The sequence below is a fragment of the Paenibacillus sp. BK720 genome (assembly GCF_011761545.1).
Classification (GTDB): Bacteria; Bacillota; Bacilli; order Paenibacillales; family Paenibacillaceae; genus Pristimantibacillus.
Genome location: NZ_JAASRQ010000003.1, coordinates 772337 through 830007, shown reverse-complemented (window position 1 = coordinate 830007; position 57671 = coordinate 772337). Strand labels below are relative to the sequence as shown.

The 57671-nt window shown below is 53.3% G+C and carries 46 protein-coding genes (2 of these 46 running past the window's edge); 9 read left to right on the top strand and 37 right to left on the bottom strand.

The window, feature by feature from the left end; all coding sequences use genetic code 11:
* From FHT67_RS15640 to FHT67_RS15590, 11 genes are all read right to left on the bottom strand, one after another.
* Window positions 1-302: the start of a spore germination protein gene (locus tag FHT67_RS15640; protein ID WP_167199644.1), read on the bottom strand. It extends 1258 nt beyond the left edge of the window; 302 of the gene's 1560 nt are visible here — the first part of the coding sequence; the start codon lies at window positions 300-302; its stop codon lies off the left edge, out of view.
* A 119-nt stretch (window positions 303-421) separates the two neighbouring features.
* The gene (locus FHT67_RS15635) at window positions 422-2032 is read right to left on the bottom strand and encodes a response regulator transcription factor (RefSeq protein ID WP_167199641.1); all 1611 of its coding nucleotides are present in this window, start codon (window positions 2030-2032) and stop codon (window positions 422-424) included.
* The gene (locus FHT67_RS15630; protein WP_167199638.1) at window positions 2029-3786 is read right to left on the bottom strand and encodes a sensor histidine kinase; all 1758 of its coding nucleotides are present in this window, start codon (window positions 3784-3786) and stop codon (window positions 2029-2031) included. Before FHT67_RS15630 ends, FHT67_RS15635 begins: the two co-directional genes overlap by 4 nt.
* A gap of 28 nt (window positions 3787-3814) precedes the next feature.
* Window positions 3815-5368 carry an ABC transporter substrate-binding protein gene (locus FHT67_RS15625; RefSeq protein WP_167199635.1) on the bottom strand — a complete coding sequence of 518 codons (1554 nt, stop codon included), beginning with the start codon at window positions 5366-5368 and terminating at the stop codon, window positions 3815-3817.
* Between the two features lie 163 nt (window positions 5369-5531).
* Window positions 5532-6446 (bottom strand): polysaccharide deacetylase family protein, encoded by a 915-nt coding sequence (locus tag FHT67_RS15620; RefSeq protein WP_167199632.1) that lies wholly within the window; start codon window positions 6444-6446, stop codon window positions 5532-5534.
* Window positions 6447-6601: 155 nt separating this feature from the next.
* On the bottom strand, window positions 6602-7861 hold the full coding sequence (locus FHT67_RS15615; RefSeq protein ID WP_132310333.1) for a sensor histidine kinase: 1260 nt from the start codon (window positions 7859-7861) through the stop codon (window positions 6602-6604).
* 20 nt (window positions 7862-7881) lie between these two features.
* On the bottom strand, window positions 7882-8577 hold the full coding sequence (locus FHT67_RS15610; protein ID WP_132310332.1) for a response regulator transcription factor: 696 nt from the start codon (window positions 8575-8577) through the stop codon (window positions 7882-7884).
* Between the two features lie 231 nt (window positions 8578-8808).
* Window positions 8809-15153 (bottom strand): S-layer homology domain-containing protein, encoded by a 6345-nt coding sequence (locus tag FHT67_RS15605; RefSeq protein WP_167199629.1) that lies wholly within the window; start codon window positions 15151-15153, stop codon window positions 8809-8811.
* 35 nt (window positions 15154-15188) lie between these two features.
* Entirely contained in the window at window positions 15189-16031 is an 843-nt protein-coding gene (locus tag FHT67_RS15600; RefSeq protein ID WP_167199626.1) for a sugar ABC transporter permease, read from the bottom strand.
* Between the two features lies 1 nt (window position 16032).
* Window positions 16033-17337 (bottom strand): sugar ABC transporter permease, encoded by a 1305-nt coding sequence (locus FHT67_RS15595; RefSeq protein ID WP_167199623.1) that lies wholly within the window; start codon window positions 17335-17337, stop codon window positions 16033-16035.
* Window positions 17338-17436: 99 nt separating this feature from the next.
* Window positions 17437-18792 carry an extracellular solute-binding protein gene (locus FHT67_RS15590; RefSeq protein ID WP_167199620.1) on the bottom strand — a complete coding sequence of 452 codons (1356 nt, stop codon included), beginning with the start codon at window positions 18790-18792 and terminating at the stop codon, window positions 17437-17439.
* Window positions 18793-18984: 192 nt separating this feature from the next.
* Between FHT67_RS15590 and FHT67_RS29710 the strand changes: the two genes are divergently transcribed.
* Window positions 18985-19134 (top strand): hypothetical protein, encoded by a 150-nt coding sequence (locus FHT67_RS29710; protein WP_208403303.1) that lies wholly within the window; start codon window positions 18985-18987, stop codon window positions 19132-19134.
* A gap of 56 nt (window positions 19135-19190) precedes the next feature.
* Here the strand turns inward: FHT67_RS29710 and FHT67_RS15585 are convergent, their stop codons facing one another.
* The 12 genes from FHT67_RS15585 to FHT67_RS15530 form a co-directional block, all read right to left on the bottom strand.
* Window positions 19191-20198 carry a formylglycine-generating enzyme family protein gene (locus tag FHT67_RS15585; protein WP_167199617.1) on the bottom strand — a complete coding sequence of 336 codons (1008 nt, stop codon included), beginning with the start codon at window positions 20196-20198 and terminating at the stop codon, window positions 19191-19193.
* Window positions 20199-20346: 148 nt separating this feature from the next.
* Window positions 20347-21819 (bottom strand): sulfatase, encoded by a 1473-nt coding sequence (locus tag FHT67_RS15580; protein ID WP_167199614.1) that lies wholly within the window; start codon window positions 21817-21819, stop codon window positions 20347-20349.
* A 10-nt stretch (window positions 21820-21829) separates the two neighbouring features.
* Complete coding sequence (locus FHT67_RS15575; protein ID WP_167199610.1) at window positions 21830-22690, bottom strand: carbohydrate ABC transporter permease; 861 nt, start codon at window positions 22688-22690, stop codon at window positions 21830-21832.
* 14 nt (window positions 22691-22704) lie between these two features.
* Window positions 22705-23637: a carbohydrate ABC transporter permease gene (locus tag FHT67_RS15570; RefSeq protein ID WP_208403302.1), complete on the bottom strand. Its 933-nt coding sequence runs from the start codon at window positions 23635-23637 to the stop codon at window positions 22705-22707.
* 100 nt (window positions 23638-23737) lie between these two features.
* A complete protein-coding gene (locus FHT67_RS15565) occupies window positions 23738-25048 on the bottom strand; it encodes an ABC transporter substrate-binding protein (protein ID WP_132310314.1) in 1311 nt (436 codons plus the stop codon).
* A 233-nt stretch (window positions 25049-25281) separates the two neighbouring features.
* Window positions 25282-26901 (bottom strand): response regulator transcription factor, encoded by a 1620-nt coding sequence (locus FHT67_RS15560; RefSeq protein WP_167199607.1) that lies wholly within the window; start codon window positions 26899-26901, stop codon window positions 25282-25284.
* On the bottom strand, window positions 26898-28703 hold the full coding sequence (locus FHT67_RS15555; protein WP_132310310.1) for a cache domain-containing sensor histidine kinase: 1806 nt from the start codon (window positions 28701-28703) through the stop codon (window positions 26898-26900). The genes FHT67_RS15560 and FHT67_RS15555 overlap by 4 nt, the downstream gene beginning before the upstream one ends.
* A 412-nt stretch (window positions 28704-29115) precedes the next feature.
* Entirely contained in the window at window positions 29116-30846 is a 1731-nt protein-coding gene (locus tag FHT67_RS15550) for an extracellular solute-binding protein (protein ID WP_167199604.1), read from the bottom strand.
* A 220-nt stretch (window positions 30847-31066) separates the two neighbouring features.
* Window positions 31067-31732 carry a beta-glucanase gene (gene bglS, locus FHT67_RS15545; RefSeq protein WP_481856086.1) on the bottom strand — a complete coding sequence of 222 codons (666 nt, stop codon included), beginning with the start codon at window positions 31730-31732 and terminating at the stop codon, window positions 31067-31069.
* 141 nt (window positions 31733-31873) lie between these two features.
* Window positions 31874-36175: a carbohydrate binding domain-containing protein gene (locus FHT67_RS15540; protein ID WP_167199601.1), complete on the bottom strand. Its 4302-nt coding sequence runs from the start codon at window positions 36173-36175 to the stop codon at window positions 31874-31876.
* 63 nt (window positions 36176-36238) lie between these two features.
* Window positions 36239-37117 carry a carbohydrate ABC transporter permease gene (locus FHT67_RS15535; protein WP_132310302.1) on the bottom strand — a complete coding sequence of 293 codons (879 nt, stop codon included), beginning with the start codon at window positions 37115-37117 and terminating at the stop codon, window positions 36239-36241.
* A gap of 13 nt (window positions 37118-37130) precedes the next feature.
* Entirely contained in the window at window positions 37131-38015 is an 885-nt protein-coding gene (locus FHT67_RS15530; RefSeq protein ID WP_167199598.1) for an ABC transporter permease, read from the bottom strand.
* Window positions 38016-38234: 219 nt separating this feature from the next.
* Here FHT67_RS15530 and FHT67_RS15525 point away from each other — a divergent pair, with 219 nt between their 5' ends.
* From FHT67_RS15525 to FHT67_RS29705, 3 genes are read left to right on the top strand one after another with little or no spacing between them, the layout of a single operon-like run.
* Window positions 38235-39947, top strand: a complete 1713-nt coding sequence (locus FHT67_RS15525; RefSeq protein WP_167199596.1) for a cache domain-containing sensor histidine kinase — start codon at window positions 38235-38237, stop codon at window positions 39945-39947.
* 10 nt (window positions 39948-39957) lie between these two features.
* The gene (locus FHT67_RS15520; RefSeq protein WP_167199594.1) at window positions 39958-41586 is read left to right on the top strand and encodes a response regulator; all 1629 of its coding nucleotides are present in this window, start codon (window positions 39958-39960) and stop codon (window positions 41584-41586) included.
* Window positions 41587-41808, top strand: a complete 222-nt coding sequence (locus tag FHT67_RS29705; protein ID WP_208403301.1) for a hypothetical protein — start codon at window positions 41587-41589, stop codon at window positions 41806-41808.
* A gap of 266 nt (window positions 41809-42074) precedes the next feature.
* Here the strand turns inward: FHT67_RS29705 and FHT67_RS15515 are convergent, their stop codons facing one another.
* The 9 genes from FHT67_RS15515 to FHT67_RS15475 form a co-directional block, all read right to left on the bottom strand.
* Complete coding sequence (locus FHT67_RS15515; RefSeq protein WP_132310294.1) at window positions 42075-42389, bottom strand: hypothetical protein; 315 nt, start codon at window positions 42387-42389, stop codon at window positions 42075-42077.
* Window positions 42390-42516: 127 nt separating this feature from the next.
* Entirely contained in the window at window positions 42517-42996 is a 480-nt protein-coding gene (locus FHT67_RS15510) for a DinB family protein (RefSeq protein WP_167199591.1), read from the bottom strand.
* A 35-nt stretch (window positions 42997-43031) separates the two neighbouring features.
* Window positions 43032-43553: a GNAT family N-acetyltransferase gene (locus FHT67_RS15505; protein ID WP_132310290.1), complete on the bottom strand. Its 522-nt coding sequence runs from the start codon at window positions 43551-43553 to the stop codon at window positions 43032-43034.
* A gap of 1 nt (window position 43554) precedes the next feature.
* Entirely contained in the window at window positions 43555-43926 is a 372-nt protein-coding gene (locus FHT67_RS15500; RefSeq protein WP_132310288.1) for an iron chaperone, read from the bottom strand.
* Window positions 43927-43941: 15 nt separating this feature from the next.
* Window positions 43942-44655, bottom strand: coding sequence for a GntR family transcriptional regulator (locus FHT67_RS15495; protein ID WP_132310286.1), 714 nt, complete (start codon window positions 44653-44655; stop codon window positions 43942-43944).
* A 10-nt stretch (window positions 44656-44665) separates the two neighbouring features.
* Window positions 44666-45688: a sugar kinase gene (locus tag FHT67_RS15490; RefSeq protein ID WP_167199589.1), complete on the bottom strand. Its 1023-nt coding sequence runs from the start codon at window positions 45686-45688 to the stop codon at window positions 44666-44668.
* The gene (gene dagF, locus FHT67_RS15485) at window positions 45678-46436 is read right to left on the bottom strand and encodes a 2-dehydro-3-deoxy-phosphogluconate aldolase (RefSeq protein ID WP_167199586.1); all 759 of its coding nucleotides are present in this window, start codon (window positions 46434-46436) and stop codon (window positions 45678-45680) included. The genes FHT67_RS15490 and dagF overlap by 11 nt, the downstream gene beginning before the upstream one ends.
* Complete coding sequence (locus tag FHT67_RS15480) at window positions 46429-47541, bottom strand: DgaE family pyridoxal phosphate-dependent ammonia lyase (RefSeq protein ID WP_167199583.1); 1113 nt, start codon at window positions 47539-47541, stop codon at window positions 46429-46431. The genes dagF and FHT67_RS15480 overlap by 8 nt, the downstream gene beginning before the upstream one ends.
* Window positions 47519-48622, bottom strand: a complete 1104-nt coding sequence (locus FHT67_RS15475) for an amidohydrolase/deacetylase family metallohydrolase (protein ID WP_167199580.1) — start codon at window positions 48620-48622, stop codon at window positions 47519-47521. Before FHT67_RS15475 ends, FHT67_RS15480 begins: the two co-directional genes overlap by 23 nt.
* Window positions 48623-48791: 169 nt before the next feature.
* Here FHT67_RS15475 and FHT67_RS15470 point away from each other — a divergent pair, with 169 nt between their 5' ends.
* Entirely contained in the window at window positions 48792-49400 is a 609-nt protein-coding gene (locus FHT67_RS15470) for a transglutaminase-like domain-containing protein (RefSeq protein WP_167199577.1), read from the top strand.
* 59 nt (window positions 49401-49459) lie between these two features.
* Here the strand turns inward: FHT67_RS15470 and bshB2 are convergent, their stop codons facing one another.
* The 3 genes from bshB2 to FHT67_RS15455 all read right to left on the bottom strand — a co-directional run bounded on the left by bshB2 (window position 49460) and on the right by FHT67_RS15455 (window position 51139).
* On the bottom strand, window positions 49460-50122 hold the full coding sequence (gene bshB2 / locus FHT67_RS15465) for a bacillithiol biosynthesis deacetylase BshB2 (RefSeq protein ID WP_167199574.1): 663 nt from the start codon (window positions 50120-50122) through the stop codon (window positions 49460-49462).
* A gap of 33 nt (window positions 50123-50155) precedes the next feature.
* Window positions 50156-50500 (bottom strand): YojF family protein, encoded by a 345-nt coding sequence (locus tag FHT67_RS15460; protein WP_132310379.1) that lies wholly within the window; start codon window positions 50498-50500, stop codon window positions 50156-50158.
* Window positions 50501-50584: 84 nt separating this feature from the next.
* Entirely contained in the window at window positions 50585-51139 is a 555-nt protein-coding gene (locus FHT67_RS15455; RefSeq protein ID WP_167199571.1) for a GNAT family N-acetyltransferase, read from the bottom strand.
* A 172-nt stretch (window positions 51140-51311) separates the two neighbouring features.
* Here FHT67_RS15455 and FHT67_RS15450 point away from each other — a divergent pair, with 172 nt between their 5' ends.
* On the top strand, window positions 51312-52130 hold the full coding sequence (locus tag FHT67_RS15450) for a methyltransferase domain-containing protein (RefSeq protein ID WP_167199568.1): 819 nt from the start codon (window positions 51312-51314) through the stop codon (window positions 52128-52130).
* 9 nt (window positions 52131-52139) lie between these two features.
* Here the strand turns inward: FHT67_RS15450 and FHT67_RS15445 are convergent, their stop codons facing one another.
* Window positions 52140-53426 carry a histidine--tRNA ligase gene (locus FHT67_RS15445; RefSeq protein ID WP_167199565.1) on the bottom strand — a complete coding sequence of 429 codons (1287 nt, stop codon included), beginning with the start codon at window positions 53424-53426 and terminating at the stop codon, window positions 52140-52142.
* A 466-nt stretch (window positions 53427-53892) separates the two neighbouring features.
* Between FHT67_RS15445 and FHT67_RS15440 the strand changes: the two genes are divergently transcribed.
* Genes FHT67_RS15440 through FHT67_RS15430 form a run of 3 tightly spaced genes read left to right on the top strand, consistent with a single transcriptional unit; the run spans window position 53893 to window position 56739 of the window.
* The gene (locus FHT67_RS15440; RefSeq protein WP_132310268.1) at window positions 53893-54333 is read left to right on the top strand and encodes a MarR family winged helix-turn-helix transcriptional regulator; all 441 of its coding nucleotides are present in this window, start codon (window positions 53893-53895) and stop codon (window positions 54331-54333) included.
* Window positions 54334-54336: 3 nt separating this feature from the next.
* Window positions 54337-56130, top strand: a complete 1794-nt coding sequence (locus tag FHT67_RS15435) for a DHA2 family efflux MFS transporter permease subunit (RefSeq protein WP_132310266.1) — start codon at window positions 54337-54339, stop codon at window positions 56128-56130.
* Window positions 56131-56172: 42 nt separating this feature from the next.
* Entirely contained in the window at window positions 56173-56739 is a 567-nt protein-coding gene (locus FHT67_RS15430) for an NAD(P)H-dependent oxidoreductase (protein ID WP_132310264.1), read from the top strand.
* Between the two features lie 283 nt (window positions 56740-57022).
* Here FHT67_RS15430 and FHT67_RS15425 read toward each other — a convergent pair whose 3' ends face one another.
* A protein-coding gene (locus tag FHT67_RS15425) for a right-handed parallel beta-helix repeat-containing protein (RefSeq protein ID WP_167199562.1) crosses the window boundary here: on the bottom strand, window positions 57023-57671 show its 3' portion. 1427 nt of this gene lie beyond the right edge of the window; 649 of the gene's 2076 nt are visible here — the last part of the coding sequence; its start codon lies beyond the right edge, outside the window — the gene reads right to left on this strand; its stop codon occupies window positions 57023-57025.

The following is a 57671-nucleotide window of genomic DNA, read 5'->3' as shown; positions in this document are numbered from 1 at the left end:
TGCGCCTCCAGCCCTCTGCTGTATTCATCGTCCATTTGCCCGGTATTCACGGTACGGTCCGTGCGGGTAAAATGAATCCCGCTGACTTGTATCAGCTGGCTGATGACCTGATTCTGAATAACCTGCTTGTCAGCCAGCCCTTCAATGCATACAACCGCCGCTTTCTCGCCTTCGGCCATCCGAAAGGTTCGGATCAATAAATCATTGGGTGATCCAAGAGATTGCCTGATAAAAGTTAAATTATCGTTGACGGCGGCGAAAGGTTTCGATGGCTGCTCTAATGGTTGTCCGTTATGCTCCATATTGATCCTCCGCCGTTTCGTTTAACTTCATGATGCCCGCGAAAGGAAATTTTATGAAAGAAAAACAAAAAACCACCCGAAAAGGTGGTTATCAAAAAGGGAGACTCCGGCCGTTTTTTTTACTGCACCTTGCGGTATGGCTTGCGGTATTCCTGCGGCGTCACGCCGTGAACCTTCCGAAACAGCCTGGCGAAATACGAGAAGTTCCCGTAGCTGAGCCCGTCGGCAATTTCGCTGATGCTGCGGTCCGTCGTAGCCAGCAGCTCCGCAGCCCTTTCCATTCTTTCCTTCAATATATAATCGGTCAGCACCATGCCGGTTTCCTTCCGGAACAGGCGGGACAGATACGCCGGATTTACGAAAGCAATGGAAGCCAGCTGCTCGCGGGACAGCTCTTCGTGCAGATGCTCGCCAATGTACGTTTTTACCTTTTGTACAATGGGACTAACCGCCATCGTTCTCGCAAACAGACTGCCCGCCGCTTCGGCTATGCAGCTTACCCATTGCTTGAACTGTCCGACGGAACGGGTTGCGGTCTCTACGCCGGAGCAGGCATGATTCTCGTAAAGCTGCTGGGCTTGAAGGCCTTTGCGGTGCATCGCATAATAGATGACCTGCAAGAGCGCATGGTAGGAAGAGGTCAGCGTCTCAGCCGTTGCTTGATCAGGGTTAATAGAATTGGTCCATTCCTCGAGTCTAGCGGAAAGCTGCTCAATGTTGCCCTGCTCCAGCAAATCCGCCCAATCCAGCATAGTCTCGGTAAAGCTAACGGCCGGTTTCGTCATGCTGCCCGGCGGGTCCTCGCTCCAGATGACGCCGCCCGCCATGCTCACGTTGCGGTATTCCTTGTTCAGCAGCGCCAAATAGCTTTGCAGCACTTCCGTTACGACCGTTAATTGGCCAATATAACAGGAGAGCCGGCAATAGAAATACTGCCTGCAGGCATCGACATAACTCTGGCACAAGTCTTCGATCTCTTCTCTTGCCGCCTCCACTTCGCCCAGATGCAGCACCGCAAGAATGTTACCCCGGTGATCCTGAATCACATTGCCGGGAAGCTTGTCGAGCAGCAGCTCTTCGGCCGATTTGCGCAGCGCGAATTCCATAATAAGCTCATCCCGCTCGTTAAGCGGCCGTTCCCAGCTCTCCACGCTGATGAGGATGAGGCGCACCCGTTCAACCTTGCTCATCCGCATATCGTAAGCGGAGAGCGAATGGCGAATGGCATCGGGATGGCTTGAAACCCTGCGCTCGAGCAGATCCTGCCAGAACCGCTCGACAAGCATCGGCTTGCGGCTGTTCCACAGCTCCACGATCCTGTTGTACTGATCGTCGGTCTCGCTGATTCTCCGCTTCTCCTTCACCCGGGAGATGGCGGTAAGCAGCGTCTCCTCCAGCTCGGTATAAACAACGGGCTTCAGCAAATATTCAAAGCTGCCCAGATGAATCGCCCGCTTGGCATACTCGAATTCGGAATGGCAGGTCAAGACGATCGTCTCCGGCTGCATGCCGCGCGCTTTTACCCATTCCATCAGTTCAAGACCGCTGATCTCCGGCATTTCGATATCGCAAATGACAATATCGATCGGCTGTTCAAGCAGCAGCTGCTGGGCCATCGGGGCATGGTACGCTTCATAGACCTCGTCCACCCCGATCAACTCCCAGCGTACGCCGGAACGGAGTCCTTTTACCGCATAGATCTCATCATCCACAATAAGCACGCGTATCATAGTCCCGGCTCCCTTTCGCCCGTTTTGTATCTCGGCACCCGGAGCGTTACGACCGCGCCTTGCGGATCCGCGCTGCCAAATGCCATTCTGACTGTTCCCTTATAGTAAAGCCTGCACCGCCGGACAACGTTCCACAATCCTAAGCTGCCGTCGCCGGGCTCCAGCGAATGAACTTTTATTCTTAAATGCTCCATTTGCTCCTCCGTCAGACCCTTCCCGTTATCCTGCACCTTGACGACCAGCTCGGCGTCCTCTCCTTCGTCCTCTGCCGACACCTTTACGCTGATATGAAACGGCGAGCCCGTACGGATCGAAAAGCCGTGCACCATCGCGTTCTCCACCATCGGCTGAATCGTCAGCGGCGGGATACTCACCTTCTCGAGCGCCGGATCAACCTCGAAATCAAAGGCGAGCGTCTCCGGGAACCGATATTTCTGAATCGATAAATAATGGAAAATATGCTCGATTTCTTCTTTCACGCTTACCGTCGAGACCTGGGTACGGGTCGTAAACCGGAAATACCTCACGAGATGAAGGGACATGTTCTGGATGACTTCATAGTCCTTGATCTGGGCAAGCTGATAGACGATATTGAGAGAATTCATGAAGAAATGAGGGTGGATCTGGGCTTGCAGATGCTTGAGCTCCGCCTTCTGCGTCCGCAGCTGCTCCTCGTAAATATCAATCTTCAAATGCTCAATCTGCTGGGCCATGCCGTTAAACGTCTCTTTGAGCGTTATAAACTCCTGCAGCTTGTAATCCTCCATCCGGACGCTCAGGTCGCCGGAACGGATTTTTCGCATCCCTTTAATGAAATGATGGATCGGCTTCACGATCGAATTTTGCAGGAATAAGAGATAGAGTCCCAGCATGATCGCCGCCAGCATCGGAATGAGATACGTCATTTTACGGAAAATCGGAAGCCCTTCGAGCAGCTTGCGCTCCGGCAGCAGGAAGATCAAGTTCATATCGGCCATCCGGGAGCTCTTGGCGACAAGCAAATACGGATTGCCCAGCTTGACGATATTGTAAGCCGCATTCCCGTTATCCATATAAGCCGCCAAGTCAAAGGCGTTAATCTCCTGCCGGATGGATTCGCTTACCGTCGATAGAGGTTTCCCTTCCCCCGAGACCAGAAGCGCTTCGGCCTTGCCCCCTTGGCCCAGCTGGCGGATCGGCTCCATCAACCGATTAAGATCAATCCATGCTCCGATAAAAGAATCGTAATTCGTATCCACAACGCGGACAAGCGCGTATTGCCCCTTCAGCTCGGCAACCTTCCAGCCCGCCCGAAGCGCCGGATCGTTACCCGCGAGCAGCTCCTTCAGCTTGGACTGGATTTCCTGCTTGCGGGCATAGGTGACGGATTGCTGCTGGGCGACAAGAAGCTCCTTGTAGTTCCCGCCGTAAGCAAACAACACATCCGCCGCGTCGTAATAGTTGATGTTCAAATCCAGATCGTTTGCCGTCTGCGTCGTGGACAAATAATACTCCCAGCTGTCCTTGTCGTATTGGCTGAGCGAAATCAGGCTTTGATCCTGCTCCGCCGCTTTATAAAGATAGTTCTCGATCTCGCCAAGAACCTGATCCATATCGTTCATGTACATCGTGAGCATATTCCGGTTCGACTGCGCCACCTGGGAATGGACCACCTTCGTCGCGTAAAGATTGTTCCATAACAGCAAAATGACGAGAGGGATAATAACGAGACCAAAGCCAAGTATCAGTCTGGAACGCATCGTTGCTTGTCTCATGACTTTCCTCCTCCTCATTGGGGAATGGCTAGCGGTTCGCAAGCCATCGATCAAGCTGGCGCTGCTTCTCCTCAACAACCTTATCCGCTCCCGCCGCCTTCAGCTTGCTTACGTACATCGGAATGATTTTCTCCGGGTCCTGCGCCCCGGTGTTAAAGGCCGGCATAAATTCCTTCTCGACCAGAAGCGAAGCGGCAATCTCCGCCTTCACCCGCTCCGGATTAAAAACAAAGCCCAACGCCTTCGACTTATCGGCCTGCTCGTTAAAGCTGCGGTATTCTTCCCATAGCCCCGGGTTCTCGTTATCCCATAGATACGAGTTCAGCTGGTTGCCAAACATCCAGGGCTGATTCAGATTATAGCCGACCGTCTTGGCGTCAATGCCAGGCGGGTACTCAATGACGTTATCGGATTTTTTGACATAATGAATCCCTTCTACGCCCCAATCCAGCAGGTTCAGCAAATAAGGATCGGTGTAGAGCAAATTGAGCAGCATCATCGATTTCTCCGGATGCTTCGCATTGCGGGTAATCGCAAACATCGCGCTGGTTGTATCCGCCGTGGTGGTATAAGGCTTGGTGAGCTCCACGCTCACCATCGGATATCCGGTATCCCGGGAGGCTTGAATCTCGAAGCCGGGCTTCAGCGACTCCGCGTAAGCAAAGGCGTTGCCGGCTTTTACCGCATCATACTCGTTGTCCTTCGAAGTGGTCGCGTCGGCGTTTAGATAACCTTTGCGGTTCCATTCGAAAAGCAGCTTCGCGTACGCCATAAACTCGGGAGTCTCCGCCATATTCAGCACCTTCGTCGACTGCCCTTCGCGGCGCAGGACGCCTGGACCCTCTCCCAGCATGTCAAAAATGCCGTACTGCATCATAAACGTAAGCGGACTGCGGTCTGCCCTTGCCTGCAGCGGAGCCAGCTCCGGCACATTCTGCTTGAGCTTCTCGAAAATCGGCCCAAAATCGGCCAATGTCTTGACCCGGGACAGATCGATATCGTACTTGCCGACCAGATCCTGACGCAGCACCAGTCCTTTGCTGGAGGCAAACTCTTTGTTGGTCACAATCCCGTAAAGCCTGCCGTTCACTTTGCTGGCTTCCAGAATGGAAGGATCAAGAAGCTTTCGGATGCCCGATCCGTATTTGTCCAGCAATTCGTCAAGCGGCAGATAACGGCCCTTCGCAATCTCGTCTCCGAAGCGCATCCAGCCCGCGGTGAAAATAATGTCCATCTGCTCGCCCGATGCGAACATCAACCCCGTCTTATCCCACCAGGAGCCCATGTCGATCGTGCGGATATCCAGCGTTGCGTTTATTTTCTTCATGAGGTAATCATTGATTTTATCCTCAACAAGGTTAAGATCCCTCGGTACATTGCCTGCGGGGAAAACCATAACCAGCCGGTCCGTATCGCTGTCTTCTGCCGGTTTGGCTTCCGGGCCTTCTTGGGTCCGGGCTGTATTCGTATCGACCGTCCCCCGCGTTTGCCCGTACATCGTCGAAAAGGCGATTAGAATAGCAACGACGAGCAGCGATCCGATCACGATTGGAAGCGCTTTCTTGTTAGCTCTATTGAACATGTCACTCGTCTCCTTGGCACAAGGTCAGATACCTCATCATACAACGGCCTGATTCTTTCCGACTACTCTAATTGTAACTTTTAATAACAAGATTGTGACTGTGCTCCCACCGCATTAAAAACAGCGGCGAAGGTATGGTTCATCCTGCGCCGCTGTTCTGTTCTTACTTTTTCTGCTCGTATTTATCCAGCTCTTTAATAAAGTCCGCCGGCTTCTTATTGGAGTAGCCCATGTTAATCCGAAATCCGTTTGTTTCCGATGGACCATTCAGACCCGGTTTTACCGTAAAGGTCAAATCAATGCCTTGTTCTTTGACGACCTTAAGCAGCTCATCATTGTACCAGCCGTAAGGAAGCGCAAGAACGCCGTACGTATTGCCCAATTCCTCTTTCAACCGGGTTTCGGCGAGCTTTAGATCCTCCGCAACGCGTTTTTCATATTCGGCTTCCGTCTCCTGGCGTTTTTGACCCTTCAAATAGAGTCTTCCAACCGTTTCGGGCTTTTCTCCCCCGTTTGCATTAACAACTCCCATCTTATGCAGATCGTAGGTATGATTCATAAAGGCAATGCCGTTCTGCTTCATCTCGCGCATTTGGTCCCAAGTCATCTTCGGGATTTCTCCGCCGACGGGGTGGTCTATTCTTGATACAATGACGAAGCTGACTGCAGGATAGCCATACTTCTTTAAGATCGGATAGGCGAGTTTATAAAAGGATCCATAACCGTCGTCGAAGGTGATCAGAACGGCTTTGTCGGGAACAGGTTTTCCGTTGAGAATAAAATCCCGATATTGATCCATTCCAATGACACGGTAGTTCTTTTCTTTGAGCAGGCGCATCTGCTCTTCAAATTGCTTGGTCGAAATAATACTGTCCGCTGTAGGTTTGTCCATAATATGATGATACATAAGGACAGCAACGCGTTGACCGTTTTTACTTATCGTTTCGGATACGGCTGCGTTATTCGATACAGTTCCGTTACTCTTGTTGGAGAGTCCCGACGCGTATACGGTTGTAGCAATAAGCACAATGACAAACACACTCACAAAAGATAATAACATCAATCTACGGCTTTTCATGATTAATCATGCCTCCCTGCTTGTTGAGAGCAGTATAATAGGCAGATCTTAATAAACAAGCCATGAACTCCTTATGAACTTCTTAAGTTCTACTAAAGATTGACGAGGATTTTTGCAGAAAAACATAAAAAAACAAGCTGTCAGAGGCTGAATGCTTACGACAGCTTGTCAGGTCCCGTTCCCTCTCGCTTAAGGGGGCCAGAGCACGGTAAGCGGGTCTCGAAGGAGGTAAACCTCTTACTGCTCTGAACGGTAATTTTTCCTCCGTGAAGCTCGATGATGCTCTTCGTGATAGCCAGTCCAAGCCCCGTTCCGCCCGTCTCCTTGGACCGAGAACGTTCTACCCGGTAAAAGCGGTCAAAGATATAGGGCAGATCCCTCTCGGGAATCGGTTCTCCATAATTGGTAATCCGCACAATAACATCTTCCTCTTCGCACACCAGTTCAATATCTACGTAACGTCCTTCCCGGCCGTATTGTATGGCATTGGATATCAGGTTCTCATAAGCCCTTACCAACAAGCCTCCGTCTGCCATAATCTTGCGGCTTTCGTCTTGGAAATCAACTCTGCTCTCCATCCCCGCTGCTTCAAGCGCAGGAACAAACTCCTCGTTAAGCTGCCCGATCAACCCGATGATATCAAGCTGACGGAGATCAAGCGGCATCCCGTTATTGATCCGGGTGTATTCAAACAAATCATCAATAAGACGCCGCAGGCTTAACGATTTTTCATAGGCGATATTCACGTAATACCTGAGCTCCGTTTCGTCTTTGTATCGATCCTTTTCTATAACTTCGAGAAAACCTAATATCGAGGTAAGCGGAGTCCTCAGGTCGTGAGAAACACCTGTGATGAGATCGTTTTTCGTTTTCTCCGCATTACGCTCCTCCTGAATCGAACGATGGAGCCGCTCGCTCATCCGGTTGATGCTGGACACCATTTTCCCTATCTTGCTGCCGTCCATCTCCGGAATGCGATAGTCAAATTGACCCTCCGCGATGGCCTCCAGTCCGCGTATCATTTCCTCCAGGTTATGGTCCAGCTGGCTGCTTACTTGATTCACGCTATCCGCAACCCGGGCTAATTCGTCTCTTCCCCCTACCTTTACCTGTTCGCCCAAGCGTCCTTCCAGGATGTCCTGCAGCCCCGCATCCACATTGCGCAAATCTCTCACGAGTCCGCTGCTGGCCACAAAGAAGAAATAAGGAAAACAGAGGACGGCGGTAACGAGCATAACGACCTGGGAGCCGTAAGTATTAACTAACCAATCAATCGGCGGCTGGAACAGCTTCACCTTCAGAAGCGGACCCGTCAAATAATAACCGACAAAAAGCGCAAGCGCCGTCATGCCGAGACTCATAAGCATGATCAGCATTAAACGCCACCGGATCGTAAAGATCCATTTCGCTTTCATGACAAACTCCCCTCTCTGCATCAGACGGCCTCAATTTTATAGCCGATCCCCCAAACCGTTTTTATAATGCGGGGGTTGCGCGGGTCGCATTCGATTTTTTCGCGGAGCTTGCGGATATGAACCATCACGCTGTTCTTGGATTCCATAAAAGGCTCGTTCCATACCTCTTCATAAATCTGCTCCATGCTGAGCACATTGCCGCGATTAACCGCCAAAAACCGCAGAAGCGCAAACTCCCTTGGAGTCAGCTTAATCTCCTTCTGGTCGACCATAACCGTATGGGAGGCGATATTAATAATCACGTTGTCAATTTGAATTTCGCTTGCGTTTGATGGACCGGTCTTGAATTGCTTCATTCGGCGAAGCTGCGATTTGATTCGCGCGATAAGCTCAAGCGGACTAAACGGCTTGGTTACATAATCGTCCGCGCCTACGCTGAGACCCGATATTTTATCGATATCCTGACTCTTTGCAGAGAGCATAATAATGGGAATATGATTATTTTCCCGTATTTTCATGCAGGCCTCGATTCCATCCATTTTGGGCATCATCAGATCTAGGATGATCAGATCGACATGCTGCTTTTCCAAAATCTCGAGAGCCTCAAGTCCGTTTGACGCCTGCAGATACCTGTATCCTTCGTTATGGAGATAAATGCTCATCAGCTTAATGATCTCTGCTTCATCATCTACCATTAATATTGTATTCACGGTCATAATGCCTCCTGGAGCGCTTTGATATGTTATCAAGTATACGAATGATTCCTTAACAAATCCTTAGCAACTTCTCAATTTCCTATGAAAAATCTTACGTCTTGAAGCAGCAATGATTAACAAGTTGTGCTTTTATCATTATTCTATCAAAACCAGCAAGCTGTCATACGGCAAAAATAGGCAATGGCGCCACTGGAAGATCCAGTGGCGCCATTGCCGTTTTCTAGCTGCCTATTATTTGTTCATGAGGCCAGCCACCTGAAGCAATCGCTTCAGCGTGACCGCCGCTTCGGCGCGTGTCGCGTGATCGAGCGGCGCAAACTTGCCGGCCGATTTGCCCTGCATGATGCCTTTGGCAACAAGCTCGTCGATTGAGGATTGCGCCCAATCGGCGATCTGGCTGCCGTCTTGCGGGAAGGCCGCTTTGGGCGCTTCAAAGTGGATTTGTTCGTGCTTCGTAATCTGGTCCAATGCCCGCGTCAGCATAACCGCCATTTCCTGACGGGTAATTTCCTGATTCGGACGGAACGTCCCGTCACTCATGCCTTTTACAATGCCGTATTGAACGACGGTCCGCACATAAGAAGCATACCAGGCGGTTGAAGGGACATCCGCAAAGGATGGTGTTGATGCGGCACTGCCTCGTGTAAGGCCAAGCGCTTTTACGACAAGCGCCGCGAACTCGGCTCTCGTCATATTCCGGTTAGGCGCGAACAGATCAGCTGATACGCCATTCACAATCCGTTTGTTTGCCAATAGCAGAATATCGGCCTTGGCCCAGTGGACAGCGATATCCTTAAAGGAAGCATCCGTCACCGCAACGGCGTACAAGCTGTTTGTTGCGCTGAGTACCGTCACGACCGTATCTCCGCCTTGGCTTGCGAACAACGCAGGTACCGTTCTGAACAGGCCCGCTGCCGGATCGTAAACAACAACAGAGCTGTGAGCCTGATCTACCTGGCCATTAAACGTAAAGCTTCTTGCAATAAATTGTTTGCCGAATTGATGGACGGTCATGGACTGGCCGCCGGATTGCAGCGACAGCTCGAAGGAAACCGGATTGCCGGCAAGGGTAAAGCCGGCGGAAGCAGCTTTGCTCTTCATTTCGTCGACTAGCGTGCCGGAAGCCGGCGAGAGTGTTAACGTCAGCTTGGCATCGGCAGCGGCCAACGCATCCGCATAACCAGCTTCCTCCAGAATCGTCCATATCGTCGATGGAAGCGTGTAGGTTATACCGCCATATCGGATGATAATGGCTGCCTCCTGCGGGGCGGAGGCAGCCGTCTTCAGTACGGCGCCCGAGAACTCGGCCGTGCCTGCTGCGCCATTTGCCGGCAGGTCGATGACGATCTCTTTTTTGCCTGCGGTTAGTCCGTCTTTCAGCTCTGCGTCATGGTTAACCGATGGCTCAGCCGGAGTTGAACCGCCTCCGCCTGTATGGCCTGTGCCCGGATTGTCTTCGTGCGTAATCGTCCGAAGCTCAAAGCCCTTAGCTTTCGCATTAAAGACCGGACCAATCTTGGTGTTGCGTACAATGACATTATCCAGATTGATAGAGCCGCTTACGTCATTGTTGACATGAATGCCCCATGTGCCGGTACCGTCAATGACGTAATTCTCGATCGTAATGCTGCGGGTACCGTCAGCAATCGCGTTTGGTCCGTTTACGTACAAGCCTTGATACGTGCTGTCCAGAGCGGTGTTATCGCGGATTTTAATGTCCGCATCAATCGGTTTGTCGCCCGTGAACAGCCAAATCGCTCCGAAGTTTTGCCCCCAGCTTGGCTCGCGGCCGCCGGTACGGATCAGTGTATTGCGCTCGATAAGCGTGGTGCCGTCGAAAGCAACCGGATTAAACCGCGTCGATACGGCAATCCCCGCGCCAAAGCCCACCGTATCCGACAGGATGTTATCTTGCACATTGTTATCGCGCCCGCCAAAGATCGCAACGTTATCGGCTAGCCATGGCAGCTGAACCGTATTGAAGCGCACCGTATTGTTGCTTACCCGGCTGTCAGCGTCGGATACGCCTTCCGGTTTCTGCGACCAAAGCGCGATGCTGTCGTCGCCGGAATTCCGGATAAACGTCTGCTCAATCATCGAGTTTCTGGTGCCCGTTGTAAAATTGATGCCGTCCGCGTAGGTATCGCGAATACGCACGCCGCCTACGTACAAGCCATCCGTCACAACTCCCGCATCGCTTCGCATCGACCAGATGCCCGCTTTGGCATGTTCGATCCATACGTTCTGAATGACGGAGCTTTGGCCAAACGTTCCGTCAAAGCCCGCTTCGCGCAGCTCGTCATGGCGTCCCGTTACGCCAAGATCCATATACAAATCGTAGACGCGAACTTTGCTACCTTCCGCCAGGAAGCCTTCGCCATGCAGCTCCGTATGCCAAATTCCGGCTCCGCGGATGGTGACGTTGTCGATATGGAGAGGGCCTTGTGCAAGCGTAAAGCTTCCTGCCGGAATCCATACGCCGGTGCCTTGCTCCTTGGCAGCCGCGATTGCCGCTTCGAAAGCTGCCGAGTCATCGGAGCTGTCATTGGCTGTTGCGCCAAAGTCAGCAACGGATACGTAACCCTCCGGCTTCGCATATGCATCGGGCGCCTGTTCGAGATCAACCAGATCCACCACGTAATATCGCGCGGTATCGTCTGCTTCCTTCACGAGGCGAATCGCGGAGCCTGCCGGTACGTCCCCTATTAATAAGCGGGACTCGTCATAGAAACGATGGGCATCACCGTCAGCCGGATTATTCGTCCACGGATATTTGCCGTACACCCAGCTGTATTTGCTGGAAAGGTTGATCTTGCCTTGCTTCCTGCCGTTAACGTAAAGCGTTAACGTATGCTCTTCGCCATCCCCTGCCGAAGAGTCGGGAAGGATATAACGCATGGTGAGCGCATTTGCCTGCTCCGTTGTCTTGAGCTCGACGTATTGTCCCGTTGCATCCAGACGAACCGCCTCTCTTCCGGAGGCCTCGGAAGCGAAGGTTTTAAACGTACGGTCCTCTTTAATGAGGGTGCCGTTTGTTGAACCGTGTTCAGCTTCATAGGTCGTAAACGGAACAGTTGCTCCGCGGTAGTTCTTGCTTACCGTATTGCGCACAAGGAGGTAATCTGCTTCGATACCGTCCGTACTGCCGCTATCGTATTGAAACGATACGGTGTTAAAGCCGGCGCGAAGCGGCAGCTCGAGGGCAAGGTCCGACCAGTTCCCGCCTGTGCTTGGGAACTGCGCAGCTTCTGCTTGTCTCAGGCCATTGACGTAAAGAGCTAACGTTTTTACGCTGCTGTCGCTATTCCGGAAACGAATCTTAGCAGCGTAGTTATCTGCTTTGTCCGTATGGACGGCAAACAGCAGGACTGCATCCTCATGCGTGAAGCCAGCCGCATAAGTACCGTTTGCGAAAACACCGCCTGTCATGAAAGCGTCCTCCGCTTCATAGCGGACATCGCTCTTCACGGGCAGAAGCAGCCAATGCGCCGAGTCCTCGGATGGCTCTACCGTTTGAACGGATGCGGCTCCTTTCTCTTCAAGCGTCAAATACTGCCCTGCTGCCGAAGCATTGCCGAGCAACTGATAACCCGCGTGAGACGAGACATCCCATTGCGTGGACAAGCTTGCCCCATCGGCCGACACGGTTGCCTGACCGCTTGCCTTCACAGCCAGCTTATGACCGGTTGCTTGGTTCACGTATTGCTTATGGCCGTTATAATCCTGCGGCAGCCATTCGGCAGCTTTGCCGTCGGCAGCGGCAGGCGTATCCGCCACAATAACACCATTGCGTTCAATCAGCGCTTTGCCGCTGGCTGCGTCCGTAATCCGTACCGCGTTAAGCTCCTTCAGTACAGGCGTTACCGCGTTGGCCGGTCCGTCAATCGGCGGTACCGTCACCGCTTCCGCCGGTGCCGTCTCGAATCTCCACTGCACGCCGCGGCTTTCAACGGACCTCAGCTCATACTGCGCGTAACCTTGCAGGTCTTCGGTATGGATATAGTTGTCTTCATAGCCCTCTGCGGCACTGCGCATAAGATAGATGCCGGCTGTAGGACCGTTTTCGACCACCCATTGTACCTTCGTGTCTTCAGCGGAAGGCGATGCCGTTGTCTCGAGGTAGCTTTCCAGATGTTCAATCGAAATCGCGTCGCCGGTCGCCCGGTTTACGATTTGCTGCTTGCCGTCATGACTTGCAATCTTCCAATGCGAGGCCGCGTTGTTTGCTTCAGGCGTACCGTACAGCACAACGTTGTTGCCGTTCTCGTATAGGTATTGACCGTTAGCTTCATTCCTGATGCGTATAAAACCCTCCGGCAGCTCGGCCTGCGCTTGGGGTGCAGGCTCGAGCACCCACTGCGCACTGCCCCAGTCGGCAGGAATCGGGCTCGCCTGACCATAGCCGGTCCGGTCCTGGATATGGATGCGGGCAGGTTCGTTATTCCAGTTCGCATTCCATCCATTGCTTAATACCTTTGTATTCGCAGCGCCTTCCACATCCGATACTGCCCATTGCACGCTGCCCCATGATTTATCCAGAGTCAAGCTTTCCAGCGCTTTCAGATGCGGATCCGATTCATTGGTAGGATCACGGTTGATGTTCTCATTCGAAATCATATGACCGGTCGCCTTGTTCACGATGTATACGCCTTGCGGAGCAGTCTCAAGCGACCATTGGGAAGCCGGATCGTCCGCCGCCGGCTGGCCGTAAGCAACCTTGCCATTCTTGTCCTCAAAGAGATATTGGCCAAAATAGCTATTCTTCAGACGCACGTAGGATGGAGTTGTCTCGCCTACCGTAATAAACTCCCATTTCGGGCTGCCCCAATCCTTCGGCACCACGCTAAGCTGCGCATGCTTCAGCTTGTTCTCGACGTTGACGTATTTGCCGCCGGTATCGCCGGGCTTGCCGATCAGCTTATTGCCTTGATACGTCTCGATCGTCCAATCGCCAGCCTGTGAATCGTCGGCCAAGGCGGTAGATTTTAGCGCGTCCCGGTCCTCGGTTACTCCGTCATTGTTCAAATAGTGACCGGTACCGCGGTTCTTGATCCGCTTCACGCCGTCATGCTCCTCAACCAGCCACTGCGCATTCCGGTCCGAAGGCTGTATGTTGCCGTATTGAACAACGCCGTTTGCATCCTCGAACAAATACAGCTGCAGCCAGTTGTTCTTGATCCGGATATACGGAACAACGGGTTCCTTCGGCGGAGCCGGATCCTCCAGCGCCCATTGCGCGCTGCCCCAGGTTGCCTGCGCCCAGTTATTGCCCTGCGCGAAGCCGTCCTGATTCTGCACGTTGATGAAGCTGTTTGCGTTTGCGGCGCTTCCAAGCGTAATGTAGCCTTCGACTTCACCACCGCTGTCATTCTTGGCCGCCGCAACTACCCAGGCCGAATCCGCGCTTGGCGAGTCCTCTGCCGAGAGCGGCGTTGCTCCCGCGTAATCGACGCTTGTTACAAAATGACCGGTAGCGAGATTACGCAGCAATGTTCCGGTAGCCGTGTCGATCAGAATCCATTGCGAAGCCTTATCCGTGTAGGCAGGCTCTCCGTATTTGATCTGACCGCTATCTTCGTACAGATAGGTGCCCTTCCAGTTGTTCTTGATCCGCTTCGGAGCGGTATCCGCCGCGGGTTCAAGCTTCCAGACGGCGCTGCCCCAGCTCTTCTGCGCCCAGTTGTTCGCACGGACGATGCCGTCCGGTCCATTGCCGGTGCCTTGGATATTCACAATCCAGCCGTTATCGCGGGAGCTGACGATGTTGATGCCGCCATTATCGTCAGCCGCTTCGAGGGACCATAGATCGGATGTCCAGCCCTCGGCAATCGCGGAAATGCCGACCGGATTCGTAATTTGCTCCGCAGTAATGGCCTGCGAATGGAGATAATGCCCGGTGGCGCGGTTCTTGAGGCGTTTGTAGCCGTCCTTGTCTTCAACTAACCATTGCGAGGACGCGTTGTTTAACGCGACTTCCCCGTATTTCGCTTCCCCGTCTTCTTCATATAAATAGGAGCCGTTCCAGGGGTTGACGATCCGTACCGGCTCAGATGCATCGGCGGGCTCAAGCGTCCATGTCGCGCTTCCCCAATCCTTTTGCGCCCAGTTGTTCGCCTGCACCTTGCCGTCTTGAATCTGGAAGTTCACAATCCACGACGAATTGCGGGTGCTGATAAGGTTGAACTCGCCGGGCTTGCTGGCCACTTCCGCAATATCCCAAGTGTCCGAAGCCGAGCCTTCGCTTATTGCCGAGCTCTCCACCGCATTCGTAATATTCGCATCCGTTACTTGCTCGGAGTTCATGTAATGGCCGGTCGCGCGGTTCTTGAAACGCTTGTGTCCATCCTTTTCTTCGATTAACCACTGCGCATACGGATCATTTATTGCTGGAAACCCGTACCGCACCTTGCCCCCGGCATCCTCATAAAGCGAATACCCTTGCCAAGGATTATGAATCCGAATGTAAGCGTATTCATTATTAACCCCGGAAACGCCGTCCGCACTAGCGGACAGCGGGGGGATCATAATAAGGAGCGCCATGCACAGTATCATCAGCTTCTTTAATAATGATGGCATTGATCCCATTCCTCCTGATCTGAAAAGCATCGTATTTATCCCTTGGTTGCCCCATCGGCAAGGCCGGAAATGAGGAACCTTTGCAGCAGCAGGAAAACGATCGAGATCGGAATCGCAATCAGAATCGTGCCTGCGGCAAACATCGTAAAGTTGTTCGCGAACTTATCGTTAATGAAGTTGTACAACCCTAGCGCCAGCGTAAACTTCTCCGGGCTGCGGATAATGATCTGCGGCGTCAGGAAGTCGAAGAACGGCGCCATAAACGTAAACAAGGCAACGACCGCGATAATCGGGCTGGCAAGCGGTACCAGAATCCGGAAGAAAATCGTCAGGTAGCCCGCTCCGTCGATTTTGGCCGATTCGTCGAGGTCGCGCGGAATCGTATCGAGGTAACCTTTTACAAGGAAAAGGTTCATCGGCAGGCCGCCAAACACATAGATCAGAATCAAGCCCAAAAACGTATCCAGCAGATTAACCGTATTGAGCAGCAGGTAGATCGCCACCATCCCCATCAAGACCGGGAACATCTGCAGCAGAAGGAACGTATAAATGCTGTTCTTGCGTCCGACAAAACGGAATCGCGAGAACACGTACGCAACGATGGATACGATGCAGACCGAGGCAAGACCGTTCGCAAACGCGATGATTAGCGTATTTTTATACCATAGGGTGTAGTTGCTGCTCGGGTTGTTGAACAGCCATTCGTAATGCTCGAGCGACCAGTTGTCAGGGATCATCTTGAGCGAAAACAAGCTGGTGCCCGGGTTGAGGGACATGCTGAACGCCCACAGCAGCGGGTACAGAATGATGACGAACATAATTAGGACAACCAGATAAATGCCGGACACTTCCAGAGCGGATTTGAGCGAGCGTTTCATCTTAATACATATCCTCCTCTCTGAAGGAACGGGTTCTGCGGAATTGATAGAGAGCAAACGCCGCTACGACTATACCCATGATGATGGACACGGCGGCAGCCATTTTGTAGTTGTTCTCCTTAAACGTCAGGCTGTACACCCATGAGATCAGGATGTCGGTCGCGCCCGAGTTCTGGCCCGGTACCGGAGGGCCGCCTTTGTTGAACAGGTAAATAATATTGAAGTTATTGAAATTGTACGAGTATTGCATGATGAGCAGCGGAGCCGTTGCGAAGAGCACATGCGGCATCGTGATGAAGCGGAACTTCTTCCAGCGGGAGCCTCCGTCCACATCGGCTGCTTCATACCAATCCTTCGAGATCCCCTGCAGGACGCCGGTAATCAGCGTGAACACATAAGGGAAACCAAGCCACACCTGAATGCCGATAATCGCTACTCGCGCCCAGGTTGGATCCGAGAGCCAAGGAATCGACACGCCGAAGTGGGAGAAAATATCCCGGTTAATCGCGCCAAACGTATCGTTAAACATGGCCGTAAACACCAGCACGGTCATAAAAGACGGTACCGCCCAAGGGAGAATCATAACCGTACGGATCAAGCGCTTGAATCGGACGCGGCTGTCGTTGATCATCACCGCAAGGAAAAAGGCCAGCATAATTTGCAGCGTTGTCGCGACAAGCGTCCATACGACCGTCCAGGATAGAACGGTAAACAAGCTTTTGCTCCACACGGCTTCCGTGAACAGGGCTTTGAAGTTCGCAAAACCGACCCAATCCAGCAAATGGGCAGGCGGAGAATTGTACAGGTTGTAGTTGGTAAAAGCGAGAGAGATCATAAACAGCAGCGGGAAAATAACGATCAGCGCCATCATGATGAAGTTCGGCACGACGACAAAATAAGGGAAGCCATGCTCCCAGCTGTCCTGGAAGGCCTGCCGCACGGATGGCGTGCGGATCCCCGCCTGCCGTTTTTTCGCATCCTTGCTGGCATCCACCATATTCAGCGCGTAAAGGCTCAGCAGGATGAAGCCGATGATAGCCGATAACAAGCCTTGAACGAGCAGGTTGCGGGAATCATCGGTCTCCGGGTTGTCCCCGAGCGTAATCATTCCTGCGATGCTGTTTGCGATAGGCATGGATAACGCAAGGATCAAGCTTAAGCCAATGACAAGAAATACAATTCCTTTAATCCACCTTCGGTTGTACAGCTGGCCTAATCCAGGGACGATGGACAGGACCGTCGCGAGGGCAGGATTATGATGGCTCTGTCTGGCCTGCGTAGCCGGCTCCGGGGCATTGAGATTCATGTCTGGTTCACCTTCCATATTTCCGAATGCAATTTAATATGGAAAGGGGCTGCGGGAGCCCCTTTCCATTCGTTCATGGTGTGGCGTGCAAGATTTGCCTTACTTCGCGCCGGCCATTTTCATCTTGTCGTTAATGAGTTTGACGGCATCGTCCAGGGAAGCTTGCACGTCTTTGCCTTCCGTGATGAATTTCAGGGCATTCGCCATTGGATCCCATACGTGGTCAAGCTCGGGAACCGTCGGGAACGGCTGGCCGTATTGGATTTGCTGCGAGAAGCCGGCTACAAGCGGATCACCCGTCAGAACCGGATTGTTCAGTACGTTGATAACCGGAGGAACCTCGCCCGTTTTCTTGAAGTATTCAAGCGCGTTCTCTTCGTTCGTCAGGAAGGCCGCAAAATCTGCCGCCCATTCCGGGCTCTTCGAGAACTTGGAGAGCATCCAGCCTTTTACGCCGATGAAGGAGGTTGGATGTGCGCCGCCTTCAAGGTTAGGGATTGGAGCAACCGCCAGATCGTCGCCGAGCGCTTTTTTGTAATCGTTGATAGCCCACGGTCCGTTGATAACCGCGCCAACTTTGCCTTGCGTGAACAGACCGCCAACGATGTCGCCGTTTACGCCTTTAGGCAGGTAGCCGTTGTTGAACCAGCTTTGGATCAGGGAAGCGCCTTTTACCGTGCCTTCCTTGTTCAGACCGATATCGTTGATATCGTATTTGCCGCCGTTGTCTTTGAAAATATAGCCGCCTTCGCCGCCGAGGAAGCCCCAAGCGAAGTAGAAGTTCGCCGCCTCAAAGAGGAAGCCGTAGTTTTGCTTCTTCGCGTCTGTCTGGTCCTTCATAATTTGCTCCAGGTCTGCAATCGTTGCAGGCGCCGTAGGAACAAGCTTCTTATTATAGAAGAGAGCGTACGTTTCGGTTACAAGCGGCAGTCCGTACAGCACGCCGTTTTGGCTAAGAGCCGCAAGCGCTTCCGGCGTGTAGGTGCCCTTTACTTCATCCGACGCTTTCACCTCTTGCACGAGACCCTTCACAACCAAGCTGCCGATGCCCGGCTGGTAGAACAGGTCCGGACCTTTGCCTGCAGGACCGTCGAGGGCAAGCACATCCGGCTGATCGTTCATCGCTACCGGCTTGATATTGATCTTGATGCCTGTTGCGGCCGTGTATTTATCTGCTGCCGCTTGGATGACCGCGAGTTTGTCTTCCGCCGTATCCGGCCAAATCGTGAGCTCGGCAGGCTTCGCTTCAGTCGGACCGTTCGCTTCCGTTGTTGCCGCCGCATCCGTGCTTGGCGATTCCGAAGCCGGCGCGTTAGCGTTCGTATTGGCGCTTGCGGAGGCGTTGGCATTGCCGCCAGTTGTGCTATTGCCGTTATTGTTGCCGCCGCATGCGGCGAGCGACATCGATACAGCCAGCAGGCTAAGCGTGATAAGCATCTTTTTGCTCTTTAACATCGTTGAGAGCTCCCTTCCCTTTATCAACTCTTGTAGGTTTGTTGACCCCGGTATACCGTGGTTCATGAGTTCATTGTAGGATTTTGGGCGGCAGTCTCACTACCACTCCGGTGACCTGAAAGGATAAGATTGTGACTTGTAAGTTGGACGGGACAGAAGGAAGCGGCTTAATGAAAAGTTCCGGGGGAAACCGTGCTTTCGGCGATTTGGCGCGCCTTAACGATGTGCGACATCGTTAAGGCAGCCCAGCGAGCTGTTTCGGGGAGCTTAACGATGCGCGGCATCGTTAAGCTTGGAGAAAACGGCCCTTTGGAGCCGGGGGTGACGAGCCACCGCGATTGAGGGCACTAAAAAAGCCGTCTACCAAGCTAATTGCAGCTTGGTAGACGGCTTTTCCATTATTGCTGCGGTGCGGACAGCACCGTGCGGAACCCGCAATTGCCGGTGGAGCTGTCGGGGGTATTCTTGCTGCGCGCCGCTACCCGGTAACGGTTGCAGTAGGAGCTGTGGCAAAGATACGAGCCGCCCCGCATGACGCGCCCTTCACCGGTGCGAGGGCCAAGCGGGTTATCGCTTTCGCCGCTTTGGTAGTAGGTCGGACTAAACCAGTCCGAGCACCATTCCCATACGTTGCCCGCCATATTATAGAGGCCGTAGCCGTTTGGCCGGAAGCTCTTGGCCGGGGCAGTGCCTAAGTAACCGTCGCTGGCGTGATTTTTGACCGGGAACTTGCCCTGCCAAATGTTGCAGTTATGCTCGCCGCCTTGCTTCAGCTCATCGCCCCACGGGTAGCGCTTCTGCGCAAGTCCGCCTCGGCCCGCGTATTCCCATTCCGCTTCCGTCGGCAGACGCCTGCCCGCCCACTCGCAATACGCCATCGCATCATTCCAGCTGACATGAATAACCGGATGATCCTCGCGGCCTTCAATTGTGGAATCCGGTCCTTCCGGATGGTTCCAGTCTGCGCCTTCTACCGGGTACCACCAAGGGGCCGTTTGCGGCACCGTCTTCACCTTTGCCGCTTCCGCCTCCGAAACGAACAGATGGAATACGTAAGACCAGCCAAACCTCTGGGCTTCGGTGATGTACCCCGTTGCCGCGATAAAACGTCCGAACTGCTCATTCGTAACCGCCGTTTCGTCCATATAATAGCTGTTTACGGTAACGCTATGAACCGGGCCTTCCCCGTCAGCCGCAAAGCCTTCCTTATCATTGGTGCCCATCAGGAAGGTCCCTCCCGGAATGAACACCATTCCCGTTGTATCGGAATTCGTATCGGCTGCCGGCTTAGAGTCCGCCGGTTTAACCGCAGCTTTCAGCTTCAGGTTCTTTGGTGCAAGGACAACCGATGAACGATCGGTTGAACAGCAGGATTTTACCGTGTTATGATCCGATTCCTGTGCCATCTTCAACTTCCTCTCCGTATAAGAAGTGTCTATGATCAATCTAACCACTCTAAGAATCTCTTATTTCAACACTACCATAATAAGAAATGGCAGTACAACGCTTTCCGCTTGTTATTTCACGGAAGAGTTAATACTGCCATCTGCTCTATTATTGTTGCAAGAGTCCAAGCCGGACATACTGCTCTTCCGGCGCCCCCGCCTGCTTCATGCCCGCAACGAGAAGCTCCATCATCCGTGCCTCGGCCGCCTCATCCTGAAGCGGATGCTCCTGATGCTCGTCCTCCGCCAGATCATATAACTTCGTCTCCATGACGAATTGATTCCGGGCATACGTTACCCCTTGCGTGCTTTCCGGAATTTTGAACACCGGATAGGCCGTATAAGGCAGGAACCGGCCCGCTTCAATCCGCTCCGGCGCTACGCGTCCGAGATAAGAACGGAAGGTGGTCGGCATAGCTGTGTATGCATAACACGGGTAGTTATCTTTGGAGACCGGTGCGCGCATATACGTATAACGGCCATCCGTTACATTGACGCACATCCCGTGGTAGCCGTACAAAGCCGCTTCCCTAACCTTCTCCTCGGTTCCTTCAAGCAATCCGCGAAGCGAGGCGCCTTGCACCGTTTCCGGAATCTCAGCTCCCATATAATCCAGGATCGTTGGCATAAGATCGATATTTTGCGTAAGCGCCTGGATACGGGTACCCGCCCCTCGCCCTTCGGGAAGACGAATCATCAGCGGGATATGGGCCAGCTCGTTATAGACATGCATGACGTTTTTGCCGGTCTGTTCGTGCTCGCCTAGCAATAAACCGTGGTCGGTCGTAAAAATAACAAGCGTATCGTCCAGAATATCCAGCCGTTCCATGGTATCGAGCAGCTTGCCAAGCCAATGGTCGATCATCGTAAGAGTAGCCGCGTAACGCTTCTGAATATGGGCAAGCGCCTCCGGCGGTACGTCAACCGTGCCGTATTTCGGCCAGCTGTAGGTTGGACCTTCATAGCTGTCCTGGTACATCCGCAAATAATGGTCGGGCGTATCAAACGGCTCATGCGGGTCAAAAGCTTCCACGGTCAGGAAATACCGGTCCTCGCGCCCGTTTTTCTCCAGCCAATCGCATGCCGCCCGAATGGCCCTTGGCCCCGGATAATCCTCTTCGCGAAGAAATTGCGTACGGTTCTTCTCGCATTGCGCGCGCACCTGGCCGTAATAACGTTCCGGCTCCGGGAGATTCTTAATAGAAGAAACCCAAGGATCATCCTCCTGCCCCCGGTGGAAATCCCAAGTGGAGAAGGACTGGCAATAATTCTCTCCGCCCGTAGCAAAATAATGATAATGGTCGGTAACGATATGACTGAACACGCCGGCCTCCCTCAGCGACGACGGCAAAGTGCGGTCAAACGGTTCAATGCCGCCCCAGCCTTTTTCCAGAAAGGCGGCCCGTCCCGTCAGCATATCGCGCCGAGCCGGCATGCAAGGCAGCGACCCGGACCAATGCTGGTCGAAGACGACGGACTGCTCTGCCAGCCGGTCGATATTAGGCGTCCGAACGCCGTCCCCGCCGTAAGCGGATAAAGCTCTTCGGTTCAACGTATCGAGCATAATCATAATCGTTCTCATGAGATCCCCCTTATTTCAGACCTGTTGTTACAATCCCCTGCACGAAGTATTTCTGCGCTGCCAAGAATAATAATACAAGAGGCAATACGACTAAGGTAGTTGCCGCCATCAGCAAATTCCATTCCACGTTCGTCTCGCTGCGGAAAATGGTGAGGCCAAGCTGCACGGTCCGCATATGCTCCGTATTGGTCATAATAAGCGGCCACATGTAATCGTTCCATGTTGCCGTGGTCTTGAAGATTGCCAGCGTTGCCAGAATCGGCTTGCTGAGCGGCAGATAAATCCGGAAGAAGACGCGGAAGACATTCGCTCCGTCAATCTGCGCCGCCTCGTCAAGCGCCCGCGGAAAATTCAAGAAATATTGCCGGCACAGGAAAATCCCGAAGGACCCTGCGATAAACGGCAGCACCAGACCCGTATAGCTGTTGATGAAGCCAAAACCGCCTTGCCCCATCCAGTCGTTCCCCCCAAAGAACGGGAACATCTTCATCATCAGGAAGGTTGGAATCATCGTCGCCTGCGGCGGCACCATAATGCCGATCAGCACGGAGAAGAAGAGCACGTCCCGGCCCGGGAACCGCAGCCTTGCAAAAGCAAAGCCCGCCATGGAGTTAAACACCAGGCTGAATACAACGGTAACGCCGGTTACGATAAACGAGTTATAGAAATATCGGAGCCAATCGCCTCGTCCCATGGCGACCGAGTAATTGTCGAATAACCAATGTTTCGGAATAAACGTAAACGTCGGGGACTGGATCTCTCCCATCGTTTTCAGCGAAGTAACAACCATTAACAAGAACGGGAACAGCATAAGCAATGCAATGATAAACATAACGATTGAAAAAAGTACAGTAGGCCATTTTCTAGTCATTTCAGGTCCGCCTCCTAATCCACATCCGTGTCATTCCCTTTATTTCCGAGACGGAAATTCAGCAAAGTAATAAGCAGCGTAATCACGAACAGGACCATCGCCATCGCCGATGCGTAGCCCATCTGGAAATCCTGGAAGCCGCGCAGGTAAATCTGATGCACGATGGTTGTCGTTTTGTTCAGCGGTCCGCCGTTGGTCAGAATGTTAACCTGCTCAAACACCATAAACGAGTTGATGCAGGACATAACCAGAATAAAAAACGTTGTTGGCTTAAGCATCGGGATCGTGATGGCGAAAAACTGCCGGACCTTTGTTGCGCCATCCATATGAGCGGCTTCGTACAGGCTTGTAGGGATGGACTGCAGACCTGACAAATACACGATCATCGTGTAGCCGATGGATTTCCAGATTCCCATCATAATGATAGCGGCCATCGCCGTGCTTGGATCGTACAGCCATTGCACCGGGGCGAGGCCAACCGTCTTCAGCACGCGATTCAATATCCCAAGGGAAGGATCGTAAATCCACAGCCAGATCATCGAGACCGCAACCATGGAGGTGACGTTCGGAATATAAACGCTGACGCGTGCGAACAAGCGGCCTCTCAGCTTACCGTTCAGCAGTACCGCGAGCAAGAGGCCTAATGCCATCTGCGGGAAAATCGAAAACAAGGAATAAATAAACGTATTGTACACCGCCGTGCCAAACAGCTTGTCATGGAACAGCCTTACGTAGTTGTCGAAACCGACAAACGCCGGCGTCGAATAGAAGTTGTAGTTCGTAAAGCTGTAATACAGCCCCACCAGCAGCGGGATAAAAATAAACGCGAAATAAACGAGATAACCCGGGGCAATAAACAAGTATCCGGCTTTATCGATTGGGGCGCGCCGCCGGCTTTTGCGGGTTGACACCTTGCTTGCTGCCGTTGCCGAATTCGCGGAATTCATAACGCCTCACCTCTCTTCCTTCAATAAGAAAAATCCTTTGAAAAAGGCGCCTGTCTTTCTTGCAGCAACAGGCGCCTACCACTTGCTAGATGAATGCCGGTTAGTTGGTAATCAGGTTCGGAAGCTCTTTTTTCAGCTCCGCGGCCGCATCCTTCATGGCTTGCTCCGCTGTTTTCGTGTTGTAGAAGGCTGCTTCAAGATGCTGGCTGATGATCTCGTACATTTTGCTGGAGTAAGTGACCTTTGCAGCACCTTCCCCGTAGGATACCGCGTCGAATACCGCCTGGTTCATTTCCGGTTTGTCTTTGATGTAATCATCCTTCAGCGAGTTCAGGACAACCGGCGTGCCAAGCTCCTTGTAACGGTTCCAGGTCTCTTCCTTGGACATGACCGTCTGCATGAATTCAAACGCCAGATCCTTCTGCTTGCTTTGCGAGCTCATGAAGAGCAGGCGCATACCGGCGAAGGTTGCTTTTGTCTTGCGTTCGATTGGACCGGATACGCCTATCTTGCCGGCCAGCTCCGGATGATCCTTTTGCGTGTTGACGTAAGCCGCCGGACTGTCGTAAGCGATTGCGGCTTTGCCGTTCGGGAACAGGTTCTCGTTGGATTTCGCCGAGTCGTTCGGAATCGTTACGCCTTTTTTCACCAGATCCACGATATACTGCGTTGCCTCAATCGATTCCGGAGAATCGAAGAGCGGCTCGTTCTTGTCGGCATCAATGATTTTGCCGCCGTTCTGCAGGACAAACGACTGCCAGAAGGTCCAAGCGTTAGCCGTTGGAATCGCGAGACCCGCCATCACCGTTGTATTGCCGTCTTTCTTCGTCAACAGCTCCGCGTCCTTCGCCAGCTCTTCCCAGCTTGCCGGCGGCTTCTCGGGATCAAGTCCCGCCGCTTCGAACAGGTCCTTGCGCCATAACAGAACGCGCGGGTCGGGAATAAACCCGAGGCCATAGAGCTTGTCTTTGTACATGCCGGTGTTCAGCACGCTTTCCATCATGTCGCCTTTGCCTTCCCACTTGTCCGTATAAGCGTCAAGCGGTTCATATTGGCCAAGATTCGCCCGCTGGGCAACCGATGCCAGTGTATAGGACAGCACATCCGGCGCGGTACCGCTTGCGTAAGCGGCATTCAGCTTGGTCTCCATGTCGTTGCCGAACGGAACCTCGCTGTAGTTCACCTTCACGCCCGGATGGCTGGCTTCGAATTCCTGAATGACGCGCGTCCAATACGCTTTCTCCGGCGCGTCCGTGCCCGCCCGCCAGAATGTCAGCGTCTTGCTGCCGCCGGAAGAACCGTTGTCCTTAGGGTTCAGCTGCTCGGTGGAATTGCCGCCGCATGCGGTTAGCGCAACGCTGGCCAGCACGGTCACGCATAGCGCCGTCATGATGCTTTTTCTTCTTTTCATATCTCCTGTGACCTCCCTTTGTTGAATCTACTGTGAAGTATATAGAAATACAGAGCCCGCCAGTGACGCCATATTCCGGTCTTTCAGCTCAAAAGTACAGGAATAAAGCACAGTCATGCCCTTCATCGAGAGTGACTAACAAAATATTCGGATTCCATGCTCCGATATTCGGTTATTCTTGGATTTCGCAAAAAAACACCGCTATCGCGATGTTTAGGGGATGGATCTGTTATTTAAATTTTCCGCTGCTGCTCCATATATTCCGACGGAGAGAAGCCCGTATAGCTCTTGAACAGCTTGATGAAATAGCTCGTATTCGAATAACCGACAAGCGCCGCGGCATCGGCAACCTTCAAGGTCTGCCGCTTCAAAAGCTCCTTGGCCTTTTCCATTCGCACCTGCATCAGGTACTCGTTATAATTCATGCCCGTTTCTTTCTTGAACAATTCACTGATGTACGTCCGGCTCAGATGAACATGATCCGCGATGTCCTGCAGCATCAGGTCTTCCGCGTAATGCAGCGCAATATATTCGCATGCCCGCTCCACCGCTTCGCCATATTGCGGACGCCGCGCGTTGATCAGGTCCATAATCCGGTGAAAGATGGTTCTCGCCCAACCGGACAATTCGCGGAACGTTGCATACCGCTGAACCTCCACATGGGCATCGATATAGAGGGTTTCCAGCTGCTCCATCGGAACCCCTACCGTCCGGCCGCGGTTGACCGCAATATAGATCAGCTCCAGCATCAGCGACCTCGCCTGCTTGGCGGACAGGAATCTGCCCGTCTCCATCTCGTCCATGATTATCTCGAGGAACGAGCCGGCCCTAGCCGTCAGTCCGTTATCCAGATAGCCCTGAAACGTTGACGTCCAGCCGGAGCCGGTACCGTTGTAGGCCGCGCCGCCTGCGCTGCCGTTTCCTTCATACCAGGCAATGCCGGGATCGCCGTAAAATAAATGACGGTCGGCTGCCGCAAGCGCTTCGGACAGCTGCTCCGGCAAATACGACAGCCTGCTGTACATATGGCTGATTCCGATCACGGCATTAGCCCCGACAAACCGCTGGAGATGCTCGCTTGCCCGGCTTGCCAGCACAAGCAGCGACTCCCGCTGCGACTTCAGTCCCGTATGAACCGAATTGCACAGCATGATATAGAGACCCGGCTTATAGAGGAAAGAGCAGCCGTTACCCAGCTCATGCTGCAGCGTCTCGTCCAAAATGTTGATGACCGCGTTTTGCAGCAGCCCTTCGTCCTGAATCCGAAGCGGCTCCTCGCCTTGCGCGATCCCAACCAAAAGCAGGGCAAGATGCTTCTCGGACAACCCAATATGCAGGCGCTCCATTTTCTCCGCGAAACCGCTCGCCGCCTCGCGGCCGCCCTCCAAGAGCTCGCGGAAATAGGCGTTGCGCAGCGTAATCTGGCTTTCATTCAGGCTGTATCTCAGCGCATTCATCTCGCTGGCCGCCCTTTGATCCAGGTCAATATCCTTTTTGATTTTCTGCAAAATCTCTTCCAGTCCGGACAGCGTGATTTCCGCCTTCAGAATATATTCGCTTGCCCCAAATTTCAGCGCTTCGGCCGCGAATTGAAATTCGCTGTAAGAGCTGAAGACGACCGACCGGATATGCGGCATTTCCTCCTTCAGCGCTTTGATGAGATCGATACCGTTCATCCCCGGCATCTTAATGTCCGTTACGACAAGATCAACGGGGTTAGCCCGGCAAAAGGTTAAAGCATCCTCGCCGTTTGAAGCTTCGCCAGCGATCCGGTAATCGCCGCCCGTCCGCTCCACCGTCATCTGGAACCATTCCCGGATCATCGGTTCATCATCCACAATGAGAATATTCATCTTGTCCTCACCTCCTCCCATTTGTGTATAGCCGGAATCCGGATCAGAACCGTGGTTCCTTCCCCTGCCTGCGACTGCACGCTGATTCCGTAGTTTCCGCCAAAATTCAGCTGAAGCCGTTCGTGAACATTCCGGTAGCCGCCCCGGTGAACCAGCTTTCCGTCTTGCTCTCCCGCCGCTTCGGATTCCATGGCCCCTAGATCCATCCCGATTCCATTATCCTCGATCTCAAAACAAATATCGGTTCGTTCCATATACCCTCTCACGACCAGCTGCCGTTGTCCTTCTCCCTTGCGTTCCAGGCCATGGAATATCGCATTCTCGATGAGCGGCTGCAAAATAAGCTTGATGGTCTTGTATTCGTAGAGTTCTTCTTCAAGCTCATACCGGACCTCCATCCGGTCTCCTTGCCTGACTTGCTGAATGTACAAATAATTTCGGACCATCTCGAGCTCCTCCCCGATCGGAATAAGCTCGTCCTGCTTCGAAATCGATTGCTTCAGCAGCTTCACCAGCGCTACGATCACCGAATCGATCGTCTCCGGCTTGTGCTTCACGAGCATGAAGCGGATCGAGGCCAGCGTATTGTACAGGAAATGCGGGTTGATCTGCGATTGCAGCGCCTGCAGCTCCGCATGTCTTTTGCGCTCCTGCTCCAGCCGGATATTTTCCAGCAGCTCTTGAATCCGTTCGATCATCCGGTTGAACTTTCTCGTCAAATGCCCGATCTCATCCTCCGAGTTAACGGGAAGACGAACGGATAAGTCGCCAAGCTCCACCCGCCCAAAATGGTTATACAATCTTTTGATCGGGACGGCAAGACGCCTTGCCATGAAATAGGACGCCGCGTAAGCGAGCAGAACAACGCCCGCGAACACCAGAATGACGATCTTTTGAAGCTGGTTGATGCTGGACAATACCGTCGCGGTTGGCGTGTAGGAAATGAGCTTCCAATTCGTCTTGCCGATCGTCTGGAAAGAGATCAACTGCTCCTTCCCGCCTTCTTCCGCCCGGAAATAACCGGAATCGTAATCCCGGATTTTATAATAATACGGCCGGTCGGCCAGCGACTGCCGAATCTGGTCCTTATGCCCGGAAGAGATGATCCTGCCGTTTGCGTCCACGATCTCGATCTCCTGCGCTTTATCGAGCGCGCTGCCGTATAGGTCGCTAAGCGAGCTTTCGTCAACGCTGACCGCTACAATGCCGGTAGGTGAACCGCTCTCAAACCGTTTGCTGATCCGTACGCCGTAGAACGCGGCCCCCCGGTCCACTCCCGTCAGCTCCGGCATGGGCTCGGTTACCCAAATAATCTGGCCCTGACCGTAGACAGCCGCTCTGTACCACTCTTTGTCCGAATACGAGCTGACCGGCTGAGACAACGTCTCCTCCATGCCGTTCCCCGGAAATTCAAACCCGTTTAATCCTCTCAGCAGCACTTGAAAGCTGATCCGATTAAACGAATAGATGGAATTGGACAGCATTTGATCGAAGGAAGCCCGCTGCATGGCATATTCGTAGCTGCTTGGATCAAAGGCTTGCGTAAACGCGTGGTTCACCTCGGTACTGAGGAAGAACTGGTTCGACACCGCGATAATGTCATCCAGCATCCGGTCGGTCTTATCGGCAATCTGTCCCAGCATCTTCAGGTTCGACTGGCTGACCTGCGAGGTGATGGAGTCCTTGGAGATCTGCAGCGAGATCGTCCCGAACAGTCCCAGCGGTATAATAATCAGCACCAGCGAAGCGATCAGAAACTTATTTTGCACGCTGCTTTTCCGAATGAACCAGTTCCATACCATGTGAAGCTCCCCCGTCATTTTGCGTAAGTCGTTTTAAATAACCAATACTATAACATAAAAAGAGTTGGTTGTTGCGGGTAACTGGTTTTGGCGCTGGGGGTATGGGACTACGCTAATGGCCGGCACTACGCAAGTGAATGCCCTTTCGACCGCTGTTGTTTCCGGATTGAACAATTGGACCAGTGGTCCGAATCCGGAAACAAAGGCGGACTACAAGCTTTCTGCAAGAAAGCTACTCCGGAAGCATAAACCCCGCTTCTCAAAAGCATTCACTTGCTCCGTGCCTGCCCGCTCCGTCCGGTTTCCTGCGCCCTTACGGGCGTTACGCCGCAAAGAACCCTGCTCTTTTTTACGAGCGGGGGGGCGAAAAAAAACCGCCTCTAATATAGAGAGGCGGTTCGAAAACTTATTATTATTTTGTTCCGCCGCTGACGGATTGGTACCACTCGTTTACTTCCTGGGTGATTTTATCGCCGCCGGAGGATTTCCACTTCTCTACGAACTTGTCGAATGAATCAACCGGAGCTTTGCCGTAGATGATTTGAGAGAAGGTATCCTTCTCCATTTTGCCCAGAATATCGTTGCTTGTCTGCATCGTCTTGGTCGGAGCGCCCGTAAACATTTGAGGCAGAACCGAATCCTTCTGCTCCTGTACGATTTTAGCCGCTTCCAGCACTGGTTGCGGCGTGCTCATCTTAAGCTTCTTCTCGAATGGAGTAGTCGCTTCTTCGCCGTTCGCCAGCTTTGAGAGCACTTGCATGTTCAGGCTTGGAATACGCGCACCGTCGAACGTAATCGTATATTTCTCCGGTGCGTAACCGCCTGTGCTTGCCGCATCGGTTTTCACCTGACCGTCTACCGTAACCCAGTCATAGCCTTCGGCAAGGCCGTTCTCGAACTCTCCGCCAACCGGCGGATTCGCGTATTGCTCGAATAGGTAGTTCTGGTAAGCGAAGAACGCTTCCGGATGCTCCATCTCGGCATTAATCAGGACAACGCCGTTGGAGTTCGATGTGCCGTGACGTCCCACTTGACCGTCTGGTCCCGCTGGCAGCGGATATGCTTTGTACTGTGCGTCTTTATTGTTCTTCTTCACGTCTTCCAGCGGCCATGCCGGCATCCAGTGAGGACCAACGACAATACCCGCTTTGCCTGCCGTGAAGTCTTCCGCCGCTTTGGTCTCGTCGTACAAGCCCGCTTCGGTTGGCAGGTAGCCTTTGCTCATCCAGCTTTGAAGCGTGGCAAGCGCCTTCTTGGAGCCCTCGGTTACGGAGCCGTATTCCAGCTTGCCGTCCGCGGTTTTGTTCCATTGGTTAGGCATCGTGCCGTAAGCGCCAAAGATCCAGCCCGCGTCCGACATCCATGTATTAATCCAGTTTTTGAAGCCAATCGCCAGACCGTATGTATCCTTCTTGCCGTTGCCGTCGGGATCCTGGTTGGTGAAGGCATCCATTACCTTTTCGAGATCATCCAGTGTTTTTGGAGCCGAAAGTCCCAGCTTCTGCATCCAGTCTTCGCGGATCCACATAACAGGGTCGCCGTTGTAAGCGTAATCGAGAATCGGAATGCCAATCCGCTTGCCGTCCTCCATGTACGGATACCATACGGTCGGATCCTCGTTCATCGCATCCTTCCATACCTGGCTGGCGTATTTGTCGAACAGCTCCCCCGCATCAACGAAACGGCCGGAATCAATCAGCTCTCTCACAAGCGTGAAGTCGCCCCGGTACGAAATAATGTCCGGCATTTTTTCGTTTGTTGCCAAAGACAGGCGAAGCTTCGTTTCAAAGGCATTGTTCGTGGAAGGAGCAATCCATTGGTTCTTGAGCTGAATGCCGAATTTATCCAGCGCCCATTTCGTATGAACGTTGTTGTCCTGGTCTTCGCCCGATTTGAATTTGACATCCGGGCCCCAAGGGCGCAAATACGTAATCGTAATCGGAGGATCGAATTTAACGTCTTTCGCTTCTGTGCCTGTATTCGTATTCTCCGCAGAAGCCGTGTTGCTTGGCTCTTTGCTCGCACTCGCATTGGCATTGTCCGGTGCATTGTTATTGTTGCCGCATGCGCTTGTAATCGCCGTAAGGGAGATCACTCCCGCGAGTACCATGGTAGGCAGCAACTTTCTCTTCTGTTCTTTCAACTGCGTTTCCCCCAGTGCAATGTATTGGCTTACAGGACTTATATTAAGGAGTCGGACTACCCCGTTCTATACTAAGATTGCAACATCGATTGCACTTCTTTAGGATGTTGGAAATTGAATATGTATCCTTAAAATTTTACTGTAACGGGCTGCTCTCCACCAGATGAAAGTTGTTTCATGAAATAACGGTACAGGTTCCCCCTGTACCGTTATCGCTAGTTTAGTTGCTCGTATATTTCATCCAATCGTATTCGGCATAAAGCGGATTGGCGCCGTTATAGGCACCTAACCAGCTGTCAACGCCTTTGCCGTTCCAGATGTTCATCATGATTTTGCCCGGGTTGCTCGGGATGTTGGAGGTTGCCGTATGCTTCAGTACGCCATCCACATACCATTTGATTGATCCGGCTTGCCAGTTAAACGCGTAAGTATGGAAGCCTTGCGACGCATCAAAGCCAAGATCAACGATTTTTTCATGCCCGCCTACTCCGTTCGTGAAATAGTTGAACTGCACCTTCGTCGTGTCTTTGCCGAGGAATTCAATGTCGATCTCATCCCAAGGCGTACCGTCAGACGGACCGGTATAAGTGAAGAAGGAAGATACGATGCCCGTATTTTTCGCCGGCTTCATGCTGACCTCGTACAGACCGTAACCGTATTTGTTGACGGAACGGTACTCGGCGCAGTCAAACACGTTGTAGGCAGAGCTGGTCAAGCCCAGCTTCAAATGCCCGTCGCTCGTAAAGCTTACGTTGTTCGCCCGCCAGGTACAGTTGAACATGCCGCCATTCGAGTAGCCGTCCGCCTTCTGCCAGGTCGCGGGATTATAATACGTCAGAGGCTCCCAAAATTCCGTAGCCCCGTAAGAGCTTGAGACAAACAACATCGATACAATCGCCGAACCGGCCATGAGAAGGGATGCTTTCTTTTTCATCGAACACCTCCGGATTTTATCGTGCCTTGGAATTGCCTGCCGCCTTCTCGTATCCCCTCCTTAGGCACCAAGCTTTCGATCTATAAAATGGCGTTAAATCGGCCCCAGATTGACCAAGCTAACGTCCGAGATCGTAATCGTCGCGTTGCCGGCGTTACCGCCCGCGATATTGCCCATATCGAAGGAGATGCGGGACGTATTATAACCCTGATCGGTCACGTCAAAAGTGAACGTAAAGGTCTGCTCCTCTTCCATCAAATCCACCTGCTGGCCGTAATAGCCATGCCAGGCATAGCCTGCCGGCACATCTACCCATCCGATGCCAAGCCCCATCTTCCTTGCGGTGCTTGCTTTCGCTTTGAAGCTAAACGCATACTTGCTTCCCTGCTGAACGGCGAAGCCCTCCTGAATAACCTGGCGGTCCCAAGGGTTATCGCCTACCGTGCCAATCGAAGCCTCCAGCTTTCCGTTGTTAGCCCCGACCGTAAGCTCGCCCGGTGCCGCCGTATAAGAGAACCACCCCGCGAGGCCGTTCGCGAAATTGCCGTTTTGCAGCAGATTGACGTTCGTCGGCTGGCCGCCGCTCTCCGCGGAAGCATTAACCTCGTACAGCAGCACGTTATCGATCGTTACCGAATGCCCGCCTGCGGTGCCCGCCGGATTCCCCAAACCGAACACCAACACGGACGAAGGATCGGAATCGCCGACCATTGCAAAAGAGTACGCGTAATGCTTGCGGTCTGCGGAAAGCTGGGCGGTGTATTCCAAATATTTGGCGAAATCGCCGCTGCTCTGCGAGACAACAACCTGCACGGCTTTCTCGCTAGTAGCGGAAGCATCAAATTCCAGCCGGTAAGTCTTGCCCTTCTCGATCGTTAATTGGCCTTGCTGAAGCGTATCGTCCCACCAGTTCGCGCTTGTGCCCGGGAGCGTCGCAACCAGGCTTCCCCCATCCGAGCGGCTCATCGTCGCCGAACCTCCCGCAATCAGATTCCAGCCGTTAAGATCCGTATCGAATCCGCCGTTCTGTACCAAGTTAGGCGACAGGTCTACCCAAAGCGTGTTATAGTCGTAGCCTTGGAATTCCGCATAATAGTCATGTCCGGCTGTCAGCGCGGCAGGATTCATATAGATGGTTTGATACGTCTGCCAGCCGCCGGTATTGCCGAGTTCATAGTCTGACTGCGAGACAACGGCACCGTTCTCGTCCTTGATTCGCAGACGGACTTGCGACTGCTCCTTACCGCTTGCCACTCTGGCCGAGAATTGATATTCACCGGAACGAGTTACGCCGAGTTTATACTTGAGCGTATCTCCTTCATCCATGTACGCGACGTTTTTGCCGCCCTCGCTTGCATTTTCGAGCTGCAGCCCCTGCAGCTCCCATGCGTTTGCCGCCGGAATATGAGTATAGCCCGCTACCGTAATCGGCTCTCCACGCTTCACCATCCGGACGTTGTCGACATAGACCGTACCGCTCTCACCGCCGAACAGCAGCTTTAGCTCAGCTTCCGCCGTATCCGAGCCGTCCCCCAATACCGCTTCCAGCGAGTAGGTTTGCAGCGTGGTGCCAAGCGATATGGTATTGCCGCCTGGGTAGGAGGCGGAATGATCGCCTGCCAGTTCAACCTTCATACTCCGCGGCGCATCGGCTTTAGCCTCAAAAGTAATGCCGTATTCGCTATTCCCTGCAAGCGCCAGCTTCGGCTGGGAGACCGTTACGGCTTCCGCGTCCGCTCCTCCGTCTACAACATTAACGACTAACTGCCGCTCATAAATCGGGAACGCAAGAAAATTATTTACGCCGACCGCAGCTTCCGCATCCGGAGCAACGAACTTGGTCCAAAAGGCCAGCCGGTCTTTTCCTTGGTCAAAAGTCCCGTTGTAAATCAGATTCCCGTCCGCCAGCGCGGCTCGTTCGCCCGGGATCTCCGGCTGGGGGGACGCATCGCCGATCTCAACCAGCTTCACGTTTGCGATATAGACGGCAGCCGCGTTTTTCCCAAGATTAAACTCGAATCTCGCATTGTTGTCCGTGCTCTCCAGCATGTCGAACGTATATTCATAGGCCTGCCATTCGGTCGTCAGATTGCCGTATTGCTCGCCGGAGTAATTCTTCCAGTTCTTCTCGAACTGATTCACCTTCGACATCATCGTGCGGGCCTCATCGGCCTTCGCTTCATACGTGACCTTATACTTCTTGCCCTTCTGCAAAAACACCGGCATTTGCGTCAACTGAACAGAGTAAATCTCCGTACCGGCGTTATCGATCGTGATTTTTGCCGCTTTTCCTTTGGAAGTATCGTCAACAACGGCAACTTGGCCTGAGCCGCCGGCATTAAGAAGGAACTGCCAATCCTGCGGCACGCCATTTGCATCCGTTGACTGCGTAAACTTTTCGTTATACAACAGATTGCCGTCGGCCTGCGGTTCGCGCTTAGGGAACGGCTCCGGCGGATTGCCCGTTACATCCCCCCAACTGTCCAGGTTCTTGTATTCATACACCCTTACGAAGTCGACATTCATCTGATCGGCCGTAAAATCGCCGTTTGGCGAACCCGGCCAATCACCGCCCACCGCCAGGTTCAGAATCAGATAGAAAGGGCGGTCAAACGGCGCGGGATAAGTATAATATTCCGGCTGCCCCGGCCCTTTTGTTTTCCAGTCGCTCACTTCTTGGTAGAGCTGGCCATCCACATAGAAACGAATGACGCCAGGGAGCCATTCCAGCTGAAAATCGTGGTAATCGTCGGCAAAGCTCTTGCCCTCCGGCAGAACATAGCTGCCTTGTTCGGAGCCATGCGAGCCGTCCGGCTGAATGCTGTCGTAATGAAGGGTGCCAAAGACGCGGTTCTTGTTCGCCCCGCCAATCAGCTCCATCAGATCGATCTCGCCGGAAGCCGGCCAGCCCCCGTAATGGGCTTCGTCGGTTGGCATCATCCAAATCGCCGGCCACATGCCCTGCTGAACGGGAAGCTTGGCGCGGACAACAACCTTGCCGTAGGTCCAGTCGCCTTTTTCTTTGGTGATAAGCTTCGCCGAGGTGTAATGGCTGCCTTTATGCTCTTCCTTCTTGGCTTTAAGGCTCAGGACGCTGCGGCCGCCATCCCGTTCAATGACCGCATTATCCGGCTTGTAGTACTCAAGCTCGTTATTGTAAACGATGCCGGTATCTTGAACCGTCCACTTGCTTGCGTCAATCGTTGATTGATTGAATTCGTCATTCCATACGAGCTTCCACTCGTTATCCGCTATCGTCGTAGGCGGCACGGGCTTCTCCCCAGAGGCTGCCGGCGGGTTGGTTGCCGGAGGATTGGTCATTCCCGCGGAACCCGAACCAAGGTTGGTTGTCGTGCCTGCCGGCACGGCTTTGTCATTCACCGTCACGCCGCCGGACTGGACCTGAAGGCTTCCTACGCGGCTGTCCGCCGACCATTCGAAATCCGTTGGATGCTGGATAAGGACCTGGTCCGCCGTCGTTCCGTTTGAGAAAACAACGCGGACCGGACCGCCTGGCTTGTTAATAAGCACATCCTTCAGCTTGGCGCCGTTAAAAACAACCGAATGGCTTCCGCCGCCTTTAATAACGGTCTTGCCAGTAACGGTTACGCCCTTGAGCGTTACATCGCCATCTTTAATCCCTTCGGCAAGCAGCAGGCTTCCGTGCACCGCCGTACGATCGACGGTAACATCCGTGGAGCGAATGACGAGGTTGCCTTCCACTTGCGCAGCGTCGTACTTGCCCGGCTTCGCAACCAAATCCCCGATCATGCCGGACAAAAGCACGGCCGATTCGGCGCGCGTAATCGGCGACTTCGGCTCAAGCTTGCCGTTGTAGCCCTTCATGTATTTTTCGCCCGTCATATAAGTAAGCGCTTTCCTTGCATAGCCGGAAACATCACCCAAATCCTTAAACTGCTTTACTTCCGCATCGGATTCCAAGCCCGTCGAGAGCTCGAACGCCCGGTCGATCATAACCGCCGCATCTTCTCGCGTAATGCCGGCGTTTGGAGCGAAATGCTTCGCGTCCACGCCCCGAACAATGCCGGAACCGCTCGCTCTCGTCACCGCGTCGGAATACCAGGCATCCGGCGCTACATCCTGAAATCCGGATTCATCCTGTCCGGCGAATCCAAAGATACGGTCCAGCATGACAATAAATTCGGCACGGCTGATAGGCGAGCCAGGCTTAAACGCCCCATCTCCGTAACCGCTTACAACTCCAAACGAAGCCATGCGATTGACGGCGGATTCCGCCCAATGTCCTTTCAAATCCTGAAACGAGGATACAGCCGCCGTTTCCGAGGCTTGGATGGCTGTCCCGCCAACAAGCGGGCTAAGAGTGGCTGCCAGCAGACTGCAGGCCGTTAATTGCGATAATCTCTTCTTTAACATAGTTACCTCCCCAATGGTTTACATTGTCGAGGCCGCATCAAGCGGCCCCTCCTTTGCCTGTCGCTACTCTTTTACCGCGCCAATTACCATCCCTTTAACAAAGAACCGCTGCAGGAACGGATAAACGAGCAGAATCGGAAGCGCGCCGATGAAGATCTGCGCGGCCCGTACCGTACGCTGCGAAATGTTCTCCAGCTGCTTCGGATCGACGTTGATCTTGCTGAAATCCTGCTGGACGATAATCGTCTGGAGAAGCGATGCCAGCGGATAATCCTTGATATCCCGCATATAGATCATCCCGTCGAACCAGGAGTTCCATTGATAGACCATCGTGAACAGCGACAAAGTCGCAATCGACGGCATCGACAGCGGTATAAACACCAGCACCAGCGTCTTCAGCTGTCCCGCCCCGTCCAGATAAGCCGCTTCCTCCAGCTCCTTCGGCAGGCCCCGGAAAAAGTTCAGCATCAAAATGACGTTCCATACCGACACCGCGCCGGGCAGCACTAACGCCCAGATGGAATCCATCAGGCCTAGCTTCTGAACCAGAATGTAGCTTGGAATCAACCCTCCGCTGAACAGAATCGTAAAGACAAAAATCCAGATATACATCGTGCGGCCCCGGAAATGAAGATCCTCCTTCGACAGCGGATAAGCGGTCATTAGGCAAAGAGCCATGCCGATTACCGTGGATAATACGGTTCTCATAACCGAAACGCCAAGCGAGTTCAAGAAATTGGAATTGCCGAACGTTTTCTCGTAGGCATCCGTCGTAAAGCCGATCGGCCAGAAGCCTACGAGATTCGAAGAAGCCGGCGCCATGCTGCTGAACGATACGGCCAGAATATGAATGATCGGCAAGATGCATAGAAGCGACAGAAGGCCAAGAAACACATAGTTGCCGATGTTGAAAATTTTGTAGCCTAACGTTTTGTGGTACAAAAGTAGAACCTCCTTAGAAGACGCGATAATTCGCAAATTTATAGGCAAGCCGGTAAGATGTAGCGATGAGAATCGTCGCTACGACGGATTTGAACAGTCCGACCGTTGTGGCGAAGCTCATTTTCCCGTTTAATATCCCCAGCCTATAAACGAAGGTGTCGATAATATCTCCCTTCTCCATCACGAGAGGGTTGTACAGGTTAAACACCTGGTCGAAACCGGCATTCAAAATATTGCCGATCGAAAGCGTTCCAAGCACGATGGTTATGGGCATTAGCGCAGGCATCGTAATATGGATGGTCTGCTTCAGCCTTGACGCCCCGTCTACCTCCGCCGCTTCGTAAAGCGCCGGATTGATTCCCGCCAGCGCCGCCAGGAAGACAATCGTTCCGAAGCCGAACTCCTTCCAGACGTCGCTGACAATAAGCGTGAACCGGAACCAGTTGTTATCCCCTAGGAAGAAGACCGGTTCAAACCCCAGCGCCATTACGGCTTTGTTCACGAGTCCCCCGTCCGGAGCGAGAATATCGAGCAAAATTCCCCCGAGAATAACCCAGGAAAGAAAATGCGGCAGATAGACAAGCGTCTGGGTAACCCGTTTGAAGGCCATCAGCCTGACCTCGTTGAGCAGAATGGCGAACAGGAAAGGAACGATAAGTCCGGCTGCCATTTTGAAAAAAGCGATGACAAGCGTATTCCATATCACCTGACCGATATCCGGATACTTGAACAGAAACCGGAAGTTGTCGAGGCCGACCCATTCGGACCCGGTTAACCCTTTCCAAGGCTTGAAATCCTGGAACGCGATTACGATTCCGGCCATCGGAACGTACTGGAAAATAAGGACGAGAACAAGCGCCGGCAGGAGCATCACGTGCAGGGGCCAGTTCCGTTTCATGTTCCAGCTTTTCCTTGAAACACGGCGTTTCTCTTGTTGTGCAGGTAGCTGTAAAGCAGTTTCTTTCACCGCGGTATCCTCCATGTTCAGACAAATTTGTGCTTTTCTAGGTCGTCCTGACCTTGTAATATAACGATTATAGCAACGGGGATTTGCGATCTATATCCTAATATTGCAACAACGATATTGATATTTTAACTATCTGAAGGGGGCCTCATCTTGCTGCTGCGGTTCAATGTTTTTACGAAAATCTCCCTTCTCGTCCTGCTCCTGCTTATCCCGGTCCTATCCCTGTACACCTATTCCAACCGGGAAAGCGTGCGCGTCATCGAGAATGAAATCCAAAGCGGCACAACGAATCGCTTGTCTTCCTTCGCTGCCCAGGTCGAGTCGAATATTTATCAGTTATCCCTCTACGGCGTATCAATTGGGCAGGACTCCAGCATTCAGGAGTACCAGCGTCCGGACTTCCGGGAGCAGCCTTATGAACGGGTAAAGCTGAGCGTCGCCATACTGGAGAAAATGAATCTGTACAATGCCGCCAGCAAGTGGCATTCCACCATTACGTTGTTTTTCCCGCGCACGGGAGACGCCTTGTCCACGGACTATTACAATACGATCACGTATCGGGAGGATGCATTTACGAGGCCGTTCCTCAAATCCTGGGAGTATACGGGCGACAGCTTTGTCTGGTATGCCACCGAACCAACGACGGCGATGTCCAATCCGCGCAGCGCGAGGCTCATTACGAAGATCAGCTTCCCGATCAATCATGTGACGGCCATGCTGGACGAAAACAAAGCGAACAACAGCGGCGATCCGTTCCTGTTCAATCCGGAGCAGGGATCGATCCGCAATCATTCCGCCAACGCCGCGAAGATCGATCTTCTCACGGAGAAGCTGAAATCATCCAAGCTCGGGGACCGGGGAGGCTTCCGCACGAAGCTGGACAATACCGAGTATTACGTCTCTTACATCAAGTCGGATAGCCTGAAGTGGTATTATGTCGATTATGTTCCGATGCAGCAGATTTTGAGTCCGATTACGAACAGCCGGAACTTGTTCTATACGTCGATTGCCGTCCTGCTCGTCATGAGTATCGCCGTTATCTTCGTTATTTACCGAAGTGTGCAGGTCCCTCTGCTCCAGCTTGTCCGGGGCACCAAGCGGCTGTCTTCCGGCGATTTCTCGGTGCGGCTGAGCCATTCGGGCCATAACGAATTCAGCCTTTTGCTCGGACGGTTCAACATTATGGCCCAGCGGATCCGGGAGCTGATCGAGAACGTATACGAGGAGAAGCTGCGGAGGCGCGAAGCAACGCTGAAGCATTTGCAGTCCCAGATCAATCCGCATTTTCTGTACAACTGCCTGTTCTATATCAAAAACATGGCGCGGATGAAAAACGAAAAAGCCGTTGTGGCGATGGCTTTGAATCTTGGAGAGTATTTCCGCTATATTACAAGGTCGGAAAACGACGAGGCGACGATCCGCGAGGAGCTTAGCATGGTCACGAATTACCTGGAAATCCAGTCTCTCCGGCTTGAACGGATGCGGTTTACGATTGAGGTGCCGGAGGAGCTGATGAACAAAACGATCTCGCGGTTAACCTTGCAGCCGATTGTCGAAAATGCCATTGTCCACGGATTGGAGCCGCAGGCGGAGAACGGCGAGATCCGGATCCGCGGATATGCGGAGGACGGTGTGTATCGGTTAGTCGTGGAGGATAGCGGGATTGGCATGACAGACGAGGAAATTCAGAAGCTGCAGCTCAGCTTAACCAAGCCGCTTGACGACAATATGGGCTGCGGGACTTGGAATGTGCATCAAAGATTGATCTATCTGTTTGGAGAAGGAGCCGGCTTGTCTTATTCCCGCTCAGGCTTGGGGGGAATCAAGACGACTATTACCTGGAGTGACAAAACAATAGAGTAGGTGAAGCAGCATGTTACAGCTCTTGCTTGTAGACGATGAACGGTCCGTTGTCGAGACCCTTGCCGAGACGATTCCTTGGGAAGAATGCGGCATTAGCGTTGTTCACGAAGCTTTATCCGGGCCGATAGCCCTGCAAATCATGGAAGACCATGCGATCGATATCGTGATTACCGATATTAAAATGCCGGGGATGTCCGGCATAGAGCTCATTACGGCGATTAATAGCAAATGGCCGCATGTCCGGACGATTTTGCTCACCGGATATGCCGATTTCGATTATGCCAAGCAAGCGATCGTTCAGAATACCTTTGACTATCTGCTGAAGCCTGTCAGCGACGAGGATCTGATCGATTCGGTTGAGCGGGTTGTAAAGCAGATCAAGGAGAAATGGGAAGAGGTTGCCTCCTATCGGAAAACCCTGTACACCTTGAACGAGAATCTTCCTTTGCTCCGGGCAAATACGCTTCACGAGCTGCTGAGAGGCAGCAGCCATTCTGCGTTGGCGGACAAGCTGGCGCTTCTGGAGCTTCCTTTTGCGGAGGGCGACCAGGTGTGCATGATGCTGATCCGGATGGAGGAGCGTTTTGCCGAAATGCCGGGGCAGGATTCCGCGCTAATGGAGTATGCCATCTGCAATATAACGAGTGAAATCATGCAAAATGATTATCATATCTGGCATGCCCGGGATGCTCATGATTACATTGTGATTCTTGTGAAACCAAAGAATCCGGCGGTTGCCGGCGCTGAAGCCAGGTCCTTGCTCGAGCGTTATGCCGCGCAAATTCAGACCAATGTGCAGAACTATCTCAAGGGGGCTATTTCGGTACTCGTAGGAGGCCAAGGAACGTTTCCGGGAAAAGTGAAGGAAATCTATGAGCATGCCGTTACCTCCATGCGCCGGAAGATGGGCCATGGCAAAGGGTTGTTTGTGACCACGCAGGAAGCCTTGGATTCCAGCCCGATGAATACGGTCTGGTCCTTATACGAGCCGCCTACCCTGATCAGCCTTCTGGATGCCGGCCGGTTCGACGACGTCGAGGCGAAGATCCGGCATATTTTCCGCGATATGTTGGAGACGGGCGGCGAACAGGATATGTCGGAACAGCTGATTGAAGCTTATCATGTGCTGGCCGGCGCTTTCTCGTATATCATTCACAAGAACGGCAAGCTGTTGTCCTCCGTTCTTTCGGCTGAGGCCCTCAAGTTCTTCCATGCTCCGGCCTACACCACGGCGGCCCAGCTGATGGAATGGTCGATCCGGATCCTGCAGGGTATCCGCGAGGATGCCGACCAGGAGCTAAAGGATAATCACAGCACGATTGTCCGCACGGTCCGGTCGTTTATCGACGCCAATCTGGCGAAGGACGTATCGCTGCCGGCTATTGCGGACCATGTCCATCTGCATCCCGTGTATCTCTCGAAAATCTATAAAGCGGAAACCGGCGAGCCGCTGACGGAATACGTGTACCGGCTTCGGATGGAAAAGGCCGCGTTCCTGCTTCGCACTACGCCGTCCAAGGTATTCGAGATCGCCGAGATCGTCGGCTATAACAACACCGCGTATTTCATCCGGGTGTTTAAAAAGTTTTTTGATGTGACTCCTCAGGAGTATAGGGACCGGGACGATGAGGGGAGGTAGTTGCGGGTAACTGTTGGGCTGGCGCGTGGTACTGCGCTGTGGCTGGCACTGCGCAAGGGCTGGCACTGCGCAAGGGCTGGCACTGCGCAAGTGAATGTTCTTCCGATTGCTGTTGTTTCCGGATTCGTTGAACAATCGGACAGGTGGTCCGAATCCGGAAACAAAGGCAAACGCTCCGCTTCTCCAGAACATTCACTTGCTCCGTGCCCGCCTGCTCCGTGAGTCGTTACACCACAAAAACCTCGCTTCATCGTTTGGGGATGAAGCAGAAAGATGACCCTCGCAAGGGTCTTTTTTTCTGCTCGGGTTTTGTATTAGCTACCTGCTCGTTCTCGTGGCTTGGAACTCGCCACCCTCCTCGGCACGCCATGTTGCTGGAACGGCTATAGCAGGCTTTTTGCCTAATGCAGCCGTTCGAGCAACTAAGGCGTCGACCTAACGCAAAAAAGACCCACTTGGGGTCTTTTTGCGTCGCGTTCGTCCGGGAGCTACGTCCCGCTTTCGTCTTCGGCTTTTGGCTTGAACCGTCCGATAATGTCCAGCACGTACTTGATTATCAAGGATAAGCCGCCTATGAAGAAAAGGGTAAACAGCGTCCATTCCGTCGGGTCCAGGTTAACTATCGATAAAAGGAAATATAGAGGATATACGTAGAATAGGATGTCCTTCAGATAAGGCAGAAATGATGTCTTGAAGCTTCCCTGCCAGAACGACTTGGAAAAGGCAATCACGAAGTCGATAATCATAAATCCGAATACGCCCCAGAACGTATACTTGATCCAGTCGATAAGCGTAAATGTCACTCCATCATCACCACCTTGCTACACCATATGCGATGAAAGGTGACATGTTGATAAAATGCGCCCAAAACTTTTCGACTGGTTTGTGTGAAATTTGACAATTTTAGAACAAAACGCTTACAAAGGGCGATTATCGTCCATTAGCGGCCAATCGCTTGAGCAGACTGATGGAATTGAAGTGAATTCCTTCATGATACAAGGTATAGCTGAGAAATTCGCCCACCGTATGGAGAGGAACTCCCGTACCTGTCGTGAAGGGCATGGCCGTTTGCTCTTCTAGTCTATCGTGCAATTTTTCCGCAATGCGAATCGGCTGCGCGGCAAGAAGCTCCAGCAGGGTATCCAGCTTCGGCAATTGCTCCTCCTGCCAATCGCCCGGCTTGGTGCCTTTCGCAAACCACCGCTCAAAGCTGTCCGGAAGGAGCACGGGCTCCCCGGCAAAATGAAAAGCAAACCTTTCCTGCACCACGTAAATATGTCCCAGGTTCCATCTCATATTGTTGTTAAAGCCTTCCGGCACAACGTCCAGCATAGCTTCCGGCAATCCCCGGACCGCGTTTAAAGTGACCTGCCGGACAAAGCCGAGTTGGTGAAGCAATCCTTTACTCATCCAAGATTCCTCTTTTCCTCCATAATCAAGAAAGTCTAACCCTCTATCCAGAACCGGCGGATCACGTTCCCGTTCTCTTCCGTGAAGCTCTTATCTTCGATTCCGCCGTTGTTCAGAATAGTCCTTGCCGATGCAGCATTATTCTCGTCGCAGCAGACCAGAACCCGCTGAATGCCAAGCTCCCTCGTCTTCCCTAACGATAGGGCGAGCAGCTTGGTCGCATAACCCTGCCTTCTGGCGGAAGGGCGGATTCCGTATCCGATATGCCCTCCCCTTTCCATCAGCCAAGGCGACAAGGCATGCCGGATGTTCACCGCGCCAACGATTCTGCGGTCTTCCGTTGCCAGCCAATAGGTGGAGCTTGCCACCCAGCCCTCTTGAAGGCCAATCCCGTTCGACATGTCCTCCAGCCACCCAATCATCGCCTGGAAGTCCGACGGATCCTGTTCCACCACCCAAGGGACGATGTCCTCGCCGCTGCCGATCCATTCCCGATAGAAATCCAGGTAAGGCTCCTTCCACTCCAGAGCCGGCAGAACCAAATAGACATCCGCCATCTTACTTCTTCCCCTTCTGCCGGTTCTCCGCCGCCCGGTATTCGGTGATCCGCTTGATGATATCATACGGAATCGGCTTGTTCAAAGGGAATTGTACGGAGCCTTTGGCTCCTTTATAGCCGGACAACTCCTCTTGAAAAGCACTGATGCCCGCCGCTGTGGGGTAAAATCCGATATGCTTTTTGAACGCGGCATAATAGACTAGATTTCCGTTCAGCTCAAAGGCCGGCATCTGGTAGCTGATCTTTTCCTTCGCATCGGGCGCGGCTTCCCGGATCACTGCCCGGATCTTCGCAAGTATGGCCTGCAGCTCGACAGGAAAGTTGGCTATGTATTCGTCAATCGTTTTGTACTCCGTTTTGCTTGTTTCCATTCGCCCTCCTGGTCCTTACACATCATAATTAACGACGTAAGGATGCATGTCCGTATTATAATAACCCACGCTGTACTCAATCAAATCGTCGCCCGGCCCGTAAGCAAACCGGGAACGCTTCAGGCAGACAGCCTGTCCCGCTGTTATTCCCAACGCTTCCCGAACCGCGCCGGGGGCCGGCGATACGGCAAATTCATCCCGGTAACGCTCCGGCACAAAGCCCTGCTCCTCCAGCCAGTCGTATAGGGATTGAATCTTTAGGACATCGGCGGTGCCGTGCAGCTTCGCCGGCAAATAATGGGTGTAATGAATATAAGGCTTTCCGTTCAACAGGTATAACCGGTCGATCTTCAAAGCCTGCGGTCCGAACAAACGGTACGGCTCCGTTCCTTCCTCGTTATCCGAAAGCTCCGTCCGCAGCGGCTGCTTGCCAATCCGATGTCCCTCTTCTACCAGAACCTCCGTAAAACGCTTCAGCCTGGACAGCTTGGAGGAGGAGGTATTGCGGATCACTCTCGTGCCTTTGCCGCTGCTCGTCTCCAGGTATCCTTCCTGGACCAGCGCCTTGATGGCATTGCGCACCGTTATTTTGCTGACCTGGAACTCCTGCTCGAGCAGCGGCTCGGACGGAATATTCGCATCCACCGGGTACATCCCGTGCAAAATCCGATCTTTAATAATGTTCATCACTTGTATATATAAAGGGCTGTTATTTCGCACCAGCTTCATCGCGTTCTACCTACCTTTCCACATCGGCCGCCTTCTCCGCCATGGCCCGAAGAATATCCCGTTCCGACGACATTGGCGTATCTCCGGCCGTTGTATGCGCCAATACGGCTGCGGCCGCCGCGAAGCCCACCGTCTTCCCGGGCGCAAATCCCTGCAGCTTCCCGTGAATGATCCCGCTCGTATAAGCATCGCCGGCTCCAATCCGATCATACACCAAAAACGACCGCTCCGGCGAAAAAGAAAAGACTCGCTCTTTGTAAAGAAAGCCTCGCAGCGAATGCGTATTGTCGGCATTCACGGTACGGTGCGTGCCTGCTATAACGGAAATACCGTAACGGTCCGCCACGGCGGGAATCAGCTCGACTAGCTGCCCTTCGCGCTCCGCCGCCTCAGCCTGCATCCCCAAAATATAAATCGCATCCCGTTCGTTCATCATGACCACATCCGCCAGCTGCAGCATCCGCTCAAAATGAGGCTTTGCCGCTTCGTAGCCGCCATCGCCCCACAATGCCGGGCGGTAGTTGCAATCAAATACGACCATTCCGCCCTGCTGCCTTACCGCCTCGGCCAGCTTCCGCATATGGAGCCGGACGCCGTCGTTCATGGCCAGCCCAATGCCGCATAAATGCAGAACGTCCAGTTCGGCGGCAATCCGGTTGTAATCGTAAGCATCCGCGGGAGCCGTGTTAAAGCTGCTTTCCTGCCGGTTCGTGTAGGTGACGCGGCTTGGTCGCGATCCGAAGCCATTTTCGAGAAAATACATGCCGATATACCGTCCGCCGCGCTCCAGAAGCTCCGTTGCCACTCCAAGCCTGCGCAGGCTTCCTATTGCCGCTTCGCCCAGAGGATTATCCGGCAGCCGCGTGATCAAGAATGCCGAGTAACCAAACCGCGAGAGCGCCGACATCACGTTAACTCCCGTCCCCGAGAACGAATAAGACAAGCTGTCGGCCTGCGTCAGCAGCTGGAAGCCGGGCGTCTGCAGCCGCATCATCACTTCGCCAAAAGCCGCAACCCGCCGCTTATCCGCCATAAAGGTCAACCAGCTTTTTCATCGTGATCAGCAGCTCCTGCACGTCCTCCACTCTGGTTGCACCCGTTGCCTTGTCCATAATCGAGGAATACACATGCGGAATAACCTGCGGTACGCCCGCTTCCAGCGTTATGCGCAGAATCGCCTCAAAGTGTTCTTTGTCAATGCCCCCTGTCGGCTCAAGCGCAAAGCCTTCCTCGGCGCATGCCTTCGCAACCGCCCGAAGCTCCTCTTCGCAGGCCAGCCCGTTCATCGGAAAATATTTCAGCGCGTTGCCGCCCATATCGCGGACAAGCGCAATGGCCGCCTTCACCGGCACAATCGCCTGCTCCCGGGCTGCCGCGCTGGCCGGTCCCGTAGACAGATTGACGTAACCTACCTGACCGGTGGGAGATACCAAGCTGTTAATCCAGCTCTTCTTGTCTCCAAGGTTAGCCCGCGTCGCCCCAACAGCCGGGAATACCTGATTAATATGCGTACCTCCGTATTGCCTCGCAATCTCCGCAACTATGGCCGCCTGCCGGTTATCTCCCGCGCCAAGGCCAATGGATACGGCATCGTCGATCGCAAGACCGTACTCCCTCATCGCCTCAACGGCCGCCTCTGCTGATGGATAGTTTTTGGACAAAACGCCAACAAGCATATAGCCTTCCGCCGCCTCGAATACATCCTTTGCGTTACCGATGCTGCCCGCGAGCACATTAAGCGCGGCGCGTCCTTTGTATAATCGTTTCGCCATATTAGACATGGGTGCGGCCTCCTGCCAATTCTCGTATACGTGCTTCAATGACATCGATATCGTCGCCCATTAACGGACGGGGATCGATATCGAAATAGCCTTGCTTCACGCCGTAATCCCGGGTATAAATCGCGATTTCTCCTTCGCGCAGCCCGTCATTAACGGCCTTCGCCGTTGTACCCGACAAAGCCGGATCGATTTGAATTCGGGCACGGAAAATCGCTCTTCCCGCTTCATCCCGCACGATCGTTGCCTTCACGCCGGGCAGCCCGGAGAGCGGAAGCAGCTTGTTCAGCGCTGCCTTCTCCCGCTCGCTGTCATCCGGCTTGTCACGGTATTCGTCCAGCGCCTGAAGCAGGCCAAAGGATGTTTCCTTGCCCACCTTCATGCTGCGTCCGATGCCTTGAAGCTGCATTTTCACCCACTCGATATATTGCCGCTTGCCGCCTACGATACCGGAGGTTGGCCCTTCAATCGCCTTCGAGCCGCTGTAGATGGCTAGATCGGAATATCGGACGTATTTCCATAGATCCTCTTCCGCCGCCGCATCCACGATCATCGGCACACCCCGGCGCTGCGCGACTTCCCAGGCCTCCTCGACGCTGATCATATTCTTCTGCACGGCATGATGAGACTTTACGTACAGGATAGCAGCCGTGCGTTCATTAATAGCTTCTTCGATATGCTCGGCTTTTCCTTCGTTCGCGTAACCAACCTCGACCAGCCTACCGCCGCCCAAGTAGACCATCGTTTCAACCGGCGCCCCGTATTGCACGTTGTGGCCTTTGAGAATAATGATTTCATTCTGCTGGATCGGCTCTTGATGAAGCTTTTCCGTCAGCCGCCGGCTGCCCTTCGTCACGATTCCCGCAACCGACAGCGCAATGCCGCTTGAAGCGGAGTTGACGATGACGGCTGCTTCGGAGCCGATGATCCCTGCCATATAATCGCCTGCCTTGTCGACCAGATCCGCAATCTCCACATAGCTTTGTCCGCCCCGCTTCATGGCCTCCATTACCGAGTCGGTTGGCGCGGAGACGCCCAGAATGCTCATCCGGCCGCTGGCGTTTATGACTCTTTTCAAACCGTATCTAGCATGCAAAGTACTGTCCATTTATATAAGCTCCCCTCGCCTTGATCGTTTGCCCTGCCGTTCTTTTCTCTCCTTCGGAATCCAGCAGCTCCGACGGACGGTCCGACACCTCGAATAAAGTGAGGTTCGCGGGTTCTCCAACCCGAATGCGTCCAAGCTCCGGTCTGCCCAGCCAACCGGCAGGGCGCGAAGTCACCGCCGCGATAATCTCCTCCAGCGGATAGCCGAGCAGCAGAAACTTCGTCAGCACCCGGGACAAGCTATGTACCGGGCCGTTCAGCCGGTTGCCCCGGTAGATGTCCGTGCTGATCGTGTCAAACCGAATTCCCCAACGCTTCGCCATCTCCGCTACCTCGAACGAAAAGCTTGCCGTCCCGTGCCCGACATCCAACCGGACGCCTCTGTCCAACGCTTCCATAAGAACCGGCAAAGGCTCGCCGTTATGATCAAACAGCCGGTTATCCCGCTTGCCGTTCAAATAATGCGTCACCACATCCCGTTCCCGAAGCAAAGGCAGGATCTCCTCTACCCCCGGCGGTCTTGACCCGATATGGACCATCAGCGGCAGTCCGCTTTCCTCGGACAGAACCCTCGCCAGCCGCAAGGGCTCAAGCCCGCTGTTACCAATTACGCTTCCGCTCATCCTGGCCTTTAACCCAACGATAAAGGCCGGGTGACGTGCTATGGCTTGCAGCGCCTCTTCCCGGTCAATCCATTGAAGCTCGGAGAGCTCATCAACCCGTTGCAAGCCAAGCCGGGATACGTTCAACAACGCCAATACCCTCGTCTTTGCCTCCGCCCGGCTGGCAGCCAGCTCGTCGATCCGGTCCGCTCCGCAGCTCCCCGCATCAACGATCGTGGTTACGCCATGCCTCACGCCAATCTCATCGATCTCGTCGCCGTACGGCGCAAGCCCCGGAACCGCATGCACATGCAGGTCTATCCATCCGCTTGAGGCGTACATTCCGGTACAGTCAATCATCCTGCCGCCGGTTGCCGTGCAGGCATCCGCCAGCTCGGCAATCCGGCCATTCGCATCCATCACGATATCGACCGTCTCCGAACGGTCCAACAGCTTTACGTTCCGCCATATGAATTCCATTCCGCCACCTTTTTCTGCAACAGACATGTAGTATAACGTTATAAGGTTAGATTACATCGAATAGAAAGAGCGGTCAACAAACATTATAATGTTTGTTCAAGTGAAAGTATTGAATATATATTCATATTATTGCATAATTATTGAAAATAGCTAAAAGGAGGCTTCCGCCTTGCCTTTCCCTTGCATCTCCCCGTCACTGACCGATTATCTCGCCGATTCCGAGATTGTGGATTATCACCATCCCGCCATTCAGGCTCTTTCGGCGGAACTGCGCCTGCAAGCGCCCGACGAAACAACGTTTATCCGTCACGCCTTCGAGTACGTCCGGGATCATATCTCCCATTCCTGGGATATTCAAAGTTCCCGCATTACTTGCGCCGCTTCCGACGTCCTCGCCCATAAAGAAGGCATTTGTTATGCCAAGTCGAACCTGTTATGCGCCATCCTGCGAAGTCAAGGAATACCGGCGGGTTATTGCTATCAGCGGCTGACGCTTGGGGATACGCCGGATACGGGTTACGTAATCCATGCCCTCAATGCCGTGTTCATGCCTGCTGCGGGGCGATGGATCAGAGTGGATGCGAGAGGCAACAAGCCGGGAATAGACGCCCAATTCTCGTTGGACCAGGAACGGCTGGCCTTTCCAATCCGGAAGGAATACGACGAGACCGATTATCCGTTCATTTATGCCGAGCCTCATCCGAGCACCATTCGGGTTCTGCGGCAGCATTACGATTGCAAAATGATGTATCTGCACGGACTCCCGGCTGAGCTGTAATTCCTGCGATAAAAAAGAACCCCTCAACCGCAGCGTGAGGGGCTCTTAGCTTTGTGCACTTATTTCCAGCTTTCAAACTTATAGGTCCAGAACCTTTCCGTACCCAATCGTTCTTGAACTTCTTTGTCGGTATGCTGCTTATTCCCGAAGATCTCGGAACTGTTGAATTGCGAGCGGTGTGCCCGGATGGAAGCCATCTTGTTCTTCGTGTAATCCCGCACGTCAAACGAGATATCCGGCTTGCCGATATACTGCTCGTGATTTCGGGAAAACGCCACGCAATAGACAGGAGGACGCTCCTCCTCGGGTAGTCTTCCCACTGTCCGCACAACGGCTTCCCCGGTTGCGTCATGGTCCGGATGAACGCTGTAGCCCGGATAAAACGTGAAGATCACGTCAGGCTTCACTTCTTCGATAAGAGCATGAATATGTTCATCGAGGAACACTTTGTCCTCGAACTCGATCGTTTTGTCATGGAAGCCAAGCATTCTGAGATCCTGGATTCCAATCGCCGCGCAGGATTCCTCAAGCTCGCCCCGGCGGATCTGCGGCAGCGTTATCCGGCTTGCGAACGGCGGAAAGCCCATGTTCCGGGCCATCTCCCCAAGGGTCAAGCAGGCGTAGGTAACCTGCGCGCCCTGATCGATCAGCTGCGCAAGCGTGCCCGACATCGTAAATGCTTCATCATCCGGATGTGGCAGAACAACTAATATACGTTCCATTTGTTTCTCTCCTTTCTAAAAGAAAGCTCTTACTTAAAAAGGCTCCCGGCTGAGCTGCAAAGCGACAACCAGCTTGCCCTGCTGGTCATGGCCGGCGAGGATAAGCCGTTCGGCTTCGTTTTCTTCATAGTGGGTTAAGCCTTCGGAATAGACCCAGCCCTGCCGCATTTTCAGCCCGACACGGAAAGGACCGTTCCCGGAAATTAAACCATGCGAATACTGAATAACGGCATTCGATATAAAAGTAGCGGCGGGATGCTTGGAAGCGTCGTTGTGAGCCGCGTATGCTCCTGTCGTCATCTCAAGATGAATATACACATCTTGATCTTTCAAGCTTTCCAGGCGTCGTTGAACCTCGGCCGGATGGATCGGTTGCATCATCTTGGATTCTCCTTTGATCGTAAAATGAATAATGAATTGAGAAGATTGTATAGTAAGTTTATCGGAATAGCAAGAATAAGATTACTCTTCCGATACCCTTTTCTCATACAGGTTAAAATCGCCGATCGGATTGGATGCGCTGCCTTTGAATTCATAACCGCAAGCTCTCTGATAGAAGTCGTTCAGCTTGGGATTATTGGCAATGCAGTCCAGCCTGATCCGGTCTTTACCCGGGAAATGAATACCCGAGCTTGACCACTGAACGATGGCCTCGCCGAGATTGGTCCCCGCGGCCGCGCGGTTAATGTTGAGCCTGTGCAAATAGACCGAGCTCTCGTGGCCTTCCTCGCCCCACAGCTCGCGATCCCAAGGGCTGGCCTGCTGCATCAGCATAACCATTCCCATAAGCGTGTCTTCCTGTACGAAAATATACACTTCGCCGCGCTTAATCGCTTCCGGCGTACGGTGGGAGTCTTCGCCCTGCAGTAATCCGCTCCACTGCGCAGAGCCTCTGCTCTTCAGCCATTCCGCGGTCCGTACCAGCAGCCCCAGCACGGCGGGCGTATCCTCTTCCTTGGCCTGGAATACTTTTATATGATTCTGAATGATCCCGATTGGTTCTGATTGCGTAAACATGGATGACGGTCCTCCTGCTAATAGCTCAAGATACCTCCAGTATACTCTCTTTGGCCAAACTTCTACAAATCTCAACCGCAGGTTGAGTCCGGCGAAAGTTCAATCTCCGCGTTATTGTTCGGAAGAGGCAACTTCACTAGAATGAGGAGTATCAAAAGGAGCGTGAGCGAACGTGAAGGAGAAACTGGCGCGGAACATCGCCATCTACCGGAAAGAAAGAGGATTCACGCAGGAGGAGCTGGCGACCAGGCTGGGCATTTCGTTCCAGGCGGTATCCAAATGGGAGAACGCTGTGACTATGCCGGACCTCTCGCTATTGCCGGAGTTGTGCCGCACGCTTGAAGTCAGCATCGACAAGCTGCTTGGTTATGTCTCGCAGGATAAGCCGATTACGATTTATGAAGAAGAGTATAAGACGGAAAATTATTATTGGGGAACGGAGCCAAACAGCGGCGTATACGAGGTGCTGAAGGCTATGCCGCCGAGCAGACGGCTGAAGCTTCTGGATATTGGCTGCGGAGAAGGCAGAGACGCCGTGTTTTTCGCCCGGAACGGGTATGAGGTAACGGGCATTGACGTTTCGGATGCCGGCATAGAGAAAACAAAGCGGCTGGCCGAGCGCGCGGGCGTCCAAGTCAACGCAGTTAAAGCGGACATATTGGACTTTCGCCTCGATACGCCGTACGACATTATTTATTCCAGCGGCGTGCTTCATTACATCAAGCCGGAGTTCCGCCAGGAGATCTTTGCGAACTATAAACAATTCACTAACCCTGGCGGAATCCATGTCCTGAACGTGTTCGTCCATAAGCCGTTTATCGCGCCGCCGCCGGAAAAAGAACCTCATGCCTACAAATGGCATTCGGGCGAGCTGCTCTCCCATTATCGGGACTGGCTCATCACGGACAGCGCCGAGATCGTGTTCGACTGCAGCTCCAGCGGCATTCCTCATCAGCATGCGATGAGTACGGTGATGGCGCGGAAGATGTGACGAATCCTATTAGGCATCGTTCTTTTCTAATAGATATAACGCTTCATCAAGCGGAACCACGTACTCTTCCCTGGCCTTCATGTCTTTCAGCCGCACTTTGCCGGTTTGAGCCTCTTCCTCGCCAATCAGCAGCGCATAACGGACTGACCTGCTTTCAAGCGAGGCAAGCGCCTTTCTCAGCTTTCTGCCCGCCGGCTCCATCCCGGTCTGAATCCCATTGGAACGCAGGAAAGCTGCCGCCATCAAGGCCTCGCCTATCATGGAATCGCCGATGGATAGGACAACGACTCTGGGAGCCGGCGCCGGGCCTACCCGATCCCGGATCATTTCCATGATGGACTCCATGCCAAACGACAAGCCTACCGCAGGATAAGGCATCTCCTCGCTCCCGATCAGCCTGCCTATTATCGCGTCATACCTTCCTCCGCTTCCGATACTGGATGCATAAGCTCCGCTGGCATCGAAAATCTCGTAAACGGTTCCCGTATAGAAAGACAATCCCCGCGATAAAAAAGGATCAAAGCGGCATATGTCCGACAGCTTCAGCTTGTCGATCAGCGCCTGAAGAGCATATACCTCTGCGGCTCCTTTCGATTCTTTGAGGTCATAACGTTCTGCCACAAGCGTGATAGAAGGTTCACTCATGGCCATAAGCTCTGCTATCTCGTCAACCGTTGACCAGGTGATTCCTTTATTTCTCAATTCCTCCAAAACACCGTCGCTGCCTGCCTTCTCGAGCTTGTCGAGCGTAAGCATCACCGACAGGCTTTCTTCTTCGGGTACGCCAACCGCCTTCAATATTTCACCTAGAAACCGCCGGTTATTCCAGCGAAGCGTAACCGGGATATCAAGCCTTTTAAACACTTCAACCGCAATCAGCATCAGCTCCCCTTCCGCTTCCGGCCCCGCAACGCCTACCATATCCGCGTCGCATTGCAGAAATTCCCGCAGACGGCCCCGCTTCACCGGACCATCGCGGAAGACCTTTCCGATCTCGTACCGTCTGTACGGAAGCTTGATTCCGGGATTCAGAGCCATTACCTTCGCAAAAGGGATCGTCAAATCGTAACGCAGTCCCAGCTTTCTTCCTCGTTGATCCGTGAACCGGTACATCTCCTTCAAATTCTCGTCGCCGCCCGCATACTTGGAGGTCAATAAATCCAGCTCGTGAAGCACGGTAGAGTCCATGCCCTCAAAGGCGTACAACTCGAAAACCTCCTGCACTACGGCTCTTACCTTTTGGCGGACGGCTTGTTCTTTTCCGAAAAAATCGTAGGTTCCTTTCACGTTTTGCATAACCGGCACTCTCCTTTTATTTTGGTTAAAAATAAAAAACGCGCAGGACCTCTTGGTCCTGCGCGTTACGTATGCCGCAGGGAGGCCAACGCGAATGGCGCTAGCCCTCCCTGAATTTTTGTATCAGGGGTGCTAACGCTGTTTGTGATGATAATGAAGTTGATTAATCGCGAATGTCCGCATGCGCGTAACTCCTTCATTCAAACTCGAATAATTATCGTTGATTATAGCAGGGCCGTTTGGAAGATGCAATCACCGGTTATCCGTCATGCGAAGAAACCATGCATTCCGTCCGAAACGCTATCTTATCACCGTTTCCAAGATTGGGAAAGAAGTACCAAAACCGTCGGTTACGGGATAAGCAGCGGGACCTTTGCGGAAACTAACGGCCTGAAGTCTGATTGACATAAAATATTATTTTAGTTCATAATAATTCGCATGCAAACTATTTATGGAGGAAGCTGCAGTGGAAGAACAGCGAATCGTGGGCATTTTTCAAACTTATCGCGAAATTAATCAAGTCTTTTTCCAAATCTTGTCCAAGGCTGCGAGCAAGCATAACTTGACCGCCCTTCAGCTTTTGGTGCTGCGCATACTGCACGAAACCCCCGAAATCCGCATGTCCGAGCTTGCCGAGAAGCTGAATGTGGGCAACAGCACGATGAGCGGCATCGTGGACCGGATGGTGAAGGCAGGCATCCTGGAGCGCGAACGAACGGAAGCGGATCGCAGGGCGATGACGATGAAGCTGACGGAGAAAGGCAAGGAGCTCTGGCGCGAGACGGATGCGACGCGCATGAATATGCTGCGTCCTCTGCTGTCGATGACCGAACAGGATCACCGCGAGCTGGGCCGGCTCCAGAACGAAGTATTGCGTTTATTAAAACAATCCAAGGAGGAAGCTTAAGCCATGACAACAATTGTGTCCAATCAATTGCGCAAAGGGCCGATAATGGCCTCCTTGCTCATCGCTGCGTTCGTGGCTCTGCTGAGCCAGACCGTGCTTAACGTCGCGCTGCCGAAAATGATGGCAGATCTTGACGTAGGCGAAAGCACGATCCAATGGCTGTCCAACGGCTACATGCTGGTGAACGGCGTGCTCGTGCCAATCAGCGCTTATCTTATCAATCGGTTTACGACCCGGAAGTTGTTTCTGGTCGCCTCGTCCTTATTCGCGATCGGTACGATCGTATGCGCCCTGTCGGGCGACTTCAGCTCTTTGTTAACCGGCCGTCTCGTACAGGCATGCGGCGCCGGCATTCTAATGCCGCTGATGACTATCGTCACCTTGACGATCTTCCCTGTCGAAGAGCGCGGCAAAGCGATGGGACTAATGGGCGTTGCGATGATTTTCGCACCGGCCGTCGGACCGACGCTTTCCGGCTGGGTCGTCGAGCACTACGACTGGCATGTGCTGTTCTATATCGTTTTACCGCTCGCGATTCTCGCCGTTGTATTCGGCGCCTTCTCGATGAAGGATGTCATCAAGACGTCCCGGCCGAATCTCGACATTCTGAGCGTCGTGCTCTCGACGCTCGGCTTCGGGGGCCTGTTGTACGGTTTCAGCGAAGCGGGTACGGAAGGCTGGGATTCCACCGAAGTCATCGTTTGCCTGGCCGTCGGCGCCATTGCGCTTATTCTGTTCATCGTCCGCTCGATTCTCATGAAGGCTCCGCTGCTTGAGATGCGCGTCTTCAAGTATCCGATGTTCTCGCTTACCACGTTGATCAACGCCATTATTACAATGGCCATGTTCTCCGGCATGATTCTATTGCCGATCTTCCTGCAGAATATCCGCGGCTTTACGCCTCTCGAATCAGGATTGCTGCTGCTCCCTGGCGCCATCCTGATGGGGATCATGTCGCCGATCACCGGCATGGTGTTCGACAAAATCGGCGCACGCTGGCTGGCCGTCCTTGGTCTTGCCATTACAGCCGTTACGACGTATGAATTCAGTCATTTGGCAATCGATTCGTCATACAATCACATGATGCTCTTCTATACGCTGCGGATGTTTGGCATGTCGATGCTGATGATGCCTATCCAGACAGCAGGCCTCAACCAGCTGCCTCGCCGCCTGAATGCGCACGGCTCGGCCATGTCCCAGACGCTCCGGAACGTCTCCGGCGCGCTTGGCACCGCGATCCTCGTCACCATCATGACGAACAAAGCAGCGTCGCATGCGAAGGAGCTGATCATCGCCGGCCACATCGAGCCGTCCGACAAAGCCAAAATGGGCGAAGTCACCATACAATCGACGATTTACGGCATTAATCAATCGTTCGTCGTCGCGACATGGTTGACGATCGCCGCGCTCGTGCTCGCCTTCTTCATCCGCAAGGTGAAGCCTGCCGAGGACGCGGTGCAGATGCCGGAGAAGGCGGCGGTAGCGGCGATGGAGACGGTGCAGATGCCGGACAAGGCGGCGGTGGAGGCGGCGCCTGCTGCGGAATTGGCCAATAATGAGCATCGCTCGAATCGGCAAAGCGCAGACAGCGATTTCCGCAACGCCATCCGCGGGTTCCTTACGCCTGAACCGGCGAAAGACAACGAACAATTTAGCGATCAGGAGTACCGGAAGGCGATTCTTCGGTTAAAAGGCAATCCCGCACAGGATCAGGATGACCGTCAGGAAGAAATGAACGATAAGGCATACCGGGAATCGCTCAAGAAGCTCAACAGACCGCAAAAAGAAAACGAGTGAGGAATCGCGCTTGATTTCAGAGCCAAGAGAGGAGATTAATCGATGAAAATTTACATTGTTTATGATAGCGAAGCAGGCCACACGGAACAACTTGCCCGCTCCATTGCCAAGGGTGCCGAAAGCGTGGAAGGGGCAGAGGTGTTCATCAATCACGTCAAAAAGGCGAGCGTCAAAGACCTCGATCAGATGGATGCCATCATCTGGGGCTGTCCCGGGCACTTCGGCACGATCAGTTCCGGCATGAAAGAATGGATCGACAAACTCGGCTATTTATGGGCCAACGGGACGCTGGTCGATAAAATCGGCGCCGTTTTCTGTACGACCGCAACCATACACGGAGGGATAGAAGCCACCCTGCTGAACTTGATTACGCCGATGCTGCATCAAGGGATGATTATTGTCGGCTTGCCGGCCAATATTCCCGCAAATGCGCTGTACGGCAGTTATTACGGGGTAGGCGTCACATCTCCCGTTGAGGATACCCATGACCCGCTGAGCCAATCGCTCTTCTCGAAAGGGCTGGCGCTAGGCGAAGCTCTCGGAGCGCGCGTAGCTCATGCGGCGGGCACTTTTGCGGCCGGCAAGAAAACGCCGGGGACGACCGTTTAAGGTAAGCGCCCATAACAAGCTTGCGAGGCATTAGAACTGGTCTTATGACAAGCGCGGCCCTTCAAGGGGCCGCGCTTTTATTGAATCGACTTGATTTTCCGCCAGGACATTTTTTTAACCTGCTCAGCGCCATCGGACATACTGCATGGGCATTTGGGCAAATCTAAGTTAGCAGCGAACCGCTGGTCGTTCAGTATCGGAGGGCATAGGCTCCATGCCGTTTCGTGAAATCAGATCGGATAGTTTGATACGAAACCCTTCGTTTGAATCACTGCCCTTCCTTTCATTCCAATCTTGGACCAATCTTCGAGAAATCGATATCCAGCCAGCCCAGCCTGTAAGCCGGGGATGTCGGAAGCAAGCGGTAATCGCCCGCCGCTTCGTCTACAAATTCCGCAGGTGCGTTAATCGTCTGCGCGTCAAACTTCCCGTCCGCAAGCGAGCGCCAGGCTTCCCAGGCATACAGCTTGCCCCAGACCTTGCTTACGCCAACCGCGGGATACGGCAGCTCCTCGCTTGTCACAAACGGAGGCTCGCCGCCTCTCCAGTATAAATTGCAGTCTGCCGAGTACAGCCGCTCATCGCTCCAATTCACGTGCGCATACATGTAACCGGAGTTCGATACAATATTTGACCGGATAACAATATCCCTATTTTTCTCGCCTGCCATTTCCTGCGTGCCAAATGCGCATTCCGATTCGTTATTTGCGATTAAGTTGTTCGTAATCCGGTTGCCGACCCCTTTCGAGAAAATCGCCATCCACAGCTTGCCTTCTCCCGTCCGGTACAAATGATCAATGAGATTATGGGTCACTTCCACATCGTTTGAAGCATCGTCCAGATAGATTCCGAATCCGAAGGAGAAATGGATGCCGCTATGATGAAGCCGGTTGCCATGGATCTTGTTCCCCCGGCCGATTCCCCAAGATTCG

What these genes read in the sequence shown, in the direction of transcription:
- FHT67_RS15635 (WP_167199641.1), bottom strand. Translation starts at nt 2,032, where the DNA reads ATGATACGCGTGCTTATTGTGGATGATGAGATCTATGCGGTAAAAGGA.
- FHT67_RS15630 (WP_167199638.1), bottom strand. Translation starts at nt 3,786, where the DNA reads ATGAGACAAGCAACGATGCGTTCCAGACTGATACTTGGCTTTGGTCTC.
- FHT67_RS15625 (WP_167199635.1), bottom strand. Translation starts at nt 5,368, where the DNA reads ATGTTCAATAGAGCTAACAAGAAAGCGCTTCCAATCGTGATCGGATCG.
- FHT67_RS15620 (WP_167199632.1), bottom strand. Translation starts at nt 6,446, where the DNA reads ATGAAAAGCCGTAGATTGATGTTATTATCTTTTGTGAGTGTGTTTGTC.
- FHT67_RS15615 (WP_132310333.1), bottom strand. Translation starts at nt 7,861, where the DNA reads ATGAAAGCGAAATGGATCTTTACGATCCGGTGGCGTTTAATGCTGATC.
- FHT67_RS15610 (WP_132310332.1), bottom strand. Translation starts at nt 8,577, where the DNA reads ATGACCGTGAATACAATATTAATGGTAGATGATGAAGCAGAGATCATT.
- FHT67_RS15605 (WP_167199629.1), bottom strand. Translation starts at nt 15,153, where the DNA reads ATGCCATCATTATTAAAGAAGCTGATGATACTGTGCATGGCGCTCCTT.
- FHT67_RS15600 (WP_167199626.1), bottom strand. Translation starts at nt 16,031, where the DNA reads ATGAAACGCTCGCTCAAATCCGCTCTGGAAGTGTCCGGCATTTATCTG.
- FHT67_RS15595 (WP_167199623.1), bottom strand. Translation starts at nt 17,337, where the DNA reads ATGAATCTCAATGCCCCGGAGCCGGCTACGCAGGCCAGACAGAGCCAT.
- FHT67_RS15590 (WP_167199620.1), bottom strand. Translation starts at nt 18,792, where the DNA reads ATGTTAAAGAGCAAAAAGATGCTTATCACGCTTAGCCTGCTGGCTGTA.
- FHT67_RS15585 (WP_167199617.1), bottom strand. Translation starts at nt 20,198, where the DNA reads ATGGCACAGGAATCGGATCATAACACGGTAAAATCCTGCTGTTCAACC.
- FHT67_RS15580 (WP_167199614.1), bottom strand. Translation starts at nt 21,819, where the DNA reads ATGAGAACGATTATGATTATGCTCGATACGTTGAACCGAAGAGCTTTA.
- FHT67_RS15575 (WP_167199610.1), bottom strand. Translation starts at nt 22,690, where the DNA reads ATGACTAGAAAATGGCCTACTGTACTTTTTTCAATCGTTATGTTTATC.
- FHT67_RS15570 (WP_208403302.1), bottom strand. Translation starts at nt 23,637, where the DNA reads ATGAATTCCGCGAATTCGGCAACGGCAGCAAGCAAGGTGTCAACCCGC.
- FHT67_RS15565 (WP_132310314.1), bottom strand. Translation starts at nt 25,048, where the DNA reads ATGAAAAGAAGAAAAAGCATCATGACGGCGCTATGCGTGACCGTGCTG.
- FHT67_RS15560 (WP_167199607.1), bottom strand. Translation starts at nt 26,901, where the DNA reads ATGAATATTCTCATTGTGGATGATGAACCGATGATCCGGGAATGGTTC.
- FHT67_RS15555 (WP_132310310.1), bottom strand. Translation starts at nt 28,703, where the DNA reads ATGGTATGGAACTGGTTCATTCGGAAAAGCAGCGTGCAAAATAAGTTT.
- bglS (WP_481856086.1), bottom strand. Translation starts at nt 31,732, where the DNA reads ATGTTGTTTGTCTCAAGCTCTTACGGGGCTACGGAATTTTGGGAGCCT.
- FHT67_RS15540 (WP_167199601.1), bottom strand. Translation starts at nt 36,175, where the DNA reads ATGTTAAAGAAGAGATTATCGCAATTAACGGCCTGCAGTCTGCTGGCA.
- FHT67_RS15530 (WP_167199598.1), bottom strand. Translation starts at nt 38,015, where the DNA reads ATGAAACGGAACTGGCCCCTGCACGTGATGCTCCTGCCGGCGCTTGTT.
- FHT67_RS15520 (WP_167199594.1), top strand. Translation starts at nt 39,958, where the DNA reads ATGTTACAGCTCTTGCTTGTAGACGATGAACGGTCCGTTGTCGAGACC.
- FHT67_RS15510 (WP_167199591.1), bottom strand. Translation starts at nt 42,996, where the DNA reads ATGAGTAAAGGATTGCTTCACCAACTCGGCTTTGTCCGGCAGGTCACT.
- FHT67_RS15505 (WP_132310290.1), bottom strand. Translation starts at nt 43,553, where the DNA reads ATGGCGGATGTCTATTTGGTTCTGCCGGCTCTGGAGTGGAAGGAGCCT.
- FHT67_RS15500 (WP_132310288.1), bottom strand. Translation starts at nt 43,926, where the DNA reads ATGGAAACAAGCAAAACGGAGTACAAAACGATTGACGAATACATAGCC.
- FHT67_RS15495 (WP_132310286.1), bottom strand. Translation starts at nt 44,655, where the DNA reads ATGAAGCTGGTGCGAAATAACAGCCCTTTATATATACAAGTGATGAAC.
- FHT67_RS15490 (WP_167199589.1), bottom strand. Translation starts at nt 45,688, where the DNA reads ATGGCGGATAAGCGGCGGGTTGCGGCTTTTGGCGAAGTGATGATGCGG.
- dagF (WP_167199586.1), bottom strand. Translation starts at nt 46,436, where the DNA reads ATGTCTAATATGGCGAAACGATTATACAAAGGACGCGCCGCGCTTAAT.
- FHT67_RS15480 (WP_167199583.1), bottom strand. Translation starts at nt 47,541, where the DNA reads ATGGACAGTACTTTGCATGCTAGATACGGTTTGAAAAGAGTCATAAAC.
- FHT67_RS15475 (WP_167199580.1), bottom strand. Translation starts at nt 48,622, where the DNA reads ATGGAATTCATATGGCGGAACGTAAAGCTGTTGGACCGTTCGGAGACG.
- bshB2 (WP_167199574.1), bottom strand. Translation starts at nt 50,122, where the DNA reads ATGGAACGTATATTAGTTGTTCTGCCACATCCGGATGATGAAGCATTT.
- FHT67_RS15460 (WP_132310379.1), bottom strand. Translation starts at nt 50,500, where the DNA reads ATGCAACCGATCCATCCGGCCGAGGTTCAACGACGCCTGGAAAGCTTG.
- FHT67_RS15455 (WP_167199571.1), bottom strand. Translation starts at nt 51,139, where the DNA reads ATGTTTACGCAATCAGAACCAATCGGGATCATTCAGAATCATATAAAA.
- FHT67_RS15445 (WP_167199565.1), bottom strand. Translation starts at nt 53,426, where the DNA reads ATGCAAAACGTGAAAGGAACCTACGATTTTTTCGGAAAAGAACAAGCC.
- FHT67_RS15435 (WP_132310266.1), top strand. Translation starts at nt 54,337, where the DNA reads ATGACAACAATTGTGTCCAATCAATTGCGCAAAGGGCCGATAATGGCC.
- FHT67_RS15430 (WP_132310264.1), top strand. Translation starts at nt 56,173, where the DNA reads ATGAAAATTTACATTGTTTATGATAGCGAAGCAGGCCACACGGAACAA.